The sequence below is a fragment of the Microcoleus sp. S28C3 genome (assembly GCF_036700785.1).
Lineage (GTDB): Bacteria > Cyanobacteriota > Cyanobacteriia > Cyanobacteriales > Microcoleaceae > Microcoleus > Microcoleus asticus.
Genome location: NZ_JAUBPO010000050.1, coordinates 1 through 56,238, shown reverse-complemented (window position 1 = coordinate 56,238; position 56,238 = coordinate 1). Strand labels below are relative to the sequence as shown.

The window sequence follows — 56,238 nt, the reverse complement described above, 5'->3', positions numbered from 1 at the left end:
ACCGTTGCCGTTGGAGTATGGACGTTTGCCGGTCTTTGGGCGAGCGCACTTTTTGACCTGCTTAGTCTAAACTCCAAAATGTATTAACAGTCCTAAAACTCTTACTCAACAAAAGATGCAACTGTTGAGTATAAAATCTGTACCCATTCATAGAACCCATTTGATATCAATTCCGGCTGCACCGGAATTGATATGAGATCTTTTAGGCGTTGCTGAATTAAGGGATGAAGCGCGCGGGTACAGGGACATCACCAAACTTGAGGTAATGAATTAGGCGTTGCTGATTCACGGTATGAATCAACTTTTCCCTTGAAGTTACAAAACTCACCCTCAAGCGGGCTTATAGCAATTGGGAAATCTTGAATTCATACCTGTATTCAGCAACGCCCTAAATCCTTCTGCCTTCTTTCCTCTGCCTTCAAATAAATTACTGCCAATTCCCCACTAGCACGAAAGGTGCCCAGAAATACGGATTCTGATACTGTTTGTTTTTCAGCAGCGTTAATTGAGCGTTGCGGAGGGCTTCAGCTTTGCTGGTTTTAGAAGAAGCAAGCTGCCGGTAAAACTCAGTCATAAAGATAGCTGTAGATTCGTCGTTGACTTGCCAAAGAGTGGCGGCGGTGCTGCGGGCACCCGATCGAATTGCGGCCCCGGCCAAACCCAAAGCCGCGCGGTTATCGCCCGAAGCAGTTTCGCAAGCACTCAAAACCAAAAGTTCGATCGGCTGTTGTTTCTCCCCAGTGCGGGCTCGCAGCAGTCGATCGAACTCCTTAACATTCACTTTCTGATCCCAAGTCACAATAAAAGTATCCGCCGCATTCGAGCTAAACTGACCGTGAGTTGCCAAATGGACGATCGGGTAAGACACAGCTTTAATTCGATCGTGCAACCGCCCGCTGACAAAATCTTCATTCAGCAGCGAACTCGCCGGCATCTCGGCTGCAATTTGTTCAACTTCCTCCTTCACCCCCGGCAAAGCCGAGAAGCCTTGACGGGCTTCCGAAAGGGCAGCGGTGAGCACTCTTAACTTGACTTTGTTCAAGGGTTTCGGTGCCAGCAATTGCAATCCCGGCGCCAAAGCAATACTGTATTTTTCTACCAAAAACTTTTCACCGTCGTGCAGCACCGCCATCGGCAGATTGCGCAAGTAACCGTCGAGTACAAATACCAGGGTTTTAATCCCGGCGGCGGTCAAATCCGCTTCTGCAGGGCGGATTAACCAGTCATAAACCTGTTCGACGGGTTGCCTCCTGTCGCGGGGGAAAGCAGCAGGCCTGATGACATTTTTGGCTCGTCTGAAGGCAGTTTCCAACTCGGCTTGAGACTTCACAGTAGTGTAGCGGCGCAGGGGTTTGCCGGGAATTGACAAAATTACCTCCAAACGATCGCTCAAAATAATTGGATAAATCACCGCGGCTGTCGGATCGATTTCCTCGATCGACTTTGGTTTAGCATCAGCGCAAGCATCCCGAAAAAAGTTGTCCAATTCCGCCAACTGCAAAGATTCCACCGTTTGGCGCGCCAGTTTCAATTTAGCTTGACTTGGAGATTCCTCTTGCAAAAGCAGCCCGACTAATTCCCGATAAACCGGTTCGGCACTTTCCCGAAACGAAAATTGCACTTCGGGATTGACTGTCACCAAATCGCCCCGCAGAGAAGACAATATATTGACAGCTTGGGTATATTGATCGATCGCCCCTTCTGTATTCCCCTGACCTTTCCGAATCCGTCCCAGTTGCCAAAACAATTGGTAAGCAATATCGGGAGATTGAAACCCCGGTGCTAAACTCAAAGCCTGAATTGTAAGATTTTCCGCTTTCTGATACTGATTTTGGATTTCCGATAGTTTGCCTTTAGCTGCCAGAATATAAGCTTGTATGCGTTGGTCGCCCAAACTCTTTGCTGGTTCGACAGAGCGATCGAGCATTTTGTCAATATCGCTTAAACTCAAAGTTTCCGCAGGCGACTGAGCTAATTTCATCAAGCTTTGCGCTAGATTAATTTGAGCGTAAAGTCCGGCGCGGTTCGACCCAAATTGAGCGGCTTGAGGTTCGATAGAACGCCACAAAACCTCTGCTTCAGACCAATTTTTGCGATCGACCAACAAACTCAATTGGTTTAACTTCGCCTGAATTTGTAAAAGAGATCGCTCCGGCATCGTCTCGGTCGATCGAGCATAATATTCAAGGGCCAAGCGTTCAAAATCAGCCCGCTGTTTGGGTGTCAAACCCGGTTTATTGCTTTTAGCCCGTACCGTATTGCCCAAATTGAGATAAATTGCAGCCTCCTCTGGCCGGGTACCTAATTTTTGGGCTGCTTCTAGTCCCGCTGACAGCAAATCCTCGGAACGTTCCAGTTGTCCCAAAACCCGCAGCACTCGCCCTAAAGCATGAATCGCCCGGACTTGTTCGAGAGAAACAGGCTGATTTTTCAAAGTTTCCAAACCCGCTGTCGAAACTTCGCAAGTTTGGTTTTCCAGCTTGAAAGAAGCTAACAGCATTTTGCAAGCTCTGGGGTAAAGTCCGAGAATTTCCCAAGCCCGACTTTGATTAATTTGAACTTGAAAAAGTTGATTTTTACTATCAATCTGCTCGAAAATTTTAGCAGCTTGTGTCCAAATATCGATCGCACCTTGAGTCTGCCCGCGTTCGAGTTGCAACTGTCCTTGAATGTTGAGAGTTTCAGCCAAAATCCGCTGCTGTTCCGAAGTTTTGGGTTGTGTTCGCACAGCCGACAAACTCGAATTTACAGCTTTTTCTGCTTCTTCCCAAAGTGCCAACTGCCCGTAGGTTGCAGCTAAATTGCTCAAAGCTGTGGCGCGATCGAGATTTTCGCCTTTTGTCTCAAACTGCGCCGCCGCTTGCTGCAACAGCGGTACAGCTTCCGAAAAACGTTCCTCTCGGTACAGAGTTCGAGCTTGTCGGACAAGCTGCACCGCTTGTGGTGGATTAACCTGAGCAATTCCGGGAGGAATCGCAACTGCTAGCAGACAGGAAATCACAAATAACAGAATTACTTGCCGGAGCGATCGGGTAAACTTCATATTTAGAAAATAAAATTACAACCGCAGACACACATACTAATTAACCCAAATACATCTTATCCTTTATCTTCGTTAATCCCCGTTAATCCGCCTACATCTGCGGTTAAAAAAACTAATTTTAACGGGGTACACAAACAGAAATCGGTCGAGGATTGCGATCGTCAGCAGCATTACCCGCATTGTATCCAACAAGCGTAACTTCTCCTTTCGCATTCACCACCCAACCTTGCGCCGGAACAACTTCCCGATCGGGGATTTCCCCTTCTTCCTTCTTCCCTCTATCGGTTACATTGGTTAAATCCCGTACATTGCCCGTTGCCGAACTTCTTGCCTCTTCCACCCAAGAAAACGGCGATGCAGCGCTGCTTAGGGCTTCATTAGGACTTGGTGGCACTCCTCCTTTCCCAGTAGCTGTAAACTCGCTTTCGGCCCCTTGGATGCAGGGATTTGCAGCAATTAACGCAGCCGGATTCACCACATTTTGTGGCAGTTCCACTAAACCTTGAGCAGGATTCACCCCTGAAGAACTAAATGTAACACTACCTTGCAAAGCCGGGCCGCTACTTTGGGAAATCGCCGCAATATCGCTGGTAGGGACTAAAGAAGTCGGACTTACTTGCAACGCTGCAAATTCAGCATCTGTTAATCCCAAACTCGCTCGCACCTGTTCGCGAGTCACTGATGTAAACCCAAAAACATTGGGGACATTAATATTAACGCGACCACCTTGAGCCGATCGCGCATTGGCTGTGATGTCGCTGTTTTCTTGCGGGAGGGCGACCAGAATATCGCTTTTAATGTTGATATTGCCACCATCAGAAATACTGGCATCAGTTGTAATTCTGCTCCCTCGGCGCAACTGGATATCTCGTGCTTCAAGGTTAATATTTGCTCCGGGGCCGGATGCCGTCCTACCGTCAATGCTGCTTTGGTTGTCAAGAGAAATTGAATCTGCTTTGACGTTAATGTTACCAGCCCGTCCAGAGCCCAAAGCTTGCAGATTGAGTGTTCCTTCATTGCGAAGAATCAGTTCCCCGACATTTAGATTCAACGAACCTCCGTTAGCCGTAGCATTAGGATCTATAATGTCAGACGCAATCCCAACCGAAGTCTGAATTTGACTGTTAAATTCACCTTGACCCCCATTCCCAATAACTTCTACACGACCCGCATCAATTGTGATACTTCCTGCTTCTCCTTTGCCTAAAGATGCAGTGCTAATAACTCCTCCATCCCGGAGAGTCAGTACAGGTGTAGAAATGTTGATACTCCCTCCCCGATTAGCAGTATTGGCATCAGCGCAGATGAAACTGGGATTCCGACTCCCGTTTGCCAAAACTCCAGAAAAACCCTCGACTGTTACTGACTCAGTGGCCCTAACTGTCAAATTACCTCCGCGCCCCCCAGTTGTATTCAAGGGTTGGTTGCCCACAACTGCTCCGCTAGATAAACTAATTCCGCCTCCTTCAGAGATAATCAACCGCTTCGTGTCGATATTAATGTCCCCGGCTTGCCCATTCACACCGCTCGCAGTTGACCCAATTAAACTTGCTACGGGACTGCCAGTGGGAGTCCGCAACACTTCTACTGATTCATTCGCTTTAATGTTGATATTCCCCGCTCCTCCTTCACCGCGCGTGAGGCTGATCAGAGCAGCACCATCGCTCACGGTTAAACGTTCTCCCTCAAAGGTGATATTTCCTCCCCTACCCGTACTCCCCACAAGTGAGCCACTGTGGATTGCAGAAGCGACCATATCTAAAACCCCGGTACGGATGGTTATATTTCCGGCGTTGCCAGCACTGAAGGTGCCGGTAGTCAATGCGCTTCCATTGTCTATCAACAGCTTTCCCGTATCAATCGTGATGTTTCCGGCGGCTCCCATGCTATTAGTGCCAGTTATCAGCAGAAGTTGTGGGTCAAAAGGGTCGAAAGAGCCAGATACCGTATAGTTACCACCAAACACTCTATAGTTATCTAATCCAATTCCGAGCATTTCTACTGAGTCGGTAGCGCGGATATTGACAGCCCCTCCGGCACCACTTCCTGCTGTCAGTGTGGAGATTTGCGTTCCACCTTGGGCTAGAAAATTTTGAGCGTTAATATCGATACCCCTACCGTCGATATTTCCTAAAGTCAGTGCATAAATTCGCCCATTGTTGATGTTGACATTTCCACCTCGAATATCGATTTTGCCACCACCGATTCCACTGGTATTGATTAGTGAGCCGTTGGTTATTTCAATATTACCAAAGTTGGAAATCTTGTCATAGTTTAAACTTAATCCAAATGGCGTTGTCCCCAATCCGACCATCCCCGGACTAGCGACGCTACCGAGCAAAATTTGTCCGGTTGATGCCGTGAGTGTTCCCTGATTTAATTCCAGATCTCCGCCCACTAGGGCAAGAGTTTGTCCTGGCCCAACTCCTAAGCCTAGGTTATTGAAAATCTGGGGGATTGCTGGGGGTAATTGTGGTAAAGTCAATGCTGGTGCTGCTGAAGAGTTAATGATTTTCCCCGGATTTTCTCTAAAGTTTAAACCGAGCGGTATATTGACATTTAACAGGGGGATTGATTGGGGATTACTGCTGCTAAATTGAGCGCCATTATCGAAAACTACGCTATCTGCAGAACTTGCTAAAAATGAACCGCGCAAATCTAGCCTCGCCTTGGGACCGAAGACAATTCCTTTCGGGTTAATTAAGAATAAATTGCCGTTTCCCAAAACTCCCAGAGTTCCTAAAATATTTGAGGAGTTTGGGCCCGTAACGCGGGTGAATATGTTGGTGATTCCGCTGGGATTGTCAAAATAAGCTCCCCGCCCTTCACGGATGTTAAATTCGCGCAAGCTGTGAAATAGGTTAACGCCGCGAGTTGCACCGCCAGTGATTCTATCAGACGGTAAGCTGTTGATAGTATCGGGAACTGTGCGCGAACTTTCCGCGCCCAGGGAATTATCGGGGATGATTTGGGCGATCGCGGGGAAAGGACACAGCACTAAAAATGCAAAAAATAGGGCGCAATATTGGCGCTGCATCTTTTAATTCCTGTTAATTTAGTATGAGGAAAATAGCGACGGGTTAGCTAAAACCTGAACATTACCTATTGAGGTACGCAAACACCCGTCGGTTTCGGACTGCGAAGAGATGCACCACGTGAATTATACGCTAACAGCGTTACTTCTCCTCGATCGTCCATTACCCAACCTTGAGCGGGAATAATTTCTGTTGGTCGAATTTCGAGGGACGGTCTTTGACCTTCTATTTGCTGACTTCCACCTACCGCTGTTTCCACCCAAGGCAACGGCGATAGAGGGCTGGTGAGAACATCATTAGGACTCAGTGGCACTCCTCCTTTCCCAGTGACGGTAAATGCGCTCCCGGCCTCTTGCGTGCAGGGATTTGCAGCAATTAGCGCCTCTGGATCGACAACATTTTGCGGCAGTTCCACTAAACCTTGAGCGGGATTGACACCAGTAGTGCTAAATGTAACAGTACCTTGCAAAGCCGGGCCGCTACTTTGGGAAATCGCCGCAATATCGCTAGTGGGAATTAGAGAAGTAGGACTTACTCGCAACGCTGCAAATTGAGCATCAGTCAGTCCTAAATTACTCCTGGCTTGTTCGCGGTTAAGGCTTGTAAAGCCAAAGATATTTGGTACATTGACCGTAACTTGTCCGCCCCTAGCTGTGCGAGCATTAGCTGTAATATCACTATTCTCTCGCGGTAAAGCTACCAAAATATCGCTATTAATTCTGATATTACCGCCTTCCGAAATACCTGCATCCGTGGTGATTCTACTGCCGCGCCGCAACTGAATGTCTTGCGCCCTGATGTTAACATTTCCCCCGCCGCCCGAGTCAGTAGAAGCATTGATGCTGGCTTTATTTTCCAGAGCAATTGAGTCAGCTACAACATTAATATTACCAGCCTGCCCCATTCCTAATGCCTGAACATTAACCGTTGCACCATCCCGCAGCCTCAATTGGTTAACATTCAGATTCAGCGAACCCGCATTCGCCGTAGCATTGGGATTCCTCAACTGGTATAAAAAGCCAACGGAAGCCTGAATAGCACTGCTAAATTCACCCGGATTCTCATTACCAATAAGTTCCACTTTTTGGGCATCAATAGTGACGTTAGCGGCATCTGCTGTACCCAAAGAACCAGCCGAAATAAATCCCCCACTCCGTAGCAATAACACAGGTGTGGAAATATAGATATCCCCTCCCCGATTCGATGAGTAGGTATCACTCGCGACAAAACTAATACTCCGCCTTCCATTCGCCAAAACTTCAGAAACACCTCCTATTTCTATCGAATCGCTAGCTCTAATGGTTACATTACCTCCCAGCCCTCCAGTCGTATTTAATAGTTGAGTGCCAATCGCTGCACCACTCGATGAGTTAATGCCAGCACCACCAGAGATAGTCAATTTCTTGGTGTCGATGGTAATGTTTCCCGCATTTCCATTCTGACCGAGAGCGGTTGTACTTATGATAGTTTGTAGGACACTGCCAGCGGGAGTACGCAAGATTTCTAATGATTCATTCGCTTTAATATTGATATTTCCTGATGCTGCCCTACTGCGGGTAACGCTGCTGATCGCAGCACCATCACGCACTATCAACCTTTCGCCCTCAAAGGTGATGTTTCCGCCGATGCCTGTACTCCCTACAAGTGTGCCACTGCTAATCGCAGAGCCAGCTAGCTCGAAAACCTCGGCACGGATGGTGATATTTCCACCATTGCCACTAGCAAATGTAGAGCTACCTACTAGGCTACCGTTGCGGATCAGCATTCTTCCCGTATCAATTGCGATCGCGCCTGCGACTCCCCTGCCAAGAGTACCAGTGCTCAAAACAATTTGCGGATCTAAAGGATTGCCTGTTCCCGATCTCAAATAATTCTGTAAAAACTGTTGATAACTCTCAAATCCAATGCCGCTCATTTCTACTGAGTCAGTAGCGCGGATATTAATATTGCCCGCCGCCCCATCTCCTAGCGCTAGGGTTGAAATTTGCGACCCTCTATTTACTCGCAACTGTTGAGCATTGATGTCAATACCTCTACCATTAATATTTCCGAGCGTCAGCGCCAAAATTCGCGAACCGTTGAGGGTGACGTTTCCGCCCCTGATATCTATTCTGCCACCTTCTAATCCGCTGGTATTTATAATTGAATCCGAGAGTTCAATATTGCCAAAGTTCTGAATAGTGCCATAGTTTAAATTCAAATCTATAGGCAGTGTTTCAACTTGCACCACCCCTGGACTTTTGACGCTACCCAGCATAATTTGACTGCTATAAGCTGTTAAATTGCCTCCTTGCAGTTGAATATCTCCGCCAATTAACGCTAATGTTTTACCGGGGTCTACTGCTAAACCGACTTTGTTCAAAATAGGAATTTGTATGGGAAGTGGGCGCAATTTCGGCAGTTCACCCACTGCTTTTGACTGGTTGATAATTGTACCAGGATTTTCTCTAAATCTCACTCCTACGGGAATATTAATCGCTAACAATGGCACGGTTTGGGGCTTATTGCTGCTAAATTCAAAGCCATTATTAAAAAGAACGCTGCTAGCAGTTGATGCTAAAAATGAACCGCGTAAATCTAACCGAGCATTGGGACCAAAGACAATCCCTTTCGGGTTAATTAAAAATAAATTGCCGTTTCCCAAAACTCCCAGAGTTCCTAAAATATTTGAAGAGTTGGGGCCAGTAATGCGGGTGAATATGTTGGTAATTCCGCTGGAATTTTCAAAATAAGCTCCCCGCCCTTCACGGATGTTAAATTCGCGCAAGCTGTGAAAGAGGTTAACGCCGCGAGTTGCACCGCCAGTGATTCTATCAGAGGGTAAGTTGTTGATAGTATCGGGAACTGTGCGCGAACTTTCTGTACCCAAGCTATTATCGGGGATGATTTGGGCGATCGCGGGAAAAGGAAACAGCAGTAAGAATGCAAAAAATAGGGCGCAATATTGGCGCTGCATCTTTTAATTCCTGTTAATTTAGTATGAGGAAAATAGCGACGGGTTAGCTAAAACCTGAAGAGTACCTATTGAGGTACGCAAACACCCGTCGGTTTCGGACTGCGAAGAGATGCACCACCACGTGAATTATACGCTAACAGCGTTACTTCTCCTCGATCGTCCATTACCCAACCTTGAGCGGGAATAATTTCTGTTGGTCGAATTTCGAGGGATGGTATGAGGCCTTCTATTTGCTGACTTCCACCTACCGCTGTTTCCACCCAAGGCAACGGCGATAGAGGGCTGCTGAGAACATCATTAGGACTCAGTGGCACTCCTCCTTTCCCAGTAACGGTAAATGCGCTCCCGGCCCCTTGGATGCAGGGATTTGCAGCAATTAACGCAGCCGGATCGACAACATTTTGCGGCAGTTCCACTAAACCTTGAGCGGGATTCACCCCTGAAGAACTAAATGTAACACTACCTTGCAAAGCCGGGCCGCTACTTTGGGAAATCGCCGCAATATCGCTGGTAGGAACTAAAGAAGTCGGACTTACTTGCAACGCTGCAAATTGAGCATCTGTTAATTCCAAACTCGCTCGAACCTGTTCGCGAGTCACTGATGTAAACCCGAAAACATTGGGGACATTAATATTAACGCGACCACCTTGAGCCGATCGCGCATTAGCCGTAATATCGCTATTTTCGTTGGGGAGAGCAACCAGAATATCGCTTTTAATGTTGATATTGCCACCATCAGAAATACTTGCATCAGTTGTAATTCTGCTCCCTCGGCGCAACTGGATATCCCGTGCTTCGAGGTTAATATTTGCTCCGGCACCGGATGCCGTTCTACCGTCAATGCTGCTTTGGTTGTCAAGGGAAATCGAATCTGCTTTCACGTTAATGTTACCAGCCCGTGCCGAACCCAAAGCTTGCAGATTGAGTGTTCCCCCATTGCGAAGAATCAATTGCCCGACATTCAGATTCAAGGAACCTCCGTTAGCCGTAGCATTGGGATTTCTAACGCGAGAGACAATGCCAACGGAAGTCTGAATTTGACTGTTAAATTCACCTTGACCCCCATTACCAATCACCTCTACGCGCCCCGCATCGATCGTGAGGCTTCCTGCTTCTCCTTTGCCTAAAGATGCAGTAGAAATAAGTCCTCCATCCCGGAGAATTACTAAAGGTGTAGAAATGTTCATATTCCCTCCCCGAGCAGCAGAGTTGGTATCAGCGGAGATGAAACTAGGATTGCGACTCCCATTCGCCAAAACTCCAGAAATACCCTCTAGTGTGACTGACTCAGTAGCTTTAATTGTTAAATTACCTCCTGGCCCCCCAGTTGTATTCAAGGGTTGGTTGCCCACAACCGATCCGCTAGATAAACTAATTCCGCCCCCTTCAGAGATCCTCAACCGCTTCGTGTCGATATTAATATCTCCGGCTTTCCCGTTAATGCTGATTGCGGTTGTACCAATCAAGGTTGCTACGGGACTTCGAGCCGGAGTCCGCAGCACTTCTACTGATTCATTCGCTTTAATGTTGATATTCCCCGATGGTGCTTCACTGCGAGTGGTGCTGATGAGCGCACTGCCATCGCGTACGATAAAACGTTCTCCCTCAAAGGTGATATTTCCTCCCCTACCCGTACTCCCCGCGAGTGTGCCGCTGTTGATCCCTGAACCTACCAGATCGAAAATCCTGGCACGGATGGTCATATTTCCGGCGTTGCCAGCACCTAACGTAGCGCTACCCGATACGGTTCCATTGTCGATCAGCAGTTGTCCAGTATCGATTAAGATGTTTCCCGCATTTCCCGTGCCAGCAGTGCTTGTTTCCAGCAGAATTTGTGGGTCAAAGGGGTTGATTCCTCCAGAGGCTGTATAATTTTTGACAAAGTTTTGAAAGCTCTCAAATCCAATCCCGATCAGTTCTACTGAGTCGGTAGCGCGGATGTCGATCGCGCCTCCGGCACCACTTCCTGCTGTCAGTGTGGAGATTTGCGCTCCACCTTGGGCCCGAAACTGTTGAGCGTTAATATCGATGCCCCTACCGTCGATATTTCCCAAAGTCAGTGCATAAATTCGCCCACGGTTGAGGTTAACATTTCCACCTCGAATATCGACTTGACCGCCACCGATTCCACTGGTATTGATTAGTGAGCCGTTGGTTATTTCAATATTACCAAAGTTGGAAATCTTGTCATAGTTTAAACTTAATCCAAATGGCGTTGCCCCCAATCCAACCATCCCCGGACTAGCGACGCTACCGAGCAAAATTTGTCCGGTTGATGCAGTGAGTGTTCCCTGATTTAATTCAAGATCTCCGCCCACTAGGGCGAGAGTTTGTCCGGGCCCAACTCCTAAGCCCGTGTTATTGAAAATCTGCGGGATTGCTGGGGGTAATTTTGGTAAAATCAAGGCGGGTGCTGCTGAATAGTTAAGAATTTTTCCCGGATTTTCTCTAAAGTTCAAACCGATAGGTATATTGACATTTAACAGCGGTAAGGATTGGGGATTACTGCTGCTAAATTGATAGCCATTCTCGAAAACTACGCTATCTGCAGAACTTGCTAAAAATGAACCGCGCAAATCTAACCTCGCATTGGAACCGAAGACAATTCCTTTGGGATTAAGTAAGAACAAGTTAGCATTACCTTGTACTCCCAGCACACCTAAAATATTAGAAGGATTGCCACCCGTAACGCGGGTAAAAATATTCGCAATCCCGTTAGGATTAGCAAAATATGCTCCTCGGCCTTCACCTACGTTAAATTCTCGTAAACTGTGAAATAAATTTACTCCGCGAGTTGCACCGCCTTCTATTCTGTCCGATGGTAAATTATTAATCCTGTCGGGAACTGTCCGCGAACTTTCTGCACCCAAGCTGCTATCTGGGATGATTTGGGCGACGGCGGGGAAAGGACACAGCACTAATAATGCACAAAATAGGGCGGAATATTGGCGGAGCATCTTTGAAGTCTGGTTAATTTAATATTAGGAAAATAGCGAAGGGTTAGCTAAAACCTAAAGAGTGCCTATCGAGGTACGCAAACACCTGTCGATTTCGGACTGCGAGTAGAAGCAGCACCACCTGAATTATACGCTACCAGCCTTACTTGTCCTCGATCGTCAATTACCCAACCTTGAGCGGGCATAATTTCTGTTGGCGGAATTTCTATGGATGGTCTTTGGCCTTCTACTTGCTGGCTTTCACCTAAAGCTGATTCCACCCAAGGAAACGGCGCTGCTGCGCTGCTGAGGGCATCATTAGGACTCGGTGGCACTCCTCCTTTCCCAGTCACAGTAAACTCGTTTCCTCCCCCTTCTATGCAGGGATTAGCAGCAATTAATGTGCTGGGATCGACTACATTTTGCTCTAATTCTACTAACCCTTGAGCGGGATTTACCCCAGTAGTGCTAAACGTTACTGCTCCTTGCAAAGCCGGGCCGCTACTTTGAGAAATCGCCGCAATATCGCTGGTAGGAATTAGAGAAGTCGGACTTACTTGCAACGCTGCAAATTCAGTATCACTCAGTCCTAAACTATTCCTGGCTTGTTCGCGGTTAAGGCTTGTCAAGCCAAAGATATTTGGTACATTGACCGTAACTTGTCCGCCCCTAGCTGTGCGAGCATTAGCTGTAATATCACTGTTCTCTCGCGGTAAAGCTACCAAAAGTTCGCTATTGATTTTGATATTACCGCCCTCAGAAATACCTGCATCCGTGGTGATTCTACTGCCGCGCCGCAACTGAATGTCTTGCGCTTGAAGGTTAATATTTGCCCCTGTACCAGAGACAGTCGTGCCATCAATTACGCTTTTATTATCCAGGGCAATTGAATCGGCTACAACGTTAATATTGCCAGCCCTACCTGTTCCTGAAGATTGAACATTAACCACTGCACTATCCCGAAGAATCAATTGATTAGCATTCAAATTCAACGAGCCTGCATTTCCGCTAGCAGTGGAATTGACAGCATTGAACGCCCTACCAGCCGAGGCCTCAATTCCACTTCTCAACCGACTGTTACTCCCAATACCTTGCACTTGTAAGCGATCGGCATTAATTGTAATATCTCCTGCATCTGCTATACCCAAAGAAGCCGCAGAAATAACGCCGCCATTCTGCACAGTTAGTTTAGGTGTTGAGAGGCGGATATCTCCACCTCTACCAGAACTCGCAGTTTGAGTAACAAAAGAACTTGCTACATAGCCCGCATTCCCCAAAAACCTTGACTCGCCGCTCACTTCTATAGACTCGGAGGCTCTCACAGTTAAATTTCCTCCCGTCCCCCCACTTGTAGAAAACACGAGTTGGCCAAAAATCGCACCCGTCGTTAAACTAATTGTGGCTCCATTAGAAACACTCAGCCGCTTAGTGTCGATGCTAATATCCCCACCTTTTCCATTCGCATCAAAAGTATTCGTGCCGAGCCGAGTTTGCCCTAGACCTCCAGGAAGACTACCCGATAATTCCACAGATTCACTCGCTTTAATCGCGATATTCCCCGATGCTCCATCACTAAGGCTGAAGCTGGCAAACGCACCGCCATCGCGCAGTATTAACCGTTGGGCTTCAACAGTGATGTTTCCGCCTTGACCAGTGCTTTGGTTCGTTGTTCCGTTATAGAGTGTTGAACTGACGAGATCGATGGTGTTGGCGCGGACAGTCAAATTTCCGCCATTCCCAGCACCAAAGGTGGGGGCACCGGCCACTACCCCATTGCTCATCAACAGCCGTCCGGCTTCAATGTTAATATCTCCGGCTGCTCCACTGCCAATAGCGCTAGTGAACAGAACGATTTGCGAAATAAAGGGGTTGCCTGTTCCAGATGTCTGAAAATTTTCTGTAAGCTGCTGATAGCCCTCAATTCCCAACCCGATCATTTCTACTGAGTCAGTAGCGCGGATGTTGATATCGCTCCCTTTCCCCTCTCCCAGGGTCGTGGTGAAAATTTGCGCCCCCCCCTCTAATCGTAAGTTTTGGGCATTGATGTCAATGCCTCTGCCCTCCATATTTCCTAGTGTCAGTCCATAAATTCCTGAACCGTTAAGAGTGACATTTGAACCCCTGATGTCAACTTTCCCTCCTCCTAATCCGCTGGTATTGAGCGACGCACCGTTCATTTCAATATTGCCGAAGTTCTGAATATTACCATAGTTTAAATTCAGACCTAATGCGGTTGGTTCAAATTGCACTAAACCTGGACTTTTGATACTGCCCAGAAGGATTTGTCCGGTACTGGCGGTAGCGATTCCCCCGTTGAATTGGATATCTCCACCTACTAGCGCTAAGGTTTGACCAGGGTCTACTGCTAAACCAATTTTATTAAAAATTGGTAATGGTAGGGGAAGGTCAGGCGGTGATGGGTTAGCAGCAATTGATTGGTTAATAATTGTACCAGAATTTTCTCTGAATCTCAAACCCACAGGAATATTAATCGCTAATAATGGCACTGCATTAGAATTGGCAGCGCTAAATTCAAAGCCATTATCAAAGAGAACGCCGCTAGCTGTAGAACCGATAAATGAGCCGCGTAAATCTAACCTCGCATTGGGACCGAAGACAATTCCTTTGGGATTAAGTAAAAATAAGTTAGCACTGCCTTGAACTCCCAACACGCCTAAAATATTGGAAGGATTGCCACCCGTAACGCGGGTGAAAATATTCGCAATCCCGTTAGGATTCGCAAAATATGCTCCTCTGCCTTCACCGACGTTAAATTCTCGTAAACTGTGAAATAAATTTACTCCGCGAGTTGCACCGCCTTCTATTCTATCTGAGGGTAAATTGTTAATAGTTGCGGGTACTGTGCGCGAACTTTCTGCACCCAAGCTGCTGTCTGGGATGATTTGAGCGATCGCAGGGAAAGGAAACAGTAGTAAGAAAGCAAAAAATAGGGCTGAAGATTGGCGGGGCATACTTGGAATCCTGTTAATTTAGGTATGGAAAAAACGAGCGCGCAGATCAAACCTGAAGAGTACCTATCGAGGTACGCAAACACCCGTCGATTTCGGACTGCGAAGAGATGCACCACCACCAGAATTATACGCTAACAGCGTTACTTCTCCTCGATCGTCCATTACCCAACCTTGAGCGGGCATAATTTCTGTTGGCCCAACTGCTATGGATGCTTTTTCGCCTTCTACTTGCTGACTTCCACCTAAGGCTGGTTCCACCCAAGGAAACGGCGCTGCTGCGCTGCTGAGAGCATCATTAGGACTCGGTGGCACTCCTCCTTTCCCAGTCACAGTAAACTCGTTTTCTGCCCCTTCTATGCAGGGATTAGCAGCAATTAATGTGCTGGAATCGACTACATTTTGCTCTAATTCTACTAACCCTTGAGCGGGATTTACCCCAGTAGTGCTAAACGTTACTGCTCCTTGTAATGCGGGGCCAGACTGTTGAGAAATAGCGGCGATATCGCTAGTGGGAAGTAAAGAAGTTGGATTCACTTGTAAAGCTGCAAATCCAGAATCAGTCAGTCCTAAACTACTTCTGGCTTGTTCCCGTGTCACTGTTGTAAAACCAAAAACATTCGGGACATTTACTGTAACTTGACCGCCCATAGCAGTACGAGCATTAGCTGTAATATCGTTGTTTTCATTGGGTAAAGTAGCCAAAATATCGCTATTAATTCTGATATTTCCCCCGTCAGAAATCCCTGCATCCGTTGTAATTCTGCTGCCGCGCCGTAACTGGATATCTTGCGACCTAATATTAATATTTCCCCCACCGCCAAATTCAGTTGTACCATCAATACTCGCTTTGTTATCCAAAGCAATTGAATCGGCTACAACATTAATATTTCCAGCCCTTCCCCTTCCTAAAGACTGAACACTAACCGTTGCTCCATCCCGGATACTCAATCGATTTACATTCAAATTTAATGAACCCGCGTTCCCCGTAGCGTTGGGATTGACAATAAGAGAAAAGCTGCCAGCCGAAGCCTCAATTCTACTTGCGAAACGACCGTTACTCCCCGCACCTTTAAGTTCTATGCGATCGGCATCAATAGTAATATTTCCGGCATCTACTGCACCCAAAGAAGCCGCAGAAATAATTCCCCCATTCCGCAGAGCGAGCATCGGTGTAGAGAGGTGGATATCTCCACCCCGACCAGAACTTGAAGTTTGAGTAGCCAGAGCACTCGCTCCGAATCCTACATTTCCCAAAACTCCAGATACCCCGCTCACTTCGATAGACTCGGAAGCTCTCACAGTTAAATTTCCTCCTAAACCTCCATTTCTAGAAAACACGACTTGCCCAACAACCGCACCAGTTGATAAACTAATTGAGGCTCCATCAGAAACACTTAGCCGCTTAGTGTCGATGGTAATATCCCCGGATTTACCATTGCCATCAAAAGAGTTTGTACCGATACGAGTTTGCGCGGCACTTCCAGAAATACCCCCCGACAATTCTACAGATTCAGTTGTTTTAATCGTGATATTTCCTGATGCTCCATCGCTGCGGCTGATGCTAACTAAACCACCAGCATCGCGTATAATTAACCGTTGGGCCTCAATATTGATATTGCCGCCAGAGCCGGTACTTTTCTTAGTTGTTCCATTATTGATTGCTGAACTAACGATCTCGAAGGTGTTAGCGCGGACAGTCAGATTTCCCCCATTTCCAGCACCCAGGGTGGCGGTACCGCCTACTACCCCATCACGCAACAGCAGCCGTCCGGTATCGATGTTAACCTCTCCAGAATTCCCACTGCCCAAAGTACCACTATTAATTACAATTTGGGGGTCAAAGGGGTTGAGGGTTCCAGATAATATATATTGGGTATAAAATCGCTGATAGCCTCTTATTCCCAACCCAATCATTTCTACTGAGTCAGTAGCGCGGATATTCATATTACTCCCGTTTCCATCTCCCAAGGTTGAAGTAAGAATTTGCGCTCCTTTATCTACTCGTAAATTGTGAGCGTTGATGTCAATCCCTCTACCATCAATATTTCCCAATGTTAGGCTATAAATTCCCGAACTACTCACGGTGACGTTTCCACCTCTGATGTCAATTTTTCCACCTCCTAATCCGCTGGTATTGATGGACGCACCGTTCATTTCAATATTGCCAAAGTTCTGAATATTGTCATAGCTTAAATTCAGTCCTAAAGCTGTTGGTTCAAATTGCACTAAACCTGGACTTTTCACACTTCCCAGCAATATTTGTCCGGTATAAGCTGTTAAATTTCCGCCTTGTAGTTGAATGTCACCGCCAATTAATGCTAAAGTTTGACCCGGCTCTACTGCTAAACCAAGTTTGTTTGAAGTAGGAATTTCTACGGGCAATGGCGGTAAGGTTGGTGTGGGGCCGATTGCTTGGGAAGTGTTGACAATTGTGCCAAAATTTTCTCTAAATCTCAAACCCACAGGAATATTAATCGCTAACAATGGCACTGTATTAGCATCGGTCGCACTAAATTCAAAGCCATTATCAAAGAGAACGCCACTACCAGTTGAACCGATAAATGAACCGCGCAAATCTAACCGCGCATTGGGACCGAAGACAATTCCTTTTGGGTTAATTAAAAATAAGTTACCGTTGCCTAAAACTCCCAGAGTTCCTAAAATATTAGAAGGGTTGCCGCCCGTAACGCGGGTGAAGATGTTGGCAATTCCGCTGGGATTTTCAAAATAAGCTCCTCGCCCTTGACGGATGTTAAATTCGCGCAAGCTGTGAAAGAGGTTAACGCCGCGAGTTGCACCGCCAGTGATTCTATCTGAGGGTAAGTTGTTGATAGTATCGGTCACTGTCCGCGAACTTTCAGCACCCAAGCTGCTGTCAGGGATGATTTGGGCGATCGCAGGCAAAGGAAACAGTAGTAAGAATGCAAAAAATAGGGTGGAACATTGGCGGGGCATACTTGGCATCCTGTTATTTTGGTATGAAAAAACGAGCGCGCAGATCAAACCTAAAGAGTACCTATCGAGGTACGCAAACACCCGTCGATTTCGGACTGCGAAGAGATGCACCACCACCAGAATTATAAGCTACCAGCCTTACTTGTCCTCGATCGTCCATTACCCAACCTTGAGCCGGAATAATTTCTGTTGGCCGAACTTCTAGGGATACTCTTTCGCCTTCTACTTGCTGACTTCGACCTAAGGCTGGTTCCACCCAAGGAAACGGCACTGCTGCGCTGCTGAGGGCATCATTAGGACTCGGTGGCACTCCTCCTTTCCCCGTCACAGTAAACTCGTTTTCTGCCCCTTCTATGCAGGGATTAGCAGCAATTAAGGTGCTGGGATCGACTACATTTTGCTCTAATTCTACTAACCCTTGAGCGGGATTTACCCCAGTAGTGCTAAACGTTACTGCTCCTTGTAATGCGGGACCAGACTGTTGAGAAATAGCCGCGATATCGCTAGTAGGAAGTAAAGAAGTTGGATTCACTTGTAAAGCTGCAAATTCAGCATCAGTCAGCCATAAACTACTTCTGGCTTGTTCGCGGGTAACTGCTATAGAACCAAAGATATTCGGGACATTTACTGTCACCTGGCCGCCCATAGCTGTGCGAGCATTAGCTGTAATATCGCTATTCTCTATTGGTAAACCTACCAAAATATCGCTTTTAATGTTGATATTTCCACCATCAGAAATACCAGCATCAGTGGTAATTCTGCTACTGTGTCGCAACTGAATGTCTCGCGCCTTGATATTAATATTTCCACCGCCGCCAGAGTCAGTTGTAGCGTCGATACGAGCTTTATTATCTAAGGCAATTGAGTCTGCAACGACATTAATATTGCCAGCCCTTCCCCTTGCCAACGCCTGAACATTAAGAGTTGCTCCATCCCGGACAATCAATCGATCGACATTCAGATTTACTGAACCCGCATTCCCCGTAGCGCTGGGATTAGTCACGCCACCCGCCGCCAAGCCAACGGAAGCCTGAATTGTACTATTAAATCCACCAGAACTCATAGTACCGATGAGTTCTACGCGACTCGCATCAATCGTAATATTTCCCGCACTTCCTTCGCCTAAAGACGCAGTAGAAATAAATCCTCCATTCCTCAGAGTTATTACGGGTGTCGAAATGCGGATATCCCCTCCCCGACTGGATGAGTAGGTGTCAGCACCGAGGAAACTACCAACCTGAGCGCCGTTCGCCAACACCCCTGAGATGCCTGCTATTTCTACTGACTCAGTAGCCCTGATGTTTAAATTACCACCCGGCCCACCATCTCTAAATATTTGGTTGCCAGAAACCCCGCCACTTGCTAAAGTAATCCAGGCTCCATCAGAAACAACCAAGCGCTTCGTATCAATATTAATGTCCCCCGCTCTGGCATTATTATCGAGAGTGTTAGTAGCCAATAGCGTTGGTATCAAAGTTCCAGGGAGGGTACGCAACACTTCTACGGATTCAGAAGCTTTAATGTTAATATTCCCCGACGCTCCGTTACTAAAGCTAGCGGTAGAAAGAGCGCCATTATCGCGCACTATTAACCGTTCCGCTTCAATATTGATGTCTTCTCCGTTGCCAATACTATTCTGAGTCACAGTAGTATTCACAAAAGAGCCACTGTCGATCGCCGAACTTGCTATCTCCACAGTTCTAGCGCGAATGTTCGTACTTCCCCCTGTTCCTGCTCCGAGCGTGGCGCTAAACGCTATAGCCCCATTATCCATAAGTAGCCGTCCGGTGTTGATTCTCACATCTCCTCCTGCTCCGGCGTTAGAAGTACCAGCGAAGATCGCAATTGGCTGGTCAAAGGGGCTAAAGGTTCCAGAGGGCAAAACTTCACTTATAAACCCCTGAAACCTCTCCAATCCGATCCCCATGATTTCCACTGAGTCGGTAGCGCGGATGTTCGCATCACCCCCCGCACCCTCTCCCGAGGTTAGGGTTGATATTTGCGCTCCCTCCCGGAGTCGCAATTGTTGAGCGCTGATATCGATGTTTCTGCCATCAATATTTCCTAATGTTATGGCATAAATTCGCCCTCCACTTATGGTGACATTTCCGCCTCTAATATCTACTTTGCCACCACCGATTCCGCTAGTGTTAATTAGGGTTCCGTTTGATAACTGAATGTTGCCAAAGTTTTGAATGCTGTCATAGTTTAAATTCAGACCCTGTGGCGTTGATCCAAAGCTAACCAAACCCGGACTCTTGACGCTACCGAGGAGTATTTGTCCGTTACTGGCGGTGGCAATTCCTCCATTGAATTGGATATCTCCCCCTACTAGCGCTAAAGTTTGACCGGGGTCTACTGCTAAACCGAGTTTATTAGAAACAGGAATTTCTACGGGCAATGGCGGTAAGGTTGGTGTGGGGCCGATTGCTTGGGAAGTGTTGATAATTGTGCCAGAATTTTCTCTAAATCTCAAACCCACAGGAATATTAATCGCTAACAATGGCACTGTATTAGCATCGGTCGCACTAAATTCAAAGCCATTATCAAAGAGAACGCCGCTACCAGTTGAACCGATAAATGAACCGCGCAGCTCTAACCGCGCATTGGGGCCAAAGACAATCCCTTTTGGGTTAATTAAAAACAAGTTACTGTTGCCTAAAACTCCCAGAGTTCCTAAAATATTAGAAGGGTTGCCGCCCGTAACGCGGGTGAAGATGTTGGCAATTCCGCTGGGATTTTCAAAATAAGCTCCCCGCCCTTGACGGATGTTAAATTCGCGCAAGCTGTGAAAGAGGTTAACGCCGCGAGTTGCACCGCCAGTGATTCTATCAGAGGGTAAGTTGTTGATAGTATCGGTCACTGTCCGCGAACTTTCTGCACCCAAGCTGCTGTCAGGGATGATTTGGGCGATCGCAGGCAAAGGAAACAGCAGTAAGAATGCAAAAAATAGGGTGGAAGATTGGCGGGGCATACTTGGCATCCTGTTATTTTGGTATGAAAAAACGAGCGCGCAGATCAAACCTAAAGAGTACCTATCGAGGTACGCAAACACCCGTCGATTTCGGACTGCGAATAGATGCACCACCACCTGAATTATAAGCTACCAGCCTTACTTGTCCTCGATCGTCCATTACCCAACCTTGAGCGGGCATAATTTCTGTTGGTCGAATTTGTATGGATGCTTTTTCGCCTTCTACTTGCTGACTTCGACCTAAGGCTGGTTCCACCCAAGGAAACGGCGCTGCTGCGCTGCTGAGGGCATCATTAGGACTCGGTGGCACTCCTCCTTTCCCAGTCACAGTAAACTCGTTTTCTTGCCCTTGGATGCAGGGATTAGCAGCAATTAAGGTGCTGGGATCGACTACATTTTGCTCTAATTCTACTAACCCTTGAGCGGGATTTACCCCAGTAGTGCTAAACGTTACTGCTCCTTGCAAAGCTGGGCCGCTACTTTGGGAAATAGCCGCAATATCGCTGGTAGGAATTAGAGAAGTCGGACTTACTTGCAACGCTGCAAATTCAGCATCACTCAGTCCTAAACTATTCCTGGCTTGTTCGCGGTTAATGCTGGTAAATCCAAAGATATTTGGTACGTTGACTGTAACTTGTCCGCCCATAGCTGTGCGAGCATTAGCTGTAATATCACTATTCTCTCGCGGTAAGGCTACCAAAAGTTCGCTATTAATTCTGATATTTCCACCATCTGAATTACCTGTATCGGTGGTAATTCTGCTACCGCGCCGCAACTGAATGTCTCGCGCTTGGAGGTTAATATTTGCCCCGCCGCCTGCATCAGTTGTGCCATTAATGCTGCCTTTGTTATCAAGGGCAATTGAGTCGGCTACAACGGTGAGAGTACCAGCTTGCGCCGTTCCCAGAGCCCGGACGCTGATCGCGGCCCCATCCCGAACCGTCAATCGATCGACCTTGAGATTAATTGAACCCGCATTTCCCGTAGCGTTGGGAAGGGGAATGCCCAAGAAATTGCCCCCCGAAGCGTCAATTTGACTAATAAATCGACCGTTAAGAGCGCTGCCCAAGACTTCTACGCGATCGGCATCAATCGTGAGGCTGCCTGCATTTCCCTTACCCAAAGAAGACTGTAAAATTACTCCCCCATCCCGCAAAGTCAGCACAGGCGTGGCAATGTAAATATTGCCTCCCTGACTAGAACCACTGGTTTCACTTGCTAAGAAACTAAGACTGTATTCTCCATTTGCCAAAACTCCAGAGATACCTACTAACTCTACCGACTCAGAGGCCCTAATTGTCAAATTGCCTCCGGGTCCCCCATTAGAGAAGAGACTATTGCCAATAGTCCCACCGCTCGATACAGCAATTCCGGCTCCTTGGGCAGCAATTAACCGCTTGGTGTCGATCGTAATATCTCCGGCTTTACCTTTCCCATTGGGATCTATAGAGGCGGCGCTGATCAAAGTTTGCACCACACTCCCAGGGGGAGTCCTTAACACTTCTACTGATTCAGCAGCTTTAATAGTGATATTTCCTGATGCTCCCTGACTGCTGGTGGTAGTGGTGAGAATAGCACCATCACGGACAATTAATTTCTGGCTGGCAACGGTGATGTTTCCCCCCGTACCGGTACTACCCATTAATGACCCACTGCTGACCGTAGAACCAGCCTGATCGATAAAGTTGGCATGGATGTTAATATTTCCCCCATTTCCCGCACCTAACGTGCTGCTACTACCTGCCACAGCCCCATTGCCTATCAGCAGGCGTTCGGTATCAATCGTGATGTCTCCTGAGGCTCCTGTGCCAGAAGTGCCAGTGGTCAGAACAATTTGCGGATCAAAAGGATCGACTGTTCTCAATCTCCGATAATTAACTAGAAATTGTTGATAGCTGTCAAAGCCAATCCCACTCATTTCTACTGAGTCAGTAGCGCGGATGTTGATATCGCTTCCTCTCCCTTCTCCTAGTGTGGAGGCGAAAATTTGCGACCCCCCCTCTACTCGTAAGTTTTGGGAATTGATGTCAATGCCTCTACCATTTATATTTCCGAGTGTCAGTCCATAAATTCCTGAACCATTAAGATTAATATTTCCCCCTCGAATATCGACTTTCCCACCTCCTAATCCGCTGGTATTTATAAGTGCGCCGTTCATTTCAATATTGCCGAAGCTCTGAATACTGCTATAGTTTAAATTCAAACCTAAAGCTGTTGGTTCAAATTGCACTAAACCTGGACTTTTGACGCTCCCAAGTAATATTTGTCCGGTATAAGCTGTTAAATTTCCTCCTTGTAGTTGAATGTCACCGCCAATTAATGCTAAAGTTTGACCGGGATCTACTGCTAAACCGAGTTTATTAGAAACAGGAATTTCTACGGGCAATGGCGGTAAGGTTGGTGTGGGGCCGATTGCTTGGGAAGTGTTGATAATTGTGCCAGAATTTTCTCTAAATCTTAAACCTACAGGAATATTAATCGCTAACAATGGCACTGCCTTAGCATCTGTCGCACTAAATTCAAAGCCATTATCAAAGAGAACGCTGCTACCAGTTGAACCAATAAATGAACCGCGCAAATCTAACCGCGCATTGGGACCGAAGACAATCCCTTTTGGGTTAATTAAAAACAAGTTACCGTTGCCTAAAACTCCCAGAGTTCCTAAAATATTAGAAGGGTTGCCGCCCGTAACGCGGGTGAAGATGTTGGCAATTCCGCTGGGATTGGCAAAATATGCTCCCCTCCCTTGACGGATGTTAAATTCGTGCAAGCTGTGAAAGAGGTTAACACCGCGAGTTGCACCGCCTTCTATTCTGTCGGATGGTAAGTTATTAATAGTGTCAGTCACTGTCCGCGAACTTTCTGCACCAAAGCTGCTGTCAGGGATGATTTGGGCGATCGCAGGCAAAGGAAACAGCAGTAAGAATGCAAAAATTAGGGCTGAAGATTGGCGGGGCATCTTTTAATTCCTGTGAATTTAGTATTAAGAAAATAGCGATCGGTTAGCTACAACCTGAAGAGTACCTATCGAGGTACGCAAACACCCGTCGGTTTCGGACTGCGAAGAGATGCACCACCACCAGAATTATAGGCTACCAGCCTTACTTGTCCTCGATCGTCCATTACCCAACCTTGAGCGGGCATAATTTCTGTTGGCCCAACTGCTATGGATGCTCTGTGGTCTTCTATTTGCTGACTTCCACCTACCGGTGGTTCCACCCAACCAAACTGGCTAGAATTGCTGCTGAGGGCATCGTGAGGACTCGGTGGCAATCCCCCCCGACCTGTCACAGTAAACTCGTTCTCGGCTCCTTGGATGCAGGGATTTGCAGCAATTAACGCAGCCGGATTCACTAAATTTTGCGGCAGTTCCACTAAACCTTGAGCAGGATTCACTCCAAAAGAACTAAATGTTACCGCCCCTTGCAAAGCCGGGCCGCCACTTTGGGAAATCGCGGCGATGTCGCTGCTGGGAAGCAGAGATGTAGGACTTACTTGCAACGCTGCAAATTCTGTGTCACTGAGCTCCAACCTGCTTCTGACTTGTTCGCGACTGGCTGCTGTAAAGCCGAAGACATTGGGGACATTGATATTCACGCGGCCGCCGCCTGCTGTGCGGGCGTTGGCTGTAATGTCGCTGTTTTCTTGCGGGAGGGTGACAAGAATGTTGCTGTTGATGTTAATATTGCCGCCGTCAGAACTGCCTGCATCCGTGGTAATTCGGCTGTTGCGGCGCAATTGGATCGATCGCGCTTGCAGGTTAATATTTGCTCCTGTACCGGATATAGTCGTGCCGTCAATACTGCTTTTATTGTCAAGGTCGATCGAATTTGCGACAATATTGATATTACCAGCGCGTCCGGTTCCCGTAGCCTGCACCGTCACTGTAGCTCCATCTCTGACAATTAGTCGATCGGCATTCAGATTTAACGAACCCGCATTTGCCGTAGCATTAGGATTAGTACCAAATATCTTGCCCACCGAAGCATCAATTGTACTGACAAACAGACCGTTATTTCCGCTGCCGCTGACCTCAATGCGATCGGCATTAACAGTAATATTCCCCACATCCCCTACACCCAAAGAACTCGTAGAAACTACTCCCCCATCCCGCACGGTTAGGCTTGGCGTATCAATGCGAATATCCCCGCCCCGACTAGAGCTCAAAGTTCCAGAACTCAGCGCGCTAGCACTCTGAATTCCGCTGCTCAAAAGTGGAGAAATACCTGAAATTTCTACTGATTCAGTAGCCCTAACTGTTAAATTTCCAGCAGGCCCCCCATCCCTAGAAAACAAAAACCTGCCAATTAACACACCCGATCCTACTGTAAACGCAGAACCCCCTGAGAGACTCAACCGCTTGGTATCGACGTTAATATTCCCCGCCCTGCCGTTAGATCCGATACTCAGCGTGCTAATTCCGGTGGACACAACTGTTGTCGGCCCGCTGTTAGACAATTCTACTGATTCAGCAGCATTAATGTTGATATTCCCCGAGGCGCCGCTGCTGTAGCTCGTCGTACCGAGAATAGAACCATTGCGCATAATTAATCTCGCGACATCAACACTAATGCTTCCTCCCGCACCGGTACTTTCTTTAGCTGTGCCGTTGTTAATTCCAGAACCCACCATCTCAAAAGTATTGGCGCGAATGATTAAATTTCCGCCCCTTCCACCGCCAAAAGTGATGCCGCTACCTACTACCCCATTGTTGAAGAGCAGGCGGCCGGTGTCGATCGTAATATTCCCCCCCGAACCAGCGCCAGCACTAGCATTAAACAGCACAAATAGCGGGTCAAACGGATCTGTAGTTCCCGATACCAAATATTTAATTGCAACCTGTTGATAGCCCTCAACTCCCAGCCCGCTCATTTCTACTGAATCAGCAGCCCGGAAATTGATATTGCCTCCTGCACCATCTCCTAGAGTCAAAGTAGAAAATTGCGATCCGTTTTCCACTCGCAACTTTTGAGCGCTGATATCGATACCTTTACCATCAATATTTCCCAGTGTCAGCGCATAAATGCGCGCACCGCTGAGGGCGACATTTCCACCTTTTAACTCTACTCTACCGCCACCGATTCCGCTGGTGTTGATGAGTGATCCATCGGCTATTTGAATATTGCCGAAGTTCCGAATATTGTCATAATTTAAAGTTAAATTTCCCTTTTCCCCCGCTGTTAGGGCGAAATTAACTAAACCGGGACTGGCTGCGCTACCGAGTAAGATTTGTCCGCTGCTGGCCGTTAAATTGCCGCCTTGGAGTTGGATGTCGCCGCCAATGAGTGCTAAAGTTTGACCTGGTTCTACTGCTAAACCAACTCGATCGCTAATCGGAATGGGCACAGGAGAGGCTGGGATGTTTACTTTGCCTAAAGCCGTGGAACGATTGACAATTGCACCCGAATTTTCCCGAAATCTTAAACCAACGGGAATATTAACTGTTAACAGTGCAGATGTTTGCGGGTTGGTGCTGCTGAATTCAAAACCGTTATTAAACACAATACTGTCAGCGGTTGAACCAATAAACGAACCGCGCAAATCTAACCGAGCATTCGGGCCGAATATAATTCCTTTCGGGTTAATTAAAAATAAGTTACCGTTGCCTAAAACTCCCAGAGTTCCTAAAATATTAGAAGGGTTTGGGCCTGTAACGCGGGTGAAGATGTTGGCAATTCCGCTGGGATTTTCAAAATAAGCTCCCCGCCCTTGACGGATGTTAAATTCGCGCAAGCTGTGAAAGAGGTTAACGCCGCGAGTTGCCCCGCCAGTGATTCTATCAGAGGGTAAATTGTTGATAGTATCGGGAACTGTCCGCGAACTTTCCGGCCCCAGGGTATTATCGGGGATAATTTGGGCGAAGGTTTTCGAGGGAAATAGCAACAGGAAAGCAAAAAGTAGGCCGGAAGACAGGCGAGACATAGCTTAAATCCTGTTATATAAATAATATCGTTTCCGGTTCCATCAGAATTATATGTTTGGATCGTATCAGTGCGAGCGTCCCCGCTCGCGATCCAAGTAGCGAGAGGGGATGCACGCACTACATAATTCCGATGCTACGGGATTTGAGATCGCAGCTTGAATTCACTCATAGGATTGTCCAAATTGCATCACTCAAAATCCGTCAGTTAAGCGCTGAGTTAAGGCGATCGCGAAAACCACCCGCAGGCTACACCAACGCGCCTAACGCTCTCAACAATGTCGCTTTTTGAGCGTTCGTCAATCCCGTTGCGTCTTGAATATTCATGCCTTCATACAGCCGATCGCCCATCAACGTCTTAATATAACGTTTGGTTGCGACATCCCACAGCTTAATCGTGCGATCGAGACCCCCACTTAATAAAAATTGGCCGTCAGCGCTAAAGATAACTGATATCAATTCCGATTGCACCGAAATAATATAGAAGACACGGCGCCGTGCTGTTTCCATACCGCTATTAATTGTAGGGATACGGCACTGCCGTCTGCAAAGGTGTGGGTAATATTAATTCCGATGCTAATCGTATTAAAAACAAGATTGACAACCTTGCCAGCTCGGCAGCTATAGGCTAAGATTTGGCAAAGGTCGAGAACACAATGACGATAATTCCAACTATGAACTACCGAAACCACATCACGATCGAGCCAAATAAACGCGGTGGTAAGCCTTGTGTACGCGGCTTGCGAATTACGGTTTATGAAGTGCTTGAGTACCTGGCTTCCGAGATGACCGAAGCAGAAATTCTCGACGATTTTCCCGATCTGACGCGAGAAGATTTAAAAGCCTGTATTGCTTATGCTGCTGACCGTGAGCGTCGGTTTATGACCGCGACCTTATCCGCATGAAATTACTTTTTGATGAAAACTTGTCGCCCAAGTTACCGAACAGTTTGAGCGATATTTTCCCAAATTCGCTTCACGTTCGAGATGTGGGCATGAAAGCAACGATCGACCCAGTAGTTTGGGATTATGCAAAAGACAATGATTTGATGATTGTCTCGAAAGACGCGGATATGCACGACCTGAGCTTAGTATTTGGCAATCCACCGAAAGTTATTTGGCTTCGCCTTGGAAACTGTTCGACATTGCAAGCTGAAAATTTGCTACGTCGGGATTTTAACGCAATTAAATTATTTTATGAAAACGAGAATTTATCGCTGCTTGCTTTATCATAATGCACCGATGGCTTTGGGCCTCTTTCCACGGTTTTTACCAATGGAGAAAACAGAATGGCGATCACCCGATCTGCTGTTTTTCAAGTGTTCACGAGAATAAATCTTGTTGATTCTCGTGAGAGAACACCTAGAATGAAGTAAATACGTCTGATCGCACCTTGACAGGGCTGGCAATTCCTAGGCTGTAGTGTTGGTCATCGATCCAGTTTAGTGGACGATCACCCATATGTTGTAGAGACTTAGACCGCGAATACAGTCGATCGGCTTACGCATTAACCTGACATTTTATAGGTTTTTTTATTTTTATCTATTGACAATGTCAGGTTAATGCTCTAAATTGAGGGTGTAAGCAAACTCCTATTTTTGGAGCACGGAACATGGCTGATGGAGATATTTTCCGCAATGGGCTTGGGTACTATAAAAAGCTATATGAGTCGCTCTGTGAGGGGAAAGCGAGTATCGATGAGTGTACTCGGATGGCGATCTCAGCACTGAAGCAAGATATTCAAAAAAAAGGCAATCTACCAATTGTTCTTGCCCAACAGATGGGTGAAAGGTTGTCCCAGGTTATTGACATCGCGGGCGCGAATAACTCTGTTGACTGGGGTATTGCGAATAGGGAAATAGAAAAAATACTTCAAGTTAATGGAAGGCATGACGTTAAAGAGCTTATTCTTTGCGCTGGAAAGACTTTCCTACATGAGCTTAGGTATGGCAACGATCGAGGATTAACTGCTAATAGTATTTCGGAATCAATTTTGGGGCAATACATGACCACAGTGCTGGAATCAGGGTTTCATGGTCGTATACCACTAACCGATGAACATCTTGCAGGGATGAATGATCGAACTCTTAAACAACTAATTCAAGAAATTCAGCCTGCGGTTGTTTCTGCGATCGGTAATTGGGCAAATAAGGCAAATATCGATGGAAGTGTAACCAAATTACGACTACCACGCCGTAAAGTAAATCCAGTAGATATGGATGAAGACCTATGCTAACAATGAAGAAGGAATTTCATGCTCACGATAGTGATTACACACTAGATTTTGGCTCTGGGGTAAATAATAATGGGTGTATTCAGTTTACAGATCATGCTACTAAAAAGGAGAGTTCTATTGGAATTACGATAGACGATGAAGAATTCAACTACCGAGTCAAGCAAGAGTTTCCATCTGTAGTTGCTGATCTAATCGATCTGGCTGTTGCAATCCATTTCGCAGATCGTCTTGCATTTCAAAATCTACGCCAAGATCAAAGTCGCATTTATGTAAAACTAGCAGTCCGTCATCCTGAAATAATGAATACTGAATTATTTCGATCTCAGCTAGAAATTTTGCTTGAATGGGCTACTGGAAGTCTATGGTTGTTTGACTTCCAAAAGAGATCAGATTCAGAACGTTTCGTTGTTCGGCAACCATCTTTACCAGTAGCATCTCAGGATTGTGAAGTTGCCATGTGGAGTGGTGGTCTTGATGCCTTTGCTGGTCTCTATCAACGTTTGCGATCGCATCCAGAAAAGTCATTTTTACTTTTTGGCACTGGAGGTAATGTTAACGTTCACAAGCTACAGGAAGATACAGAAAAACAAATTAGATATATTTTTCCCAATCGTTGTACTTTATACCGATTTCCAATTCGCTTCTTTGATAGCAATGCAGTTAGAAAAAACAAAATTACCCGCGCAAGAGGTGTTGTATTTGCGATGCTGGGTGCTGCCTGTGCATCTTTAATGGGGCGACAAGAGCTTTGCTTTTATGAAAACGGAACTGCTGCAATTAATCTTCCATATCGCGAATCTGCGTTGGGATTAGATCACACCAGATCGGTTCATCCATTGACTTTGCTGAAAGTGAGCGATCTCATTTCAGAGCTTCTAGGAGAGGGATTTCGGGTCGGGAATCCATTCCTATTCTCAACTAAATCTGAAATGTGTCAGATATTAGCAGAAGACGTGACAGGTAGACTATCTTCGCAAACAAAGTCATGCGACAGCCCCCACAGACATAATATCAGTCAGTGTGGATATTGCTCCTCTTGCCTTTTACGACGACAAGCTCTTAGTGCTGCTAAAATAGAGGATAAGACTCGATATCTAATATTACATGGAAATTATTCACCAGCGAAAGATCCAAGTGAGAGTTTACGACATATGCTCGCACAAGTTGAGACGCTACGATGCTTACTCAATCGACCTAATTCACATAAGGTTCAGTGGGAAGCATTAACTCGTAAATTTCCGATCCTTGATGATATTGTCGATCGATGTTCAGTCGTAGAAAAGTTGACCACTCTTGATATGCAGAGCAAGTTAATTAGACTTTATCAAAACTATGTCGCTGAGTGGGATGATGTAAAGTTTCAACTATCAGTCAACCTCATTAAGAATAGGGACAGTGAGTCGTAATATCGAAACTAGTTGATCGCTTAATAAGATTAAGGAAAACTGTAATGGCTACTAATATATTAGACAACATCGATCTAGGGAGATTGGGGGCACTCCTTCAACAAGCCCGCAAAAGCTGTGACATAACTCAAGCTCAAGCAGCCCAGATTATTGATACTGCAAGAACAACTATTGTTGCAATTGAGAAAGGAGAACGCCGGATCAAAGCAACCGAACTGATTAAACTCGCCCGTGCTTATGGAAAAGCCATCGGCGATTTCGTTCAGCCTCGTGCTGTTACAGAACCTTTTGAGGTTCAATATCGCTCGGCATTTGGGCAGAATGAAGCTGAAGCAGCACGGATTAAACCCACTATTTTGCGCTTAGAGGAACTGTGCCAAAACTATCTAGATCTCGAAGCGATGATGGATGCACCCTTACCTCGAAATTATCCACAAGAGTACAAGATCGATAATATGCCACTTGAGGCGGCAGCGGAAAGTATTGCCATCTCAGAACGTCAACGGCTTGGGCTTGGTGATGCACCTATTCCATGTCTGCGAGATATTTTAGAACAGAGTGTCGGATTACGAATTTTTTATATAGAGATGCCACCTAAATACTCAGGCATCTATAGCTACAACGAACAAATGGGTGGCTGCATCGCCATCAATGCTGGACATCCTGAAGAGAGAAAACGCTGGTCATTAGCACATGATTACCTGCATTTTCTCGCTCATCGACGGAAGCCCATAGTTGATTTTGACGATCAGTATAAAAGGAAACCAGAGAGCGAGAGACTAGCAGACACTTTCCCTAATTATTTCCTAATGCCGACAAGTGATTTACTCAAGCGATTTAACGATATGCACCGATCTCATGGCAAGTTTACTGCAACAAATTTATTCACTTTAGCTCACCATTATGGAGTGTCTATTCAAGCTCTCATCTATCGATTAGAAGCAATTAAATTGTTACCATCTGGAACTTGGGAGCGTCTGCGCGATCGAGGATTAAAAGTCCGAACAGTTCAACAGGAAATGGGCTTAGCACCTATCACGGAGCGCATCGATATGGCTCCTATTCACTATCAGCATTTAGCGATAGAAGCACTAGATCGAGGGTTAATTACGGAAGGACACTTTGCTGATTTTCTTGGTGTCGATCGCCTGGAGGCTCGACGGATTGCAGAATCATTAAGCGCACATTCAAGCGGAATAATCGAAGAAGTTGCTGATTTAGACCTTTGTCAGGCGTAGGATAATTGGGTAATTAACGATGAATATTAAACAATCCCATATTGTCCTAGATGCCTGCTGTATTCTAAATTTCTATGCTTCCGGAAAATTTCTAGAAATATTGCAAGCTATTCCCGCTCAAATTGTAGTTACTGAAGTTGTTAGATCGCAAGAATTAAATACGCTTCAGCGGATTGAGAATGAGGAGACTGAAGGTGCAATTTATTTTGACCAGGCGGTTCAAGAAGGTTTAATATCGATCGTAGATTTTGAATCGGAAGCAGAGGCAGAAACTTTCATCAACTATACTGCTCAAATGAGGGATGAAGGAGAATCTGCAACATTTGCGATCGCCTTTCACCGCGAATGGGCAGTTGCAACTGATGATAAGAGAGCGATCGCCTTTCTAAGAAAAGAGGCTCCTCACATCCAAATTGTATCAACACTGGAAGTAATTGAACATTGGTCGGAAAAATCAAATATTGACTCAGTAACATTAAAAGCCACATTGAGTGCAATTCGAGTTAAAGCGAGATATCAACCTCCTCGAAATCATCCTTTGCTGATTTGGTGGGAAACTGCAATGAAATAAATAAGGGTTCCCATTATGTGCAGCTTCATAAATAATTAGTATTACTTATCAATTTTGTAACCCAACCTACAATATTAAAACGGAAAATAATTAATCCGAAAGTAGATGCCTTTTTCCTGCAAAGTTCGATCGCCCGATCGAGCATTTATCAAAGGAATACCGTAGTCTAAACGCACATTCAACCGATCGCCCATCTGCCAAACCAGCCCCAAACCCGCACCCAGCAGTTTGTCCGAGTCGGGATTCGCCTTCTCCTCCGAATGGTTCCACCCTAACCCAAAATCGATAAACGGAGCGACTTGCAACAATCCTTGGACTTCCGGGACACGCCAAACCGGTATTCGCAGTTCTGCAGACGCGATCGCACCGCTATCAGTTAACAGCAAATCTTGGCGGTATCCGCGCACGCTTTGAACGCCGCCGATCCCGATTTGTTCGAGGGAAAGCAGGGGGCGATCGGCTAATTGAATGTCTGAACGCACTATCAGCAAGGTTTCTGGTGCTAGCAGCCGCACGTACTGCGCTTGTCCGCGCCACGCCAGAAAGCGGCTGTCGGGTCCGCTATCGTTCGCAGTAGCGCCCAAAAAATCGGTACCGAGGGAAAACTGCGATCGCGCCGCGAACACTTGGCTGGAACTCCGCTGCACGTATTCTTGAAAAAACCGCACAGCCGAAACCCGCGTTTCGCCGCGCTCATTTGCTCCCGCCGAAAGCGCAAATCGTTCCCCCGACAGGAATGTATCGCTTTCTTGCCGCGAAAAACTCAGTCCCAAAGCCAAAGTGCGATCGGGCTTTTCGACAATCGGTTGACGGTAAGTTAATTCGTAGGTGCGCGATTTCCCCTCGATTTGTGCAGCATCGAAGGGTTCCTCAATGATGTTGGTGCTAGCAGCACCTGCAGCGAACCCAATCGTGCCGTTGCGCGCGTTGACGGGAACTGTGTAGCTGCCGTTGAATTCGTTGCTGCCGTCGGTGTTAGCATAAGATATCTCTAATCCGTCGCCCAAACCGAGCAAATTTGCTTGATTGATGCGAACACCGCGCCGAAAACTGCCGACGCTGGGCGATCGGTTGTTGTCTGCGAACACTTCACCGTTAAAGCTGTCTGCTTCTTTTACCCGCACTTCTAAGCGGCTGTTTTCCGGGCGACTTCCGGCTTGGAGTTCGGCGGAAATATTGGCAATTAAGGGGTCGAGTTGCAGCAGTTGCAAGGCTTCCAGCAACCGAGATCGGTTGAGGGGCCGTCTGGTAGCGCGCTCAAGGCGCGATCGCACGTAATTTGAATTTAAGCGCCTGTTCCCAGTAATCACAATTTCATCTAATCCGCCTTCTACAATCCGAATTGTCACCACACCTCCCGATCTGGGAAAGGTTTGGTTGGCGGGAATTACAGCGCCGGAATTGATGTATCCTGCCGCCACGTATTTTTGAGTGACGGCTGCTTCGGCTGCGATCAGTTCCGCAAAGGTGATTTCGCGCCCCGCAAACTCTTTAATAACTTCTGCGAGTTCGCGATCGCTAAAAGCTGTGTTGCCCTCAAACTCAAAGCGATCTACCTGAATTGTACCCGGAATCTCCGGTCTAGCATCGCCGGGAACTGGTGTTGGCGGCGTTGGTTGGAGGGGAGACGGCGCAGGCGGTTGCGGCGGCTCAGGAGCTGGTAATTCGGGTTCTCGGGGCAGAATTGGGTTCGGCAGTTGGCTTAGTTGCGAGTCGCGATCGATACCCAAATCGGTTTTTTTTATGCCAATATTTTCTTCTAGCTTGTGATCTCGGTTTAAAATCTCGGTTTCTTGAGTTTTTGTGCTGAATGTGCGATCGGCCCGAGAAGTTGCACCATTGTCAATAAGCCTTTTACGGGCGGGCAGGATGCCCACCCCACAAGAAAACTCACTCCTCGCTTCACAGTCATCTTGCCTGTTCTCGATAATGGTGTCAGATGTCACATCGACTGAATTTGCCGCGGACGGCGGTAAGTCGGGAGTTTCCGCCCCCACCGAGTGTTCTGACTCAGCGGGTAACTGCGTCTTCTCGTCAGCGGTGGCTAAGTCTTCGCGACTGTCAAGATTAGTGTCGCCTCCGCTGCTAACTGCTGCGAAATCCTCAACATTTGAGGTCAAAATTTCAACTGTGCTAGCGGATGTTTTTGCAGGTTTTCCCAACAAAACTAACCCAAAAATTCCAGCGAGTAAAAATAGTTTTTGCGATCGACAAGCCATAGAATCTAATTATCTCGAATAATTGGGGGAAAATATTTTCAGGAAGTGAGCACCCTCAAGTAAAAATCAATCTTAACAGCAAAAAAAGGAACAATGGTGTGCATTTGAATATTGAGTATCTGGTGTATGTGGCAGTGCGAGATACGGAAGAAGCAGAATATCACCTGATTGAAACACACCACATCCTGAACATGACCGCTGAGCAAGTTCGTACCTTGGGCGCGGATGTCGTAGCAAAACAGTGTTTGGAAAAATTAGATGGCGTGGATCTGAGTTACGTCACTTTTGATTTGGACAGTATGGATTCCTCGATTTGCATGGGAACAGGGACTCCTGCCCCTCATGGCATTTTTCTCGGAGAAGCGCGGCTGCTCAACGAAACGTTGGTCAAAGATCCACGGGTTTGTTGTTGGGAAATCTGCGAAATTAATCCTCTGCTCGATACCCTCAATACAATTGTGGAAAACTCTCTGCTCATTTTTGAAAGTGTGGTAGATGCGATCGCAAAGCGCTACTAGACCGATACGATGTCTGACGGGTTAAGGAGAAACCGCTTTTGTCAAGCAGATGGCAGCATTGAATAAATTAAAACTGCATGACGCTTAGACTTATCAAACTCAGGCTGTTGTCCTATAAATGAAGGGAATCTCAGGATTATGGGAAGTTGGCTCCCAGGCGGCCATACCAAATCCACCCAGATTCAGGAATTTAAGCATTTGTGGGGCGTAGGTCTGTTTCATTAATGAGCTGTCCGACCTGAATAATAAGTCGTCTAGCAGTACAGGAGATCCTAAATAAGCTATAACTCGACACATAGGATGCAATTAAATGTGGTGGTTTTCAAGTAATCTGGCTTGTGCGTAGACGCTACATGGGCTTGTCGTCAGATATCGCTCGCCAGCCGGAAATGGGGTTTTATAGCAAAAAGCCAAAGGTAAAAAGCAAAAAGCACAGGTAAAAAGCTTGCGACATAAAGGTTCTAGCGTTTGCTCTCCTCCTAAGCTACTAGGCCATTGCTATAATTTCTTTTTTCCAGCGTAGATTCTCATTATCTTCCCGGACGACGGAACCCCCCGGCTATCTTCTCCAACTCCTGCTTTGTCAGTTCCTCCTCACTTTCCTGTTGTTCCTCCATTGACGGCTGAGTTTTTACAGGTTCTTCTTGCTCTGTGTTCTGTTCTTTTTGATTGTGAGCTTTGTTTTCACTAGACATTTTTTATTTCTAAGATACCATAAGCTCAAGTCAAATATTCAGCATAATTTTCCATTATTTGGATTTTGAAGAAATTCAATAGTCCGGACAGTTTTTAGTTAGTAGTCTCAAACCCTCGATTTTTCGTTAGTAGCTCGATTGCCCAATCGCCTGGAAACCCTTATTCTCACGTTTGGAATCAAAAACTGTGCGAAGTATTGATTTAAAGTATAAGTGAAAAAATAAATCAACAAGCTGAGGCGATAGGAATGTGTGGATTTGCGGGATTCATTGATTTTCAAAATTACCAACAGCACAAACAACCGGATCGTTTAGAGATTCTCAGCCAGATGGGGGAACAACTATCTCGGCGCGGCCCAGATGAAGAGCAATGCTTTGATTCAGATCCCTTATCCTTGATCTTCAGACGGTTATCTATTGTCGATTTAGCTGGAGGCCAACAACCGATTTGGAACGAAGACAAAACCATGTTTGTCGCGGTAAATGGAGAAATTTACAACCATCTAGAGTTACGTTCCAAGTTACGGGGAAAACATCAATTTCGCACCCATTCCGATGCCGAAATAGTTTTACATTTATATGAAGAAGTGGGACCGGATGCACTCCATCTCTTGAATGGGATGTTTGCGATTGCTTTATGGGATGCCCGACGACAACAGTTATTTTTAGCACGCGATCGCCTGGGAATTAAACCGTTATACTACGCACAAATTGGCTCTCAACTCATTTTTGGCTCTACTTTAACGTCCCTCTTAGCCCATCCCAATGCTCCAAGACATCCTCAGTTCCAAGATTTAACGAATTTAAGCGTCACCACATCCTATGTGAGACAAATTCACAGGTTACCTGGCGGTCATTATTTGCTTTATGATGCCAACACAACCAACCTGACTCCTCAGTGCTACTGGAATTTAGAAAATTATTTGGTCACGGAGTCAACATTAGACTCGCGCCAGCCTCAAGACTATATCAGAGAGTATCGCGATCTTTTTGTTGATAGCGTGAAGAAACGCCTGATGAGTGATGTACCTGTAGGGGCATTTTTGAGTGGAGGACTAGACTCTGGGGCAATAGTCGCTGTTGCCAATCAGTTTCACGACCAGTTACATTGCTTCAGCATCCTAGCCGATTACACGAAAGAAAATGGAGATATCCAAGAAGCGCGTCAGTTGTGCGAAAGACTCAATCTACCTTTTCATCCGGTATATTTTGATTCGGAAAAGCTCTTAGATCAAATCCATTTTTCCTTAGACACTTTTGAATATTTTATTTGGATAATGGATGCGCCGAAATTTTATTTAGAGTCGCTTTTTAAGCAGGAACTCCATCGCTATGCCAAAACCCTATTCCCTGACCTCAAAGTAATGCTTTTGGGACAGGGGTCTGATGAATTTGCTGGCGGGTACTCCAACCCTGAAGATAACTCTACTAGCGACTGGCACAATTATATCCAACAATTGACCGAAGAGGAGCAACAGATAAGTCAAGCCAAACAACTAACGAGTCTTAAGGATGGGTCGTACCTGTTCGATAGAACCCTTAAATCTTATCCTCCTGGTTGTACTCCGTTTCAAAAACATATGTTACGGGAAGTTTATTACCTACAAGACTTTAATCTTTGGCATGAAGATCGCAACTCCATGAGTCAAAGTATAGAAGCTCGTGTCCCCTTTTTAGATCATCGTTTAGTGGAATATTTAGCGGCTGTTCCTCCTCAACATCATGCAGCGCTGTTTTGGAATAAAACGATTGTTCGAGAAATGGCTGGGCAATGGTTACCCCACGATTTTGTCTATCGCAAAAAATCTTTCGGCACCTCACCCCCGCAGTGGACTCGAATGCACTATAGAATTGTGCAAAGGATATTTCCCCAGTTTCGCGAGAAGTATCTAGCCAATTCTAGGAGTCTGTTCTCAGATGATCAAATACTAGGCTGGTTTAATCAAGCGAATGGCAGTAGTATGAATGGTATTCAAGCTTTAGATAAGCTCTTAAATGCGATGGCAATGACAGTGTTTAAAGATCTTTGCAAAACTGGGAAACCCCCTACTCCTATGGATTACTTGTATGGACGCTCACCTCTCAAAACTCTGCATGATTTTTAAAGATGAGTGTTCGGAAATTATTGAGAACGTCTAATTGCCTCTATAAAAACAGATAATTTATAGAAGCATTGCATAAGTCGGCTCTCCTGAGTTTTAGGTCGTATTAAAAATAAAACTTCCTGTGGCGCGGGCCGGAAAGCCTGCGTGAGCGAGACGCTCACACTACCGTTTCCACCACAAATCCACGAGAGGGGGTCGATCGACCCTTGTTCCTTTCCCAACTCTTACGCACCAACCGGGTTTTTATCCGAAAAAATATCGTGTAAGTCGATCGTAAACGGTAAAAAAAACCAAGTTTTTTTTGTTGCAAAACCTACGCTTTCATGCTAATGCAGCAACCAGAATAGCCCTGCACGCCAGGGTAAATCAGAAACCGGGTTGTGTCCGAAAAGACGCGCTACAACTGAGATATTGCACCATTCTCAATAATCTTTTTATGAACAGGCAAGATGCCTGTTCCACCAGAGATAAATTTTCTCGCTTCACAGGCATCTTGCCTGTTCTTAAGAATAGTGCAAGATTTGAGTTACAGCCCGCAGAGCCACTAAAAAACCCGGTTTCTTTGATTTTGGTGCATCATACCCAATCCGAATTTAATACCCCCTTTATTCTTGAGTCCGCGTCTACCCACCTCCTTTGCCCAGACGCGGTTTCAACAGCCTAGTCTTATATCAGGGGTTTCTAACTATGAATTATGCAGAGCGGCCCGCACCAGCCGCAGCACCCATTTGAGCCCCGTCAGTCAATCCCACCAACTTAGCACTCAACTCCCACATCCGCTCGCCTTTTTCATCATCGCGGGCCTGGGGAGAAACCTTCTGCACAAAAGACTTGCCATCTTTTTTCTGGCGGTTCCCCCAACTCCAATAAGCCCCAGATTGCTTGTATTCTGGCTCGGCAACCACCATCGCCAACCTTTCCCCCGCCAACTCCTGCGACACGTAACCCCCCGTGATATTCTTCTGAAACAGCGGGAACAGCTTCTGAAATAGGGGATAGTGATTGCGGAACAGCGGCGTATCCGCCACGCATCCCGGATACAGCGAAGTGAAAGTAATCCCCGTGGATTCGTGAAAGCGGCGGTGCAATTCCCGCATCGTCAGCACGTTGCAAACTTTGCTATCTTTGTAAGCCTTGACCGGTTCAAACTTCTTGCCGTCAACCATCGAAATCGGGTCTTTGAAACCCGCTTCAAAACCTTCAAACTTGCCCAAATCCGGGCGCGGCGGAATCTTCCCGCCCAACTCGTCTGGATTGTGAGTCACAGTTCCCAAAATCACGATTCTCGCATCGTTATAGTAGGAAGGCTTCATATTTTCCATCATCAGGTTGCACAGCAGGAAATGACCCAGGTGATTGGTAGTCATCGTCAACTCGTAACCCTCCGGGCTCCGCAGCGGTTCCTTAATCAAAGGCATATAAATTGCGGCGTTGCACACCAAAGCGTCCAGAGGCCTGCCGCTTGCCTTAAATGCCCGAGCAAACTGGCGCACGCTGTTCAAATCGCCCAAGTCAATCTGCATGATGGAGAAACTGCCTTCAGGTATGCCCAACTCTTGGGCGGCGTCTCCGGCTTTCCGCACGTCCCGACAGGCCATGACTACGTGCCATCCCTTGTCTGCGAGAGCTTTCGCGCCGTACAAACCGACGCCGGAGGAAGCGCCGGTGATGATAACCGTTGATTTATGATTTTGTGCCATCTTGTTAAAAGCGCTTCCGCTATTGATTATTTTCAGGCACTCAAAAGCTGAGCTAGCAGCTCTAATTTTTTGAAGTACCCTATGGTTATTAGGATATGGGGAAATGTTCTCGATCTCAACCGGCGATGAAAATTAAATATCGCTCCAACTCCCACTCCTACTTTTGTGAATTAACCATAAATCCTGTTGGGGCGGGTTCACTATTATCTATGATTCACATACTCGGTATTGATAAACCCGCCCCAATCAACCAACTCAACTAAGAAATAGCTGCCGGTTCCTGATACCTAGGGAAATCGATATAACCTTCAGGCCCAAAAGAATACCAGACGCCCACTTCAGCCGGCGGATTGAGCGGCCAACCATTAGTAAAACGCTCTACCAAATCCGGATTGCTGATAAAATCCCGACCAAAAGCAATTAAATCCGCAACTTTGCTGCTCACGGCTGTTTCAGCCTGTTCTTGAGTATATCCGCAGTTGCCGACGAGCGGCCCTGCAAACACATCGCGAAACTCACTTATCATCATCGGCGTTCCCAATTCGTGAAAGCCAAAAGCCAGACCGTCCACCAAGTGAAGGTAAGCTAAATCGTAGGCATTTAACTGCCCTGCGAAATACAGAAAATCTTCCCGATATTCTGGAGAACCCATATCATTGTAAACACCGTTGGGAGAAAGTCTAACTCCCACTCTGTTTGCGGGAAATACTGTGATAATCGCCTCGACAATTTCTTTAAGAAAACGGTAGCGATTTTCGACTGCGCCACCATAAGAATCAGTGCGGTGATTGGTTCTGGTTTGCAGGAACGTGTCAATGAGATAGCCGTTAGCCGCGTGAATTTCTACACCGTCAAAACCTGCTATTTTTGCCCGTTCAGCCGCCTTGCGATAATCTTCTACAACGATCGAGATTTCAGCCGTTTCTAGAGCGCGGGGAGTTTCGTAGGGCTGTTTGCCTAGAGGGGTATGAATGCCTTCTCCGTTTATTTTGATGGCAGACGCTGCAACTGGTAATTGATTGTTTTCATGAAAATTGCTGTGGGAAGCCCGCCCGCAGTGCCAAAGCTGCATGAAAATCGGCGTTTCGCGGGCATGAACCGCAGTCACAACTTGTTTCCAAGCTTCGCCTTGCTCGTCTGAATAAATACCGGGCGTATTGAGCCAACCAATAGCTTGAGTAGAAATCACTGTGGCTTCTGTAATGATTAAACCAGCAGAGGCTCGCTGAGTGTAATACTCTGCCATCAAGGCGTTGGGCATCCGCGCTTCACCGGCTCGGGAGCGCGTCAGGGGTGCCATGACTACCCGGTTTTTTAATGGTAAATCTCCGAGTTTGAAGGAACTGAGCAGCAGTGGAGAAGTTGTTTGAGCAGTCATAATCTTGAGGTTTTATCAACTTAAAAATGAGGGAAATCACTTAGCGGTTAACTGTTACCTGTTAACATAATTAAGGTGATATCCTCCGCACGGATAGTCGGGGGATAAGCTTAATATAACTTGAATCCATCACCCGGAATGCTAACACCATCACATATTTAGGATAAATTATAGATCGTTGCCCGATCGCCCTGAGTTCAAAATGGTGTCGTCGCCGCCTGTAAGTGCAGCTTTTCTCGCAACTGCGGGCGATCGAAGGAAAGTTCCCGCGCGTGCAAGTGTAGCCGGTTCGCAGCCGCTCGTGATAAAAAGTTATTAGGCTTGTTAACTAAACTTAAAAAATCTCAGGATGATGAATAGTCAAAATAAATCTCGTTCTGCACTTTTTATGCAGAAAAATCGCATCATAAAAGTCAATTTTATTTGTAATTAATCAAGCAGCCAACTAAATAAACCTTCAACTGTAAGATTGAATTCTGTTGCAAATTCTGGCACTGGTAACAGTACATCCGGTTCGTCATAAAACGCTGTTGGTCGATCGACTAAGTAAACAAATACACATTGCTCAGATGGGTCAATCAGCCAACCCATCTGCGTTCCGTGCTTCAAGCAATGCAGAATATTTTTTGTTACCTTAGTTTGGCTTTGGTCAGGCGAAAGAATTTCGATCGTCCAATCTGGGGCAATTGAGAAAACATTAGCCACTTCACCATTTTGCTTGCGAGGAATCCTGCTCCATAAGAATACGGAAATATCGGGTATAATCGATCGTTCACCAAAAGTGCAGCGGAGTTCTGAGAAAGCTCGTGCAATCTTTTTTGACCTCACAACCGAGTTAATTGCGGGGGACAATTCAGTCTGAAGTGCACTATGTTCTCCTTGTGGCATTGGTTTTTGCACGATCTTTCCATTCATGTATTCGCTGGCGGGGTCCGTCTCCGGCAGATTCAGAAACTCTCCTAGGGTAAGGGTTTTAGTGGGAGTCTGTACCATTTTAAGGTTTCCTGAAGAGAAGCGAGTTGAGATTCCTATACTGATTATTCTACAGATATCGATCGTTTCCCGATCGCCCTCAGCTTAAAATGGTGTTTCTGCCTTTAGGTATAGCGTTTCTCCCAACTGCGGATGCTCAAAGGAAAGTTCCCGCGCGTGCAAGTGTAGCCGATTCGCAGCAGCCCGACATCCGTAAAGTCGATCGCCCAAAATCGGTATCCCCAACCCTCTAACATCCGCTGCATGAACCCTCAATTGATGCGTGCGTCCCGTCAGCGGCACAAACTCGACGCGATCGCAATTTCCCTGTTTCGCCATTACCTGAAAGCGAGTAACGCTGGGCTTTCCGCACTCCCAATTGACTTGCTGGTAAGGGCGATTTTCTGGATCGCCCCAAAGTGGGAGATCGATCGTCCCCGCATCAATTTTTACACTACCTGAAAGCACCGCTTCATAAACTTTGTGAACCTGCTTTGTTTCAAATTGCTGCCTGAGTTTACTGCTAGTTTCTTTGTTCCGCGACAATAGCAAAATACCCGATGTTTCCCAATCTAAACGATGCACCGCCGTCAAATCAAAACTATCAGGCAACAAGTTACGCAAACGACTAAAAACACTATCTTGATTTTCTAAATAACGACCTGGAACTGACAGCAACCCAGAGGGTTTATTGACTGCAATTAACCATTGGTCTTCATAAAGAATCGGTAGCATTTGCGTAACGGGCAAGATGCCCGTTCCACAAGAAATATTATTGCTTGTGGGGTGGGCTTCTCGCCCGCCCGTCAAACCCTCATTTATATTAGAAACAGTCCGATTTTGAGCCAATCCTGACAGCAAAAAACCCATCAACGGCTGACACCGATCGCCACAAGCGCCATAAAATTCTCCCTGTATCTTATCCCCCGATGGCGGCCCCCACCAAAACTCAGCCATTGCCAGCGGTTTCAGATTGTTTGCTGCCGCGCAGTGGAGCAATTTTGGCGCGCAGCAGTCGCCGGTGCCAGTGGGAATAGAATTAGTTGGCATCAATGAGGAGATCGATCGCGATTTACCCAAAAAATTCACCAAAGTGTAAGCCGCGTGCATTTGCGTCTGAAGTTCGCGGGAAAGTTCTTTTCGCCGCTGTTTCAGCGCCCGCATCCGCCGATCCGCAGCTTCAATTAATTGTTTTAGCGGCTGCAAAGTTTCATCTCGCTGCCGTTTCAATTGTCTGCGTTCAATTCCCTCCAAGCGGCTTTCTTGATTCAGTTGTTCCAGGGCAATTTCTAGTGTTTCTGCTGCGAGGGTTTGACACAGTAACTGGCGTTTTTCGTCTCGCTGCTGCTTGCAATTGCGCTGCCGATCGCTCAAAACTTGCAATTGCAATTCAAACTCCCGAAATAAGGCTTCATACTCTTGTCGCTGCGGGAGTTGATTCAGTGCAATCAGTTCCTGTTTCATCGCCTCCAATTGAGTTAACGTGCGGGCTTCCTCGAAAGCAACTCGATCTCGTCCCGGAATCGGTGGCACCCAGCCTTCAACAATGCTGCAACCGTTCAGCAGCCCGGAAAATGCTTTGAGTATCCCCTGCTCCCCCGAAGGCATCTCCACCAGCAATATGCCGTACATCTTCCCCTCGCGAGCGTAGGAATCGTCAGCAGCAAGGTACTGCATTAAACCCCGGCCGAGAGCCTCGGACATTCGAGTGCGCGGCAGTCTCACCAGCTCGCCGCTTTGAGGACAACGGCCTTCGTACCAATAATTGGGGTATGAGTCGATCGACTCCCAATCACAGCCCGTGAAATCTAAAAGCGCGTGCAACTCTAACATCTTAAATTTGGTTTTAAACCTGAATTAGGACATATCTGTTTGTGTCTTGACCCCGCCCAAAAACGGATACAAGTTTCCGACACTCGTCGTGGAGAGATCAAAATTTTAGACTCTGGTTCAAGCTCCCAGATTCATCTGTGGAGTCAATCGATTTTAGATTTTAGATTTTAGATTTTCGATTGAAGCATTGACCCCACGGATAAATTCGGAGGCTCCTTTATGGGATACAGGTTTTTTATTTCTGGACGGATGAATCCGGGGGCTTGTATCCTGGATGCTTTCGGTCAATCGAAAATCGAAAATCGAAAATCGACTGAGCGTATTTTACAGGGTGTACCGAAAGCGGGAACGGTGCATAATTTTATACCTACTACAATTAAGTAAACATTATTGGTCGCACCAAACCTGATATGCTAAATTTGTCTCAAAACAGCAGCGAGTTAAGAAAAGCATAAGTTAATATATAAGACCGCCAGCTTGTTATCCCACTAAATTTTTTATGTGCAAGGCGTATGCCAGACCTCTCGACTTCGGCTACAGAAAACTCCTCAAACCCCCAACCAGCACTGCTGCCGCCGATTTTTAGAGCTTTTGCAGCATTTCCAGATTACGATCGGGGCAATAGATTGTACGCATCGGGAAGGTACGAAGCGGCAATCATTTGCTACGCAAAAGCGGTTCAAATTAACCCGGACGGGGCCCGGGCGTGGCTAAATTTGGGCAAAGCTTACAAGCAACTGCACTCCTACGCAGAAACCGTAGTCTGCGCCGATCGAGCTATTGCAATTAATCCCGAAGAATATTGGGCTTGGATGCTGCGCGGGAGTGCACTGTTAAGTTTGCAGAATCACTCAGAAGCGATCGTAGCTTTAGACAAAGCAATTCAAATCAATCCAGAAAAGCACGAAGCTTGGTATCAGCGGGGCAGAGTATTAGAAGAATTGCAGCAGTGGGATGCAGCAGCAAGCTGTTACAAAAGAGCGACCCAAATTCATCCGAATTTGCCCGCGATGTGGTGCCGGCAAGGCAACGCCTTGCTGCAAGCGGAGCGCTACCCTGATGCCGTGGCGGCTTACGAGCGCGCCCTGAAACTCGTCTCGACTAATGGGGAAGCTTGGCTGAACCGAGGTTTGGCTTTGATGAAGGCGGAACGCTACGCTGAAGCTGTAACTTCTTACGATCGCGCCATTCAACTGAAACCGCAAAATAGTCTGGCTTGGTTCAATCGGGGTATTGCTTCAGCAAAATTGCACAAATATGCAGAAGCGGTGACAGCTTACGATCGCGTACTGCAAATGCAGCCCAACGACTGCGAAGCTTGGTTCTATAAAGGAATGGCCCTCCAATACCAGTGGCCCGATGCAGCAATTGCTTGTTTCGATCGGGCAATTAAAATTAATCCTTTTTATGCCGAAGCATGGATCGGGCGCGGTCAAACACTGTCAGAATCGAGAGATTTTGAAGGTGCGATCGCTGCTTTTGACAAAGCCATTCAAATTAATCCGAATTTCCCCGAAGCTTGGCTGGGTAGAGGCATCGCCCTGGCAGGATTGGAACGCTACAAAGAGGCTATTATCGCTTACAGCAATGCCCTACAAATTGAAGGTAATTTTCTAGAAGCTTGGAATTTGCGAGGCGAAGCACTGGAAAAATTGCAGCAATACGAAGAAGCGATCGCCTGTTTTGATAAAGTAATCTCTCTGAGTTCGGAAGCAGAAATTACATCAAAAGTAGGTTTGCAGCAAGGCGCGGCGCTGGAAAAATTGCAGCGTTACGAAGAAGCCGTCGCAGCTTACAACCGCGTAATTAAAATTGTGCCAGACAACTTTGAAGCGTGGTTGAAACGCGGCAACGCTTTCTCAAATTTGCAGCAGTACGAACAAGCTCTAGCATCATACGATCGAGCAATTACTATCTGGCCCGACAGCTATCAAGGCTGGGTGCAGCGAGGTTTAATCCTGGAGAAAATGCAGCGCTATTCCGAAGCACTCGTCGCTTTTGACCAAGTGATTCAACTCAAGCCCGACAACTGGGAAGCTTGGGCGCAGCGCGGCGACGTTTTGCAAAAATTGCAGCGGACTCAAGATGCCATTACCTCTTATGGAGTCGCCCTGGAAATCAAACCAGATTACTACGAAGCTCTAGTCAATCGAGAAGAATTGAGACTGAAGGGCGCGATGTCAGGAAAGTGGTAATGGCAGCATTCCAATGATAGCTTTCTTTCGTAGTGTTCGCTGTCAGAGTACGAAGCGAGATATATCTTGTTCGCTAGCGGGACACTCGCTCTGAGATATAAGCTGTGCTGTTATCTGACAGCGAACACTCATAAAACTTTCCCTCTTTTCTCTTCCTCTGCCTTCTCTGCGCCCTCTGCGGTGCATAAAAAAATCTAATTGACAAATTAAATAGTATTGCTATATCCGATGAAATTCGATCGACGAAGTAATAATATCGTGTCCGATAAAATAACCCTGATATTTGTAATAAGGTTTTTCGATAGGAAATAATATGAATTATCGCTAAACATTAACTAATCAGAAGATGAATCTGCCACTAAAAATATTGATATCTGGTGGAACAGGCAGGATACCTGCCTGTTCCAGAAAAATGTGTGATGTCAGTTATAACTGATATCGCGCACTGTTCTTAATAATACCGAATCAACCGGCTAACAGCGACAAAAAATCTTTGCTCTGTGCTCGATCCTGCAGCAAGAAACCAAGCTGATGATACCAAGAGTGTCAGAGCTCAATAATCACGAATACTTTCTGTTGCCAATTGCCCGACGGCACCCCTAATTGAAAATTCTGACAGCCAATTGCTGATTCTGCTGGCTTCATGTTATAGTGGTTTTCCAAGAATTAAATTCGGTTGCGTAGTTTGTTGGTGTTTATTTACAAGCGTCTCTCCGAATCTAAATCTCTGCACCCTAATGATTCTGGAGATTTTATGTCGATTTACGTGGGTAATCTTTCATATGAGGTAACATCAGACGACCTCAGCGAAGTATTTGCCGAATACGGTACTGTAAGCCGCGTCCAAGTGCCAATGGACCGGGAAACAGGCAAGATGCGGGGTTTTGCTTTTGTGGAAATGGCAAGCGAAGCTGAAGAAGCAGCAGCCATCGCAGCTTTAGACGGTGCTGAATGGATGGGCCGCGACTTGAAAGTCAACAAAGCCAAACCTCGCGAGAACAACAACAAACGCCCCTCCGGCGGCGGTGGCTGGGGCGACAACGATCGCTCTTCACGCGGACGCTACTAAGCTTTGAGACTGAAAATTTGAGTTTTGGTAGTTGACGGCAGTTGCGAATGCTGCTTTTTTTTGGGGTTGTTCTCTCGACTCGCCAAATAAAACTCGCAAACCTCTAAGTCAGTTTTGCCCCCTCGAAGGAGGGGGCTTTGTTTTTGGCAAAAAATCAAATCGCGCGAGGTACGTCTGCGGTGGAGTTTTTAGTCTAGTTCGTGATTCGGTATCCTCTTAACTTCTTTTTTTAAGAGGCTGTTGGGATTTCTGCGATCGACTCCTGTAAATTATCAAACTAGAATTAAGCACAAAGAAAAGTTAGAATAACGGCAAAACTGAATATTGTCCCCAACAACCAAACTATCTTTACCGAAGATTAGTTGAGAACACCAGCCGAATATCAGCCAATATCTTGATTTTGCCTGAATAAAGATGTCCAAGCTCTACAGCACGGCGGAACTCATTAAAATCCTCGAAGAAGAGCGCCAAGCCTGCTTGCATGGGCGGCGCCTCAACTTGACTCAAACCCCTGCTACAGGCAACCCCGTGATTGACCGCTTTCTCACATCTGAGGGCGTTCAGAAGTTCACTGCCTATCAAAATTTTAAGGCTGCCGTGCACGAATACCAGCGGGAACATCAAGTTTCTGGGATTGTCTGGCGGGAAATGGCGGTTAAAGGCAATACTCTACGCTATCCGGCAGTGGATGACGAATTAATAGCTCTACCGGTTGATTTGATAACGCTGAAGGCAGCTAAGATTTCTATGTTGGAATTCTGGCAGCAGGTAACTGCGGGGATGGATTTGTATTTAAGCATTAACAGCGGGAAGGATTTTCGATCGATCGAGCCGATTGATGTAGAGGCTCTAGCCCAGCGCACAGAATGGGCCAGTCTCTCGAACTGGGAAAAGTTGGATTTTCTGGAAATTTTGTTGCAGTTGGGCTGGGGGAAGCCGGAGGAAGCTTATTACAAGCGGGGATGGCCCACCTCGGGCAGCGAGTACATTCACGCCGTAAAACCCGGGCAGCGGCCGATTTGTTAATTGGTAATGGGGAATTGGTAATTGCTAATAGGATAGGCTGAATTCAGAACCATCGACAACACAGAAATAGAGGACACGGCAGTGCCCTGTCCCTACCCCAAAACCTCCTAGCTTGCGGGGTTCGCCCGCCATCGCCCGATTTGTAGGGACACCGCACTGCCGTGTCCTGAGTGTGGGTAATATCTGAAGAACTCATTTATTACCATCTGACATCTGACAAAGCATCAAGCCAAACCACTGATTTGGATCAGTCCAAACTTGCACCGGCATTAAACCGCGCTGCGAAAGTTCTTCCTTTACAGTATTGAGATTAAACTTGCGCGATATTTCGCTGCGGATAGTTTCTCCCGCTGCAAATTCAACCGTTAAATTCAGAGCGCGCAACTGCACTGTTTGCGCTTTTTTACTTTTTAAGTGCATTTCAATTTGACATTCCTCTTGATTGTAAAAAGCCCAATGCTCGAACTGCGCTAAATCAAAATTTCCCTCATACCTCCGATTTAAATGCCGCAGCATATTCAAGTTAAATGCCGCCGTCACTCCTTGGCTGTCATCGTAGGCAGGCTCTAAAATATCCTTAGATTTGTCTAAGTCAATTCCCAGCAAAAAATACTCTCCCGGCTGCAATGCACCGACAATTTGCGAGAAGAATACATCGCATTCTTGAGCGTTGAGATTGCCGAGGGTACTGCCTAGAAAGCAAATCATTCGGGTTGGCAACGGCGACGGTGCCATTTTAGCTAAGGCTAATTCGTAAGTGCTGACAAGTCCGTGAATTTGGAGCGACGGATAATCTGCCAACAGTTGACAAGCGCTGCTTTCTAGGATGCTAGGACTGATGTCGATCGGCAAATAGTGCAGGGGATATTCCAGTTGACTGTAAGCATCGAGGAGAATCCGAGTTTTGGTGGAACTGCCGCTGCCGAGTTCCACGATTTCGCAGGGGCCCGTTAAATTTGCGATCGCCCCCGCGCACCCCTGCAAAATTGCCGTCTCAGTGCGTGTCAGGTAGTATTCCGGCAACTGGCAAATCAACTCAAACAGGTTTGATCCGCGATCGTCGTAGAAATACTTTGGAGGCAGGGATTTGGGGTTTTGAGTCAACCCGCTAACTGCATCGCTGCCAGCATTGATTTCTGCGGGTGTCGGTGCCGCAGCGCTCACCAATCGCTCTAAGTGTAGTCGGTTTTCTTTGGTTGAGGCTGAGTTTGCCGTGTCGGACAGTCTTGGGGATTTCATAAAGTAATTTTTAGATGCACATCTGGGTATAGCACGCAGTCGCGTTGCCAAATATCGCGCTCAAGTCAGATTTTTCATGCCGATCTACGTTATGTATTGTCTCACCCGATGGCGATCGCATCCAGAATTAAAACTTAAAATTTATCCACAAGAATTATTGAATAATTAACCAAACTTGTTTTCCTTGAGCTTGTTAAATCGGAAAAACTTGGGCATTTCGCAACCAAATTTCGTTGCAAATTCCCTTTCTGGCCATTGATATGATATCCGTAAAATAAGCGTTATCAGGCAATTTTTGAGGACTTTAGTCCTCTGAAAACTCCGAGTAATTAAGTCCTAAATCTGAATAAATTTGATAGCAGTTATAATTACATAGCGAACTACTTAGCGCAGCGAAAACCCGCAATAATTTGCCGCACGCCCGGATAATACCAATTCCGAAAACTCGATCGCAGTGCCTGCGGAAAAGTCGCCCAACTCCCGCCTTTTAAAACCCGGTGTTCTCCATCAAAATAAACTTGAGAATATCCCCTGTAAGGATAACTTTCAAATCCCGGATAGGCGTCAAAGGTTGAAGCAGTCCACTCCCAAACATTGCCCAACATATCGCAGCAGCCGGCCGCACTTGCTCCTTTGGGAAACGCATCAACTGGCGAAGTATTTGCAATATTATTGCCGTGATTGCACAGGCTGCCATTTGGCGGTTCTTCTCCCCAAGGATAGATGCGATATTTTTGATTTGTGGCATCCCAACTCGCAGCTTTTTCCCATTCGGCTTCCGATGGCAAACGCTTGCCGGTGAAGTTGCAGTAAGCTTCGGCTTCGTACCAACTGACGCCGCAGACAGGATGGTTGTTGAAAGCTGGATTTTCTGACCAGTAAAGCGGTCGAGAGACGGCTTCGACTTGCAGCCATTTCCAGCCGTCCGCTGACCACCAGTCAGGGTTTTGATAGCCGCCGGATTCCATGAAATCTCGGTATTGACGGCAAGTGACGGGATAGCGATCGATCGAGTATGCTTCTAAATAACACAGGTGGCGCGATCGCTCGTTATCCAAAGCCTCAGCAGCATCGCTTCCCATGTAAAATTCCCCGCCCGGAATTTCAATCACCGGAGAATCGGTAATTGGTAATTGGTAATCGGTAATTGGTAATTGGTAATTGGTAATTAATCTTCCTTCCTCATTGCCTCTTCCATCTTCCTTCTTCCATCTTCCTTCTTTTATCTTCCTTTGCATTTGCAACACGAAAGCAACAGTTTCGCAGTGCTGGCTTTCGTGCTGAATAATAAACCGCCAGAGACGTTCTTGCTCGTCGATAGGCGCTACTTCCAAATAATCTAACACCTTTTTTCTTACCGCGTCCAGATATAATTCAACTTCAGGTAATGTCGGCAGAAAAACCCGTTGTTTTTTCGGCAAAATATCCGCAGCAAACAGTTGGTGATACTCAGGAAAGACTGGCTTCAACCCAGCACATCGCTGCAACAGCCACAAATCCTCAGTATAAGCAATGTGACCTAAGTGCCAGCCAACCGGACTGAACTCAGGATGAGCTTGGCGGCAAAAAATATCGTAGTCGATGTCTGCAAATAGCTTGAAAGTGCCGCGGCGACACTGCTGCAAATCGTGATAAATTGCCTCTCTACAAGATTGGATAGATTTGGATATCACGATCTACTCCGGTACTGATAATGCTCTGGACTGGACACTCGTGCCAATTGCCAGCAAATAAAGGTTCAGAAGCAATGATGACGGAATCCGGGAAATTTAAATCGTCTCGCACCCAATAGAGGGAAGGAGGGGCTTTTTGGGAAGCAAAGCGAGAGGCAACGAGCTGGTGTCCGTCGCTGATAATTATATTAGCTGAAAATTCTACTTGGTGAAAGTTTGCTAGCTCTGCCAAAGTTTTCAGCGTGTTTTGCAAAGCAGCTTCTAGAGTTAGATTTGCGGCTGTCAATTCATTGACAAACAAGCCGAAGATATGCTCTGAATCTGTAGTGCCGTTAATTGATTGATAAAGCGTATCGCTGAGCCGATCGCGAATTGGTCTGTAAAGAGTTTGCCGAAAATTCTTCACGAAGCCGTTGTGTACGAACAGCAGGCGATCGTTCTGAAACGGCTGACAGTTGCTCAAATCTAGAGCTTGTCCTGAAGTTGCACTGCGAACGTATCCGATCGCGCATCCGGATTCAACGTATCGACTGATACTCGGAAGGTTAATGTCGCTCCAAATTGGCTGTACATTTTTATAGGTAAACGGGTCACTATCTAGGTGCGGGTGATACCAACCAAGACCAAAACCGTCAGCATTGAGTACGCCAGAAGTCATTTCGCGGGGCTGGTAACTCTGCACAATTAGGGAATGTTCCGGCTTGTACAGAATAGTATCGAGTAAAATCGGCTCCCCGAGGTAGCCAAGCAAACGGCACATAAAATTTTTGTAGCAATTTGATTAGCATTGTAAGTCATTAGCCGAAAAATTGCCCGAGCTCGCATCTTCAGCGCTGGAAGGTTTTTTGTAGCCCGCTGCCAGCATCGCAGTACAAACGGTAAAGTTAAGGTAGAACCCCAGCAGCACAAGGAGACTCTTGAATGTTCCTCGACGAACTCATCCCAATGGCGAAAGAATTGATCGAACAGCCGATCGCCTTCACTGGCGGATTTTTTTCTGGCCTGCTTCGACTCAACCTTTACGAAGAGCCCGTTAAAAGTTGGATCGACGAGCAAGCCGGTTCAACTTCCTACACTACTCCCCCAGCCGAAGCCACCAACGGTAAAAGCACGGGGCCTCAGTCAATCTCGATCGACTAAGGAAAAGCATTGACAACCTCCCACCGCTAATTCGGGATATCGAATATAGCGGGGGATTCCAAAGAGCGCTCTTTGGGCTTCCTGTTTCTACGGGTTGACTTGCTGAAAAAAGTTTCCTCACCCAAGTATTGGTCAGTCTCACGCCTAAGCGTTAATTCCGATGTGACCCACCGGACTTAATGCTTTTTCTAAAAAGTTTCGTGCAGCGTTCCAATCTCTGTCTTGAGTGTGCCCACAATGGTAGCAAGTAGGTGTTCTGCTGCTTAAAGACTTTTTGACGACCTCCCCAAAATTCGAGCAATTTTGTGAAGTGTCGTGGGGTGGTACAGGAACTGTTACAAAGCCGAACACTTTCCCAAAATACTCAACTCAACTACGGAACTGAGTCCACAATGCGTCAGCAATGGATTGAGAAAGATGTCGATTTTTCACCATATTTCACACCTTCAAGTCCTCATAAGCAACTATGTCGTGGGAAATTCCTACGCACCTTGCCGTTTTAACAGCAAATTCTTAACGAAACGGCGACTTACCTTGAGGTGTTTTCGAGCCAGCTTGTTTCTAAAGTTAGCTCTATTTCGGGAACATTTTTTGGTCTTAGACATACGACGTTGAAGTCGCCTCAAAGACTTTTCAGATTTACGAAGATGAGGCTAATTTGCTACTATTTACCCGTCGGTATCGGTGTAGAAGTGATTCAATCCCACATCAATACCGACATTATGGGCAGTTGGTTCACGTTTCTCCAAGCGTTCTTGCTCAAGACAAAATTGAGCGTAGTATGCGTCTGCACGACGCACAACGCGGACACGCTTAATCTGCTTCAATTAATAGAAATGCCAATCGCTGGTTCCCCACATTTTGAAGGTTTTCCCTTGAAAACCGTCACAGAAAGTGATATATTACCGCTCTTCGGAAAGCTTGAATCCACTGATTTCGGACTCAAAAGAACCATGTACTTGTTATTTTTTGAACCTAGGATACCCGTTTTTCCCTAGTTGGTTCTTCTTGCAGCTTTCATAAAAGTGAGAAATGGCAGACCATGCTCTTTCAGCGCTAGCTTGACTTACCATATAATAGAGGTTTTTAGCAAACTCAAGTTGGCTTGCCAGTACAGCGCAATATGCACTTCACTTGTATTTACCAATGCCTTTGTTGTCCATCCAGTATCTCAGGCAACTGTTCCGAACACAACGACCAGTGCCAATAGCTTCATTCAGCTTTTTGTACTGCTCTTTCGTTCCTTCCAGTTTTGCTCCCAATACCAACATTTTTACACTCAACTCCTTGACTTAAGTATAGCTCATTGGCTAGTTGGGTGTCTACAGAAATTGTCAAAAAGGAAACTGCACCCCGCCCTTTTTATAGCGCGCTTGAAAATTAATGGGAGTGCGTCTCCTTTTTGACGAGCAATTCATCTAAATGAGAAAGACTATACTATACAATATGTGTTCGTGACTCTAGCGAGGATCGCTGTAGTAGAAAGAAGTAAAAATATTATGTTGAAAAAAATGAATTTACAAACCAGACTGATCGGTGCATTTCTGATTATGGGACTTTTAGTATTTTTAGTTGCCTGGGTAGGATGGAACTCAACATCTAATCTCAGTCAACACATAGATACTATAGGTAAAAATAACTTACCGAGTATTGAAGGATTATTGAAAATTAACCAGGGACAAACCCAAATTGAGGCATCAGAGAGAGCGCTAATTAATCCGGCACTCAGTCAAGCAGAAAGGCAAGATGCCTTAAACAGAATGGACAAGGCTTGGCAGCAGATTCAAGATGGGTTTAAAGCATACGAAGCCACTCCACGCGTCTCAGAGGAAGATGCACTATATCAACAAATGCTTAAGTATTGGGAGGATTGGAAGCAAGAAGATCGAGAACTCCTGCGAATTAATCAAGAATTTGAAAAAGTTGGAATTTTCAATCCTGTGGCTTTGCAGCTAAAACTAATTAAGCAGGGTAAAAGTAATTCGCCCGAAATCGCAATAGCAAACACAGCTACTAACATTTTGGCTAAACTTAGTCAGCAAGCTAAGGTAACTCGCGTTAAATTTATCGAATCTGAAAAATCAACATTAGCAGTTGTTGAGTCTAACAAGAAACAAGCAGATGACGCTTATAAAAGTGCAGAAACTGATATCAGTAAGACTCAAGTAGCTGTATTCTTGGGAATGACAGTTGGACCGCTAACGGCGATTATTTTAGGAATAGCTTTAAGTATAGCGATCGCCAAACCTTTAGATAAGGCCCTGAAAGGTATTATTAATATGATTGTCAGTTCTTCCACCGAGATCGCTGCTAGCATAGAGCAACAGGAACGTATTGCTGTACAACAAGCTGCTTCTGTTAATCAAACAACTAGCACAATGGATGAATTGGGCGCATCATCAAGGCAATCAGCTATGCAAGCCGAATCAGCCCTTGAGAATGCCAGTCATGTCTTAAACATGGCAGCAGAAGGCAGTAAAGTAGTGCAGAAAACGCAGCAGGGAATGTTGACTTTGACGGAAAAAGTCGGAGGGATAGCGGAGCAAGTTTTACATTTGAGCCAGCAAACCAATCAGATTGCTAATATTACTAATTTAGTGAGCGATTTGGCTAATCAAACTAATATGCTGGCAATTAACGCTACAGTGGAAGCAGTGCGCGCCGGAGAACAAGGAAAGGGGTTTGGGGTGGTGGCGAGGGAAATTCGCAGACTCGCAGATCAAAGCAAGAAATCGGCGGCTCAGATTAATGATTTGGTAAACGATATTCAGAATGCCATTAATAAGACAGTGAGTGTAACAGATGAGGGTAATAAAACTTTAGATAAGAGCCTGAAGTTGACTGAAGGTACGGCGGAGACTTTTAACAATGTTGCTAATGCAATTAACAGTGTTGTTGTCAGCAGTCAGCAAATTTATTTGAATACCAAACAGCAGGCGATCGCTATTGAGCAAGTGGTAGATGCGATGAATGTTCTGAATAAAGGAGCAGCGGAAACAGCCAGCGGTATTACCCAAAGTCGAGTTGGCACTCAAACACTTAACAAAGCGGCTTTAAATCTCAAATCTGTAGTTTAATTGAGAAAAGTAATATCCTCAACTGGGGATTAAGGAGATGGGGAGAAAATTTTCCCAATTCCCCATTTCCAATTTCCAATTCTCTATTTTCCCAAAGGATTGAAGGTGACATCTGCCGTCTATGGAAGGGCTGGGAAGATGTCAAGTAGGTTTCCTCAAAGGGCTGTATAAATGTGTATAGCAATTCTCAAGTGAGTTAGGTACAAATTTAGATTTTAGATTAAAGAATTGAAGAAGTGGGGAATTGGTAATTAACTGGCAAGTACCTCGCGAAAGTTGAGAACCGCTAGAGCAACGATCGTGGCGGGGACTAACCTCATATATTATACCTTGTTAGTCGCTTTGTTTCTGAAGATACTTGGCGATTCGTCGCCCACAAATCACTCATCAGATTAAAATCAAATATTGTTCCGAGGTGGGATTCCTCACCGCCTCAAAATTCATCTCATCACTCACTCGAACGGTGAGTGAGAGCTTGTTTTTAATCGAGCTAACTATTGCAGCCTATACAAAGGGTTTGTGAATGTGGCAAACCCTTTTAGTCAGATTCGATCGCCGAGTCGTATGCTAGATAGCACTTAAGAGTTAAATTAACCGGTTATTATGTATAGCACAACAAGTTCAGTTCGATCGACATGACTATCTATATTGGAAATCTGTCTTACCGCGCCACCGAAGAAGACCTGAAAGCAGTATTTGCAGAGTACGGTACTGTCAAGCGAGTTGTTTTGCCTACCGACAGGGAAACCGGTCGGATGCGCGGTTTTGCATTTGTTGAGATGATGGAGGATGCCCAAGAAGACGCTGCAATTGCCGCATTAGACGGTGCAGAGTGGATGGGGCGCCCCTTGCGAGTGAATAAAGCTAAACCCAAAGAAGAGGGAAATCGAGGCGCAGGTATCAAGAGAAACGACGGATATTAGTCCGCAATGCAGCGGTTGACATCCTCTCGGAACCCACCTGATGCGCAAGTGCGCAAGTAGCGCCGAATTGCTACCTGCAGTTGATTTTGGGGATGCCATGTCAAATCCGCTGCCCAAAAACATCGATTCTTTATGGGCTGCACTTGATTCATTCTTTTTGACAACAGTTCGGACATATTTTGGGAGAGTCAGGCTCTGAGAGAGCCGTATTCTAGGAGTTTTCGGTAGTTTGGAT

General features: G+C 46.2%; 35 protein-coding genes. 14 read left to right on the top strand and 21 right to left on the bottom strand.

What is annotated here, in order from left to right:
- Nucleotides 1–427: 427 nt before the first annotated feature.
- The 10 genes from QUA13_RS16395 to QUA13_RS16350 form a co-directional block, all read right to left on the bottom strand.
- Nucleotides 428–3,043 carry a CHAT domain-containing protein gene (locus QUA13_RS16395; RefSeq protein WP_333200109.1) on the bottom strand — a complete coding sequence of 872 codons (2,616 nt, stop codon included), beginning with the start codon at nucleotides 3,041–3,043 and terminating at the stop codon, nucleotides 428–430.
- Nucleotides 3,044–3,161: 118 nt separating this feature from the next.
- On the bottom strand, nucleotides 3,162–6,080 hold the full coding sequence (locus tag QUA13_RS16390) for an S-layer family protein (protein ID WP_333200107.1): 2,919 nt from the start codon (nucleotides 6,078–6,080) through the stop codon (nucleotides 3,162–3,164).
- A gap of 65 nt (nucleotides 6,081–6,145) precedes the next feature.
- Nucleotides 6,146–9,034, bottom strand: coding sequence for an S-layer family protein (locus tag QUA13_RS16385; RefSeq protein WP_333200105.1), 2,889 nt, complete (start codon nucleotides 9,032–9,034; stop codon nucleotides 6,146–6,148).
- A gap of 65 nt (nucleotides 9,035–9,099) precedes the next feature.
- Nucleotides 9,100–11,991 carry a two-partner secretion domain-containing protein gene (locus QUA13_RS16380; RefSeq protein WP_333200103.1) on the bottom strand — a complete coding sequence of 964 codons (2,892 nt, stop codon included), beginning with the start codon at nucleotides 11,989–11,991 and terminating at the stop codon, nucleotides 9,100–9,102.
- A gap of 65 nt (nucleotides 11,992–12,056) precedes the next feature.
- Nucleotides 12,057–14,942: an S-layer family protein gene (locus QUA13_RS16375; RefSeq protein ID WP_333200101.1), complete on the bottom strand. Its 2,886-nt coding sequence runs from the start codon at nucleotides 14,940–14,942 to the stop codon at nucleotides 12,057–12,059.
- A 63-nt stretch (nucleotides 14,943–15,005) separates the two neighbouring features.
- Nucleotides 15,006–17,897 (bottom strand): two-partner secretion domain-containing protein, encoded by a 2,892-nt coding sequence (locus QUA13_RS16370; protein WP_333200111.1) that lies wholly within the window; start codon nucleotides 17,895–17,897, stop codon nucleotides 15,006–15,008.
- 61 nt (nucleotides 17,898–17,958) lie between these two features.
- Nucleotides 17,959–20,871, bottom strand: coding sequence for a two-partner secretion domain-containing protein (locus tag QUA13_RS16365; RefSeq protein WP_333200099.1), 2,913 nt, complete (start codon nucleotides 20,869–20,871; stop codon nucleotides 17,959–17,961).
- Nucleotides 20,872–20,932: 61 nt separating this feature from the next.
- Nucleotides 20,933–23,830, bottom strand: coding sequence for an S-layer family protein (locus QUA13_RS16360; RefSeq protein WP_333200097.1), 2,898 nt, complete (start codon nucleotides 23,828–23,830; stop codon nucleotides 20,933–20,935).
- Between the two features lie 65 nt (nucleotides 23,831–23,895).
- Nucleotides 23,896–26,793, bottom strand: coding sequence for a two-partner secretion domain-containing protein (locus tag QUA13_RS16355; RefSeq protein WP_333200095.1), 2,898 nt, complete (start codon nucleotides 26,791–26,793; stop codon nucleotides 23,896–23,898).
- Nucleotides 26,794–27,040: 247 nt separating this feature from the next.
- Nucleotides 27,041–27,301, bottom strand: coding sequence for a hypothetical protein (locus tag QUA13_RS16350; protein ID WP_333200093.1), 261 nt, complete (start codon nucleotides 27,299–27,301; stop codon nucleotides 27,041–27,043).
- A gap of 164 nt (nucleotides 27,302–27,465) precedes the next feature.
- On the opposite strand from QUA13_RS16350, the gene QUA13_RS16345 reads away from it, so the two are divergent.
- From QUA13_RS16345 to QUA13_RS16320, 6 genes are all read left to right on the top strand, one after another.
- Nucleotides 27,466–27,696, top strand: coding sequence for a DUF433 domain-containing protein (locus QUA13_RS16345; RefSeq protein WP_333165230.1), 231 nt, complete (start codon nucleotides 27,466–27,468; stop codon nucleotides 27,694–27,696).
- Nucleotides 27,693–28,025, top strand: coding sequence for a DUF5615 family PIN-like protein (locus tag QUA13_RS16340; protein ID WP_333200091.1), 333 nt, complete (start codon nucleotides 27,693–27,695; stop codon nucleotides 28,023–28,025). The genes QUA13_RS16345 and QUA13_RS16340 overlap by 4 nt, the downstream gene beginning before the upstream one ends.
- 377 nt (nucleotides 28,026–28,402) lie before the next feature.
- Complete coding sequence (locus QUA13_RS16335; protein WP_333200089.1) at nucleotides 28,403–29,026, top strand: hypothetical protein; 624 nt, start codon at nucleotides 28,403–28,405, stop codon at nucleotides 29,024–29,026.
- The gene (locus tag QUA13_RS16330; protein ID WP_333200087.1) at nucleotides 29,020–30,432 is read left to right on the top strand and encodes a 7-cyano-7-deazaguanine synthase; all 1,413 of its coding nucleotides are present in this window, start codon (nucleotides 29,020–29,022) and stop codon (nucleotides 30,430–30,432) included. Before QUA13_RS16335 ends, QUA13_RS16330 begins: the two co-directional genes overlap by 7 nt.
- Before the next feature lie 44 nt (nucleotides 30,433–30,476).
- A complete protein-coding gene (locus QUA13_RS16325; RefSeq protein ID WP_333200084.1) occupies nucleotides 30,477–31,670 on the top strand; it encodes an ImmA/IrrE family metallo-endopeptidase in 1,194 nt (397 codons plus the stop codon).
- 19 nt (nucleotides 31,671–31,689) lie between these two features.
- Nucleotides 31,690–32,241, top strand: coding sequence for a hypothetical protein (locus QUA13_RS16320; RefSeq protein ID WP_333200082.1), 552 nt, complete (start codon nucleotides 31,690–31,692; stop codon nucleotides 32,239–32,241).
- A gap of 74 nt (nucleotides 32,242–32,315) precedes the next feature.
- Here the strand turns inward: QUA13_RS16320 and QUA13_RS16315 are convergent, their stop codons facing one another.
- On the bottom strand, nucleotides 32,316–34,460 hold the full coding sequence (locus QUA13_RS16315) for a ShlB/FhaC/HecB family hemolysin secretion/activation protein (RefSeq protein WP_333200080.1): 2,145 nt from the start codon (nucleotides 34,458–34,460) through the stop codon (nucleotides 32,316–32,318).
- Between the two features lie 98 nt (nucleotides 34,461–34,558).
- Here QUA13_RS16315 and QUA13_RS16310 point away from each other — a divergent pair, with 98 nt between their 5' ends.
- Nucleotides 34,559–34,978 (top strand): arginase family protein, encoded by a 420-nt coding sequence (locus tag QUA13_RS16310; RefSeq protein ID WP_333200078.1) that lies wholly within the window; start codon nucleotides 34,559–34,561, stop codon nucleotides 34,976–34,978.
- Between the two features lie 530 nt (nucleotides 34,979–35,508).
- On the opposite strand, the gene QUA13_RS16305 is transcribed toward QUA13_RS16310, so the two are convergent.
- Nucleotides 35,509–35,673, bottom strand: coding sequence for a hypothetical protein (locus QUA13_RS16305; protein WP_333200076.1), 165 nt, complete (start codon nucleotides 35,671–35,673; stop codon nucleotides 35,509–35,511).
- A gap of 248 nt (nucleotides 35,674–35,921) precedes the next feature.
- On the opposite strand from QUA13_RS16305, the gene asnB reads away from it, so the two are divergent.
- Nucleotides 35,922–37,778 carry an asparagine synthase (glutamine-hydrolyzing) gene (gene asnB / locus QUA13_RS16300; RefSeq protein WP_333200074.1) on the top strand — a complete coding sequence of 619 codons (1,857 nt, stop codon included), beginning with the start codon at nucleotides 35,922–35,924 and terminating at the stop codon, nucleotides 37,776–37,778.
- Between the two features lie 692 nt (nucleotides 37,779–38,470).
- Here asnB and QUA13_RS16295 read toward each other — a convergent pair.
- The 4 genes from QUA13_RS16295 to QUA13_RS16280 all read right to left on the bottom strand — a co-directional run bounded on the left by QUA13_RS16295 (nucleotide 38,471) and on the right by QUA13_RS16280 (nucleotide 43,661).
- Nucleotides 38,471–39,478, bottom strand: a complete 1,008-nt coding sequence (locus QUA13_RS16295) for a protochlorophyllide reductase (RefSeq protein ID WP_333200072.1) — start codon at nucleotides 39,476–39,478, stop codon at nucleotides 38,471–38,473.
- Between the two features lie 259 nt (nucleotides 39,479–39,737).
- Nucleotides 39,738–40,856 (bottom strand): alkene reductase, encoded by a 1,119-nt coding sequence (locus tag QUA13_RS16290; protein WP_333200070.1) that lies wholly within the window; start codon nucleotides 40,854–40,856, stop codon nucleotides 39,738–39,740.
- Nucleotides 40,857–41,285: 429 nt separating this feature from the next.
- The gene (locus QUA13_RS16285; RefSeq protein WP_333200068.1) at nucleotides 41,286–41,849 is read right to left on the bottom strand and encodes a Uma2 family endonuclease; all 564 of its coding nucleotides are present in this window, start codon (nucleotides 41,847–41,849) and stop codon (nucleotides 41,286–41,288) included.
- Nucleotides 41,850–41,933: 84 nt separating this feature from the next.
- Complete coding sequence (locus QUA13_RS16280) at nucleotides 41,934–43,661, bottom strand: pseudouridine synthase (RefSeq protein WP_333200066.1); 1,728 nt, start codon at nucleotides 43,659–43,661, stop codon at nucleotides 41,934–41,936.
- Between the two features lie 512 nt (nucleotides 43,662–44,173).
- Here QUA13_RS16280 and QUA13_RS16275 point away from each other — a divergent pair.
- From QUA13_RS16275 to QUA13_RS16265, 3 genes are all read left to right on the top strand, one after another.
- Nucleotides 44,174–45,856, top strand: a complete 1,683-nt coding sequence (locus QUA13_RS16275; RefSeq protein ID WP_172192487.1) for a tetratricopeptide repeat protein — start codon at nucleotides 44,174–44,176, stop codon at nucleotides 45,854–45,856.
- Nucleotides 45,857–46,610: 754 nt separating this feature from the next.
- Nucleotides 46,611–46,925, top strand: coding sequence for an RNA recognition motif domain-containing protein (locus QUA13_RS16270; protein WP_172191763.1), 315 nt, complete (start codon nucleotides 46,611–46,613; stop codon nucleotides 46,923–46,925).
- A 414-nt stretch (nucleotides 46,926–47,339) separates the two neighbouring features.
- A complete protein-coding gene (locus tag QUA13_RS16265) occupies nucleotides 47,340–47,951 on the top strand; it encodes a hypothetical protein (RefSeq protein ID WP_333190600.1) in 612 nt (203 codons plus the stop codon).
- Nucleotides 47,952–48,143: 192 nt separating this feature from the next.
- Here the strand turns inward: QUA13_RS16265 and egtD are convergent, their stop codons facing one another.
- The 3 genes from egtD to egtC all read right to left on the bottom strand — a co-directional run bounded on the left by egtD (nucleotide 48,144) and on the right by egtC (nucleotide 51,623).
- A complete protein-coding gene (gene egtD / locus QUA13_RS16260; protein ID WP_333200063.1) occupies nucleotides 48,144–49,190 on the bottom strand; it encodes an L-histidine N(alpha)-methyltransferase in 1,047 nt (348 codons plus the stop codon).
- A gap of 380 nt (nucleotides 49,191–49,570) precedes the next feature.
- Entirely contained in the window at nucleotides 49,571–50,863 is a 1,293-nt protein-coding gene (locus tag QUA13_RS16255) for an ergothioneine biosynthesis protein EgtB (protein WP_333200061.1), read from the bottom strand.
- Entirely contained in the window at nucleotides 50,835–51,623 is a 789-nt protein-coding gene (gene egtC, locus QUA13_RS16250; RefSeq protein WP_172191771.1) for an ergothioneine biosynthesis protein EgtC, read from the bottom strand. Before egtC ends, QUA13_RS16255 begins: the two co-directional genes overlap by 29 nt.
- A gap of 161 nt (nucleotides 51,624–51,784) precedes the next feature.
- Between egtC and QUA13_RS16245 the strand changes: the two genes are divergently transcribed.
- Nucleotides 51,785–52,003: a hypothetical protein gene (locus QUA13_RS16245; RefSeq protein WP_333200058.1), complete on the top strand. Its 219-nt coding sequence runs from the start codon at nucleotides 51,785–51,787 to the stop codon at nucleotides 52,001–52,003.
- A 144-nt stretch (nucleotides 52,004–52,147) separates the two neighbouring features.
- Here QUA13_RS16245 and QUA13_RS16240 read toward each other — a convergent pair whose 3' ends face one another.
- Together QUA13_RS16240 and QUA13_RS16235 are read right to left on the bottom strand one after the other, a co-directional pair.
- On the bottom strand, nucleotides 52,148–52,354 hold the full coding sequence (locus QUA13_RS16240) for a zinc ribbon domain-containing protein (RefSeq protein ID WP_333200056.1): 207 nt from the start codon (nucleotides 52,352–52,354) through the stop codon (nucleotides 52,148–52,150).
- A 317-nt stretch (nucleotides 52,355–52,671) separates the two neighbouring features.
- Nucleotides 52,672–52,803 carry a hypothetical protein gene (locus QUA13_RS16235; protein WP_333200054.1) on the bottom strand — a complete coding sequence of 44 codons (132 nt, stop codon included), beginning with the start codon at nucleotides 52,801–52,803 and terminating at the stop codon, nucleotides 52,672–52,674.
- Between the two features lie 699 nt (nucleotides 52,804–53,502).
- Here QUA13_RS16235 and QUA13_RS16230 point away from each other — a divergent pair.
- Nucleotides 53,503–55,080, top strand: a complete 1,578-nt coding sequence (locus tag QUA13_RS16230) for a methyl-accepting chemotaxis protein (RefSeq protein ID WP_333200052.1) — start codon at nucleotides 53,503–53,505, stop codon at nucleotides 55,078–55,080.
- Nucleotides 55,081–55,715: 635 nt separating this feature from the next.
- Nucleotides 55,716–56,003: an RNA recognition motif domain-containing protein gene (locus tag QUA13_RS16225; protein ID WP_172191775.1), complete on the top strand. Its 288-nt coding sequence runs from the start codon at nucleotides 55,716–55,718 to the stop codon at nucleotides 56,001–56,003.
- Nucleotides 56,004–56,238: the final 235 nt, after the last annotated feature.

Bases quoted from the DNA above. Each gene is read 5' to 3' on its own strand.
- QUA13_RS16395 (WP_333200109.1), bottom strand. From the start codon at position 3,043: ATGAAGTTTACCCGATCGCTCCGGCAAGTAATTCTGTTATTTGTGATT.
- QUA13_RS16390 (WP_333200107.1), bottom strand. From the start codon at position 6,080: ATGCAGCGCCAATATTGCGCCCTATTTTTTGCATTTTTAGTGCTGTGT.
- QUA13_RS16385 (WP_333200105.1), bottom strand. From the start codon at position 9,034: ATGCAGCGCCAATATTGCGCCCTATTTTTTGCATTCTTACTGCTGTTT.
- QUA13_RS16380 (WP_333200103.1), bottom strand. From the start codon at position 11,991: ATGCTCCGCCAATATTCCGCCCTATTTTGTGCATTATTAGTGCTGTGT.
- QUA13_RS16375 (WP_333200101.1), bottom strand. From the start codon at position 14,942: ATGCCCCGCCAATCTTCAGCCCTATTTTTTGCTTTCTTACTACTGTTT.
- QUA13_RS16370 (WP_333200111.1), bottom strand. From the start codon at position 17,897: ATGCCCCGCCAATGTTCCACCCTATTTTTTGCATTCTTACTACTGTTT.
- QUA13_RS16365 (WP_333200099.1), bottom strand. From the start codon at position 20,871: ATGCCCCGCCAATCTTCCACCCTATTTTTTGCATTCTTACTGCTGTTT.
- QUA13_RS16360 (WP_333200097.1), bottom strand. From the start codon at position 23,830: ATGCCCCGCCAATCTTCAGCCCTAATTTTTGCATTCTTACTGCTGTTT.
- QUA13_RS16355 (WP_333200095.1), bottom strand. From the start codon at position 26,793: ATGTCTCGCCTGTCTTCCGGCCTACTTTTTGCTTTCCTGTTGCTATTT.
- QUA13_RS16350 (WP_333200093.1), bottom strand. From the start codon at position 27,301: ATGGAAACAGCACGGCGCCGTGTCTTCTATATTATTTCGGTGCAATCG.
- QUA13_RS16345 (WP_333165230.1), top strand. From the start codon at position 27,466: ATGAACTACCGAAACCACATCACGATCGAGCCAAATAAACGCGGTGGT.
- QUA13_RS16340 (WP_333200091.1), top strand. From the start codon at position 27,693: ATGAAATTACTTTTTGATGAAAACTTGTCGCCCAAGTTACCGAACAGT.
- QUA13_RS16335 (WP_333200089.1), top strand. From the start codon at position 28,403: ATGGCTGATGGAGATATTTTCCGCAATGGGCTTGGGTACTATAAAAAG.
- QUA13_RS16330 (WP_333200087.1), top strand. From the start codon at position 29,020: ATGCTAACAATGAAGAAGGAATTTCATGCTCACGATAGTGATTACACA.
- QUA13_RS16325 (WP_333200084.1), top strand. From the start codon at position 30,477: ATGGCTACTAATATATTAGACAACATCGATCTAGGGAGATTGGGGGCA.
- QUA13_RS16320 (WP_333200082.1), top strand. From the start codon at position 31,690: ATGAATATTAAACAATCCCATATTGTCCTAGATGCCTGCTGTATTCTA.
- QUA13_RS16315 (WP_333200080.1), bottom strand. From the start codon at position 34,460: ATGGCTTGTCGATCGCAAAAACTATTTTTACTCGCTGGAATTTTTGGG.
- QUA13_RS16305 (WP_333200076.1), bottom strand. From the start codon at position 35,673: ATGTCTAGTGAAAACAAAGCTCACAATCAAAAAGAACAGAACACAGAG.
- asnB (WP_333200074.1), top strand. From the start codon at position 35,922: ATGTGTGGATTTGCGGGATTCATTGATTTTCAAAATTACCAACAGCAC.
- QUA13_RS16295 (WP_333200072.1), bottom strand. From the start codon at position 39,478: ATGGCACAAAATCATAAATCAACGGTTATCATCACCGGCGCTTCCTCC.
- QUA13_RS16290 (WP_333200070.1), bottom strand. From the start codon at position 40,856: ATGACTGCTCAAACAACTTCTCCACTGCTGCTCAGTTCCTTCAAACTC.
- QUA13_RS16285 (WP_333200068.1), bottom strand. From the start codon at position 41,849: ATGGTACAGACTCCCACTAAAACCCTTACCCTAGGAGAGTTTCTGAAT.
- QUA13_RS16280 (WP_333200066.1), bottom strand. From the start codon at position 43,661: ATGTTAGAGTTGCACGCGCTTTTAGATTTCACGGGCTGTGATTGGGAG.
- QUA13_RS16275 (WP_172192487.1), top strand. From the start codon at position 44,174: ATGCCAGACCTCTCGACTTCGGCTACAGAAAACTCCTCAAACCCCCAA.
- QUA13_RS16270 (WP_172191763.1), top strand. From the start codon at position 46,611: ATGTCGATTTACGTGGGTAATCTTTCATATGAGGTAACATCAGACGAC.
- QUA13_RS16265 (WP_333190600.1), top strand. From the start codon at position 47,340: ATGTCCAAGCTCTACAGCACGGCGGAACTCATTAAAATCCTCGAAGAA.
- egtD (WP_333200063.1), bottom strand. From the start codon at position 49,190: ATGAAATCCCCAAGACTGTCCGACACGGCAAACTCAGCCTCAACCAAA.
- egtC (WP_172191771.1), bottom strand. From the start codon at position 51,623: ATGTGCCGTTTGCTTGGCTACCTCGGGGAGCCGATTTTACTCGATACT.
- QUA13_RS16245 (WP_333200058.1), top strand. From the start codon at position 51,785: ATGTTCCTCGACGAACTCATCCCAATGGCGAAAGAATTGATCGAACAG.
- QUA13_RS16230 (WP_333200052.1), top strand. From the start codon at position 53,503: ATGTTGAAAAAAATGAATTTACAAACCAGACTGATCGGTGCATTTCTG.
- QUA13_RS16225 (WP_172191775.1), top strand. From the start codon at position 55,716: ATGACTATCTATATTGGAAATCTGTCTTACCGCGCCACCGAAGAAGAC.